The sequence below is a fragment of the uncultured Fenollaria sp. genome, from assembly GCF_934202865.1.
Classification (GTDB): Bacteria; Bacillota; Clostridia; order Tissierellales; family Peptoniphilaceae; genus Fenollaria.
In genome coordinates, this window is sequence record NZ_CAKPYL010000003.1 from 1 (window position 1) to 54,920 (window position 54,920).

51 protein-coding genes and 1 other RNA gene are annotated in these 54,920 nt (G+C 36.6%); 9 read left to right on the forward strand and 43 right to left on the reverse strand.

Annotated elements, in window-relative coordinates:
* A partial coding sequence (locus tag Q0E71_RS00560) for a GIY-YIG nuclease family protein (RefSeq protein WP_294794534.1) occupies positions 1–234 on the reverse strand: 234 nt, incomplete at its 3' end.
* A complete protein-coding gene (locus Q0E71_RS00565; RefSeq protein ID WP_294794540.1) occupies positions 234–2,006 on the reverse strand; it encodes an aminopeptidase P family protein in 1,773 nt (590 codons plus the stop codon). The genes Q0E71_RS00560 and Q0E71_RS00565, both read right to left, overlap by 1 nt.
* Before the next feature lie 162 nt (positions 2,007–2,168).
* On the opposite strand from Q0E71_RS00565, the gene Q0E71_RS00570 reads away from it, so the two are divergent.
* Complete coding sequence (locus tag Q0E71_RS00570) at positions 2,169–3,041, forward strand: DegV family protein (protein ID WP_294794547.1); 873 nt, start codon at positions 2,169–2,171, stop codon at positions 3,039–3,041.
* 58 nt (positions 3,042–3,099) lie between these two features.
* Here the strand turns inward: Q0E71_RS00570 and Q0E71_RS00575 are convergent, their stop codons facing one another.
* A complete protein-coding gene (locus Q0E71_RS00575) occupies positions 3,100–4,578 on the reverse strand; it encodes a DUF1846 domain-containing protein (RefSeq protein WP_294794551.1) in 1,479 nt (492 codons plus the stop codon).
* A 268-nt stretch (positions 4,579–4,846) separates the two neighbouring features.
* On the reverse strand, positions 4,847–7,036 hold the full coding sequence (locus Q0E71_RS00580) for an S-layer homology domain-containing protein (RefSeq protein WP_294794557.1): 2,190 nt from the start codon (positions 7,034–7,036) through the stop codon (positions 4,847–4,849).
* A 203-nt stretch (positions 7,037–7,239) separates the two neighbouring features.
* Here Q0E71_RS00580 and Q0E71_RS00585 point away from each other — a divergent pair, with 203 nt between their 5' ends.
* Positions 7,240–7,842: an S-layer homology domain-containing protein gene (locus Q0E71_RS00585; RefSeq protein ID WP_294794564.1), complete on the forward strand. Its 603-nt coding sequence runs from the start codon at positions 7,240–7,242 to the stop codon at positions 7,840–7,842.
* Between the two features lie 109 nt (positions 7,843–7,951).
* Here Q0E71_RS00585 and Q0E71_RS00590 read toward each other — a convergent pair whose 3' ends face one another.
* From Q0E71_RS00590 to nagA, 4 genes are read right to left on the reverse strand one after another with little or no spacing between them, the layout of a single operon-like run.
* Entirely contained in the window at positions 7,952–8,713 is a 762-nt protein-coding gene (locus tag Q0E71_RS00590) for a formate/nitrite transporter family protein (protein ID WP_294794572.1), read from the reverse strand.
* Positions 8,714–8,764: 51 nt separating this feature from the next.
* Complete coding sequence (locus Q0E71_RS00595) at positions 8,765–9,022, reverse strand: HPr family phosphocarrier protein (RefSeq protein ID WP_294794580.1); 258 nt, start codon at positions 9,020–9,022, stop codon at positions 8,765–8,767.
* 9 nt (positions 9,023–9,031) lie between these two features.
* Positions 9,032–10,654, reverse strand: a complete 1,623-nt coding sequence (gene ptsP / locus Q0E71_RS00600; RefSeq protein ID WP_294794586.1) for a phosphoenolpyruvate--protein phosphotransferase — start codon at positions 10,652–10,654, stop codon at positions 9,032–9,034.
* Positions 10,641–11,768, reverse strand: coding sequence for an N-acetylglucosamine-6-phosphate deacetylase (gene nagA / locus Q0E71_RS00605; RefSeq protein WP_294794599.1), 1,128 nt, complete (start codon positions 11,766–11,768; stop codon positions 10,641–10,643). The genes ptsP and nagA overlap by 14 nt, the downstream gene beginning before the upstream one ends.
* Before the next feature lie 174 nt (positions 11,769–11,942).
* Between nagA and nagE the strand changes: the two genes are divergently transcribed.
* Entirely contained in the window at positions 11,943–13,418 is a 1,476-nt protein-coding gene (nagE, locus tag Q0E71_RS00610) for an N-acetylglucosamine-specific PTS transporter subunit IIBC (RefSeq protein WP_294794605.1), read from the forward strand.
* 118 nt (positions 13,419–13,536) lie between these two features.
* Here nagE and Q0E71_RS00615 read toward each other — a convergent pair whose 3' ends face one another.
* Genes Q0E71_RS00615 through Q0E71_RS00630 form a run of 4 tightly spaced genes read right to left on the reverse strand, consistent with a single transcriptional unit; the run spans position 13,537 to position 17,819 of the window.
* Complete coding sequence (locus Q0E71_RS00615; RefSeq protein WP_294794611.1) at positions 13,537–14,565, reverse strand: aminopeptidase; 1,029 nt, start codon at positions 14,563–14,565, stop codon at positions 13,537–13,539.
* Positions 14,549–14,767 (reverse strand): heavy-metal-associated domain-containing protein, encoded by a 219-nt coding sequence (locus Q0E71_RS00620; protein WP_294794616.1) that lies wholly within the window; start codon positions 14,765–14,767, stop codon positions 14,549–14,551. Before Q0E71_RS00620 ends, Q0E71_RS00615 begins: the two co-directional genes overlap by 17 nt.
* Positions 14,767–15,654, reverse strand: a complete 888-nt coding sequence (locus tag Q0E71_RS00625) for a fructose bisphosphate aldolase (RefSeq protein WP_294794624.1) — start codon at positions 15,652–15,654, stop codon at positions 14,767–14,769. The genes Q0E71_RS00620 and Q0E71_RS00625 overlap by 1 nt, the downstream gene beginning before the upstream one ends.
* Before the next feature lie 17 nt (positions 15,655–15,671).
* The gene (locus Q0E71_RS00630; RefSeq protein WP_294794631.1) at positions 15,672–17,819 is read right to left on the reverse strand and encodes a cation-translocating P-type ATPase; all 2,148 of its coding nucleotides are present in this window, start codon (positions 17,817–17,819) and stop codon (positions 15,672–15,674) included.
* A 64-nt stretch (positions 17,820–17,883) separates the two neighbouring features.
* On the opposite strand from Q0E71_RS00630, the gene Q0E71_RS00635 reads away from it, so the two are divergent.
* Together Q0E71_RS00635 and yfcE are read left to right on the forward strand one after the other, a co-directional pair.
* Positions 17,884–18,390 (forward strand): nitroreductase family protein, encoded by a 507-nt coding sequence (locus Q0E71_RS00635; RefSeq protein WP_294794638.1) that lies wholly within the window; start codon positions 17,884–17,886, stop codon positions 18,388–18,390.
* Positions 18,390–18,938: a phosphodiesterase gene (yfcE, locus tag Q0E71_RS00640; protein WP_294794644.1), complete on the forward strand. Its 549-nt coding sequence runs from the start codon at positions 18,390–18,392 to the stop codon at positions 18,936–18,938. The genes Q0E71_RS00635 and yfcE overlap by 1 nt, the downstream gene beginning before the upstream one ends.
* A gap of 28 nt (positions 18,939–18,966) precedes the next feature.
* Here the strand turns inward: yfcE and Q0E71_RS00645 are convergent, their stop codons facing one another.
* From Q0E71_RS00645 to Q0E71_RS00685, 9 genes are all read right to left on the reverse strand, one after another.
* Complete coding sequence (locus Q0E71_RS00645) at positions 18,967–19,347, reverse strand: hypothetical protein (RefSeq protein ID WP_294794650.1); 381 nt, start codon at positions 19,345–19,347, stop codon at positions 18,967–18,969.
* On the reverse strand, positions 19,348–20,088 hold the full coding sequence (locus tag Q0E71_RS00650) for a YdjY domain-containing protein (RefSeq protein ID WP_294794656.1): 741 nt from the start codon (positions 20,086–20,088) through the stop codon (positions 19,348–19,350).
* Positions 20,089–20,284: 196 nt separating this feature from the next.
* Positions 20,285–20,890, reverse strand: coding sequence for a hypothetical protein (locus tag Q0E71_RS00655; protein ID WP_294794663.1), 606 nt, complete (start codon positions 20,888–20,890; stop codon positions 20,285–20,287).
* Between the two features lie 8 nt (positions 20,891–20,898).
* On the reverse strand, positions 20,899–21,150 hold the full coding sequence (locus tag Q0E71_RS00660) for a hypothetical protein (RefSeq protein ID WP_294794669.1): 252 nt from the start codon (positions 21,148–21,150) through the stop codon (positions 20,899–20,901).
* An 8-nt stretch (positions 21,151–21,158) separates the two neighbouring features.
* Entirely contained in the window at positions 21,159–21,608 is a 450-nt protein-coding gene (locus Q0E71_RS00665) for a YtxH domain-containing protein (RefSeq protein ID WP_294794677.1), read from the reverse strand.
* Between the two features lie 131 nt (positions 21,609–21,739).
* On the reverse strand, positions 21,740–23,764 hold the full coding sequence (locus tag Q0E71_RS00670) for an ABC transporter ATP-binding protein (protein ID WP_294794683.1): 2,025 nt from the start codon (positions 23,762–23,764) through the stop codon (positions 21,740–21,742).
* Positions 23,764–25,524, reverse strand: coding sequence for an ABC transporter ATP-binding protein (locus tag Q0E71_RS00675; protein WP_294794692.1), 1,761 nt, complete (start codon positions 25,522–25,524; stop codon positions 23,764–23,766). The genes Q0E71_RS00670 and Q0E71_RS00675 overlap by 1 nt, the downstream gene beginning before the upstream one ends.
* A 157-nt stretch (positions 25,525–25,681) precedes the next feature.
* Positions 25,682–26,482, reverse strand: a complete 801-nt coding sequence (locus Q0E71_RS00680; protein WP_294794700.1) for a histidinol-phosphatase HisJ family protein — start codon at positions 26,480–26,482, stop codon at positions 25,682–25,684.
* A gap of 9 nt (positions 26,483–26,491) precedes the next feature.
* On the reverse strand, positions 26,492–27,295 hold the full coding sequence (locus Q0E71_RS00685; protein ID WP_294794707.1) for an NAD(+)/NADH kinase: 804 nt from the start codon (positions 27,293–27,295) through the stop codon (positions 26,492–26,494).
* Positions 27,296–27,410: 115 nt separating this feature from the next.
* Here Q0E71_RS00685 and Q0E71_RS00690 point away from each other — a divergent pair, with 115 nt between their 5' ends.
* Both Q0E71_RS00690 and ssrS read left to right on the forward strand, forming a co-directional pair.
* A complete protein-coding gene (locus Q0E71_RS00690) occupies positions 27,411–28,307 on the forward strand; it encodes an RluA family pseudouridine synthase (RefSeq protein WP_294794714.1) in 897 nt (298 codons plus the stop codon).
* Between the two features lie 42 nt (positions 28,308–28,349).
* Positions 28,350–28,526: non-coding RNA, 6S RNA (gene ssrS, locus Q0E71_RS00695), on the forward strand.
* An 88-nt stretch (positions 28,527–28,614) separates the two neighbouring features.
* Here the strand turns inward: ssrS and Q0E71_RS06775 are convergent.
* The 12 genes from Q0E71_RS06775 to Q0E71_RS00750 all read right to left on the reverse strand — a co-directional run bounded on the left by Q0E71_RS06775 (position 28,615) and on the right by Q0E71_RS00750 (position 40,112).
* Positions 28,615–28,695 carry a 2-hydroxyacyl-CoA dehydratase gene (locus Q0E71_RS06775; protein WP_367116792.1) on the reverse strand — a complete coding sequence of 27 codons (81 nt, stop codon included), beginning with the start codon at positions 28,693–28,695 and terminating at the stop codon, positions 28,615–28,617.
* Between the two features lie 93 nt (positions 28,696–28,788).
* Complete coding sequence (locus Q0E71_RS00700; RefSeq protein WP_294794874.1) at positions 28,789–29,931, reverse strand: double-cubane-cluster-containing anaerobic reductase; 1,143 nt, start codon at positions 29,929–29,931, stop codon at positions 28,789–28,791.
* Positions 29,932–29,972: 41 nt separating this feature from the next.
* Positions 29,973–31,328, reverse strand: coding sequence for a Na+/H+ antiporter NhaC family protein (locus tag Q0E71_RS00705; protein WP_294794720.1), 1,356 nt, complete (start codon positions 31,326–31,328; stop codon positions 29,973–29,975).
* Between the two features lie 20 nt (positions 31,329–31,348).
* The gene (locus Q0E71_RS00710; protein ID WP_294794727.1) at positions 31,349–31,996 is read right to left on the reverse strand and encodes a corrinoid protein; all 648 of its coding nucleotides are present in this window, start codon (positions 31,994–31,996) and stop codon (positions 31,349–31,351) included.
* A 9-nt stretch (positions 31,997–32,005) separates the two neighbouring features.
* On the reverse strand, positions 32,006–33,724 hold the full coding sequence (locus Q0E71_RS00715; RefSeq protein ID WP_294794733.1) for an ASKHA domain-containing protein: 1,719 nt from the start codon (positions 33,722–33,724) through the stop codon (positions 32,006–32,008).
* The gene (locus tag Q0E71_RS00720) at positions 33,717–34,718 is read right to left on the reverse strand and encodes a uroporphyrinogen decarboxylase family protein (RefSeq protein ID WP_294794749.1); all 1,002 of its coding nucleotides are present in this window, start codon (positions 34,716–34,718) and stop codon (positions 33,717–33,719) included. The genes Q0E71_RS00715 and Q0E71_RS00720 overlap by 8 nt, the downstream gene beginning before the upstream one ends.
* Positions 34,711–35,532, reverse strand: a complete 822-nt coding sequence (locus Q0E71_RS00725; protein ID WP_294794755.1) for a hypothetical protein — start codon at positions 35,530–35,532, stop codon at positions 34,711–34,713. The genes Q0E71_RS00720 and Q0E71_RS00725 overlap by 8 nt, the downstream gene beginning before the upstream one ends.
* Before the next feature lie 168 nt (positions 35,533–35,700).
* Positions 35,701–36,768 carry a uroporphyrinogen decarboxylase family protein gene (locus Q0E71_RS00730; protein WP_294794762.1) on the reverse strand — a complete coding sequence of 356 codons (1,068 nt, stop codon included), beginning with the start codon at positions 36,766–36,768 and terminating at the stop codon, positions 35,701–35,703.
* 11 nt (positions 36,769–36,779) lie between these two features.
* Complete coding sequence (locus Q0E71_RS00735; protein WP_294794780.1) at positions 36,780–37,973, reverse strand: CapA family protein; 1,194 nt, start codon at positions 37,971–37,973, stop codon at positions 36,780–36,782.
* 1 nt (position 37,974) lies between these two features.
* Positions 37,975–38,535, reverse strand: coding sequence for a DUF5317 family protein (locus Q0E71_RS00740; protein ID WP_294794787.1), 561 nt, complete (start codon positions 38,533–38,535; stop codon positions 37,975–37,977).
* A 1-nt stretch (position 38,536) separates the two neighbouring features.
* On the reverse strand, positions 38,537–39,061 hold the full coding sequence (locus Q0E71_RS00745) for a hypothetical protein (protein WP_294794794.1): 525 nt from the start codon (positions 39,059–39,061) through the stop codon (positions 38,537–38,539).
* A gap of 157 nt (positions 39,062–39,218) precedes the next feature.
* Positions 39,219–40,112, reverse strand: a complete 894-nt coding sequence (locus tag Q0E71_RS00750; protein ID WP_294794803.1) for a YitT family protein — start codon at positions 40,110–40,112, stop codon at positions 39,219–39,221.
* 213 nt (positions 40,113–40,325) lie between these two features.
* Here Q0E71_RS00750 and rbr point away from each other — a divergent pair, with 213 nt between their 5' ends.
* Positions 40,326–40,910: a rubrerythrin gene (rbr, locus tag Q0E71_RS00755; RefSeq protein WP_148344910.1), complete on the forward strand. Its 585-nt coding sequence runs from the start codon at positions 40,326–40,328 to the stop codon at positions 40,908–40,910.
* A gap of 142 nt (positions 40,911–41,052) precedes the next feature.
* Here rbr and Q0E71_RS00760 read toward each other — a convergent pair whose 3' ends face one another.
* The 5 genes from Q0E71_RS00760 to Q0E71_RS00780 form a co-directional block, all read right to left on the reverse strand.
* Entirely contained in the window at positions 41,053–42,393 is a 1,341-nt protein-coding gene (locus tag Q0E71_RS00760) for an MATE family efflux transporter (RefSeq protein WP_294794822.1), read from the reverse strand.
* A 265-nt stretch (positions 42,394–42,658) separates the two neighbouring features.
* Positions 42,659–43,108 carry a PPC domain-containing DNA-binding protein gene (locus Q0E71_RS00765; RefSeq protein WP_294794829.1) on the reverse strand — a complete coding sequence of 150 codons (450 nt, stop codon included), beginning with the start codon at positions 43,106–43,108 and terminating at the stop codon, positions 42,659–42,661.
* A gap of 9 nt (positions 43,109–43,117) precedes the next feature.
* Positions 43,118–45,322 (reverse strand): DUF3160 domain-containing protein, encoded by a 2,205-nt coding sequence (locus tag Q0E71_RS00770; RefSeq protein WP_294794835.1) that lies wholly within the window; start codon positions 45,320–45,322, stop codon positions 43,118–43,120.
* Entirely contained in the window at positions 45,319–45,957 is a 639-nt protein-coding gene (locus Q0E71_RS00775; protein ID WP_294794843.1) for a hypothetical protein, read from the reverse strand. Before Q0E71_RS00775 ends, Q0E71_RS00770 begins: the two co-directional genes overlap by 4 nt.
* On the reverse strand, positions 45,957–46,454 hold the full coding sequence (locus Q0E71_RS00780) for a prolyl-tRNA synthetase associated domain-containing protein (protein ID WP_294794856.1): 498 nt from the start codon (positions 46,452–46,454) through the stop codon (positions 45,957–45,959). The genes Q0E71_RS00775 and Q0E71_RS00780 overlap by 1 nt, the downstream gene beginning before the upstream one ends.
* A 120-nt stretch (positions 46,455–46,574) precedes the next feature.
* Between Q0E71_RS00780 and Q0E71_RS00785 the strand changes: the two genes are divergently transcribed.
* Positions 46,575–47,906: a DUF2254 domain-containing protein gene (locus Q0E71_RS00785; protein ID WP_294794861.1), complete on the forward strand. Its 1,332-nt coding sequence runs from the start codon at positions 46,575–46,577 to the stop codon at positions 47,904–47,906.
* Between the two features lie 54 nt (positions 47,907–47,960).
* Here Q0E71_RS00785 and Q0E71_RS00790 read toward each other — a convergent pair whose 3' ends face one another.
* The 5 genes from Q0E71_RS00790 to Q0E71_RS00810 form a co-directional block, all read right to left on the reverse strand.
* Positions 47,961–50,636: a stalk domain-containing protein gene (locus tag Q0E71_RS00790; RefSeq protein WP_294794864.1), complete on the reverse strand. Its 2,676-nt coding sequence runs from the start codon at positions 50,634–50,636 to the stop codon at positions 47,961–47,963.
* 550 nt (positions 50,637–51,186) lie between these two features.
* Entirely contained in the window at positions 51,187–52,131 is a 945-nt protein-coding gene (locus tag Q0E71_RS00795; RefSeq protein WP_367116793.1) for an IS3 family transposase, read from the reverse strand.
* Complete coding sequence (locus Q0E71_RS00800; RefSeq protein ID WP_294794866.1) at positions 52,026–52,568, reverse strand: helix-turn-helix domain-containing protein; 543 nt, start codon at positions 52,566–52,568, stop codon at positions 52,026–52,028. Before Q0E71_RS00800 ends, Q0E71_RS00795 begins: the two co-directional genes overlap by 106 nt.
* A gap of 476 nt (positions 52,569–53,044) precedes the next feature.
* Complete coding sequence (dinD, locus tag Q0E71_RS00805) at positions 53,045–53,905, reverse strand: DNA damage-inducible protein D (RefSeq protein ID WP_294794869.1); 861 nt, start codon at positions 53,903–53,905, stop codon at positions 53,045–53,047.
* 45 nt (positions 53,906–53,950) lie between these two features.
* A partial coding sequence (locus Q0E71_RS00810; RefSeq protein ID WP_294794872.1) for a type I restriction-modification system subunit M occupies positions 53,951–54,920 on the reverse strand: 970 nt, incomplete at its 5' end.

Here is a 54,920-nt window from a genome sequence, read left to right on the forward strand (position 1 = left end):
TAGAATCAGAGCCTCAACCTCATTATCAACAATTATATATTCAAACTCGGCAATGTTTTTTACCATCGCCTTAACTGTTTCAGAGTGATTAGATGAGCTCCTAAAGTAGCTTCTCACTCTATTAGATAAATTTTTCGCCTTGCCTACGTAAATAATCTCGCCCTTGTCATTTTTCATTATATATATGCCAGGGTTTTTAGGCAGCTTCTTTATCTCTTCTTCAAAGTTAAACATTAAATTTCACTTGTCGCCTTTTTTAGCCAAGCTTTTTCGTCTTCATTTAATAATGGACTCACTTTTTCATAAACAGCTTTATGGTAATCGTTTAGCCATGATATTTCTTCAGCTGTAAGCATCGATTTATCTATAGCGTCCTTATCGATAGGAGCGTATGTTAGTGGCTCAAGTCTAAAGAAGTCACCGTATTTACTTGTGCCTGCATCTTCAACATAAACAAGGTTTTCAGTTCTAACACCATATTTACCGTCTTCATAAACGCCTGGTTCAACGCTGAAAATCATGTTCTTAACTAGGTCTACATCGTTATATCTTGATGAAATATTGTGTGGTCCTTCATGAACATTTAGTAAATAGCCAACGCCGTGACCAGTGCCGTGAAGGTAATCCATTTGATGCTTGTAAAGGTCTAGTCTTGCTAGTAAATCTAGTGAAGATCCCTTAGTGCCCTTCTTAAATACAACGCTCATAAGTCTGATGAAGCCCTTTAAAACAAGAGTAAAGCCAGTTCTTTCTTCATCTGTCAACTCGCCCATCGCCATAGTTCTAGTGATGTCTGTTGTGCCGAACTTATATTGTCCGCCGCTATCTACAAGTAAAAGTCCCTTTGCTTCAAGCTTTTTATTAGTCGCTTCGCTTGACATATAGTGAACGATTGCGCCATTATCAGCATAACCGCAGATAGTATCGAAGCTTTCTTCTAAGAAATCTTCTGACATAGCTCTAAAGTCATGAAGTTTGTCTTGAACTGTAAGCTCATCAAGCTCAGTCTTGTCAGACTCCTTAAGCCACTTCATGAATCTCGCAATAGCCGCGCCATCAGTGATGTGCGCCTTCTTTATATTTTTGATTTCAGTATCATTTTTAACTGCTTTAAATTTTGTAGTGATGTTTATGTCGTCTATAACATAGTTATCGTCTTCGATTAGCTTAAACATATATCTATTGATTTTATTTTCATCTAGGTAAATGGTCTTGTCTTTGATCTTTCTTAAGTCATCTTCAAAGGCTTCATATGCCTTAACTTCAACGCCTTGTGCATTAAGTGCCTTGATTATGGCATCATCAAGCTTGTCAAGATCTGTATAGATGGCCGCCTTATCAAAATCGATGTAAGCGTAAGAAATTAATACTGGTGAGTCTTGTATATCGTTTGCTCTGATATTGTATAGCCAGCAGATATCATCAAGTGAAGCGATTATGCTAAGGTCAGCGCCTTCTTCTTTAAGTGCTTCTCTAAATCTTTTTAGCTTATCTTTAGTGCTTTCACCTGCTTCTTCGTCTGATAGTATAAATGCTTTGTCCTTTTTAAGAGCTGGCCTATCAGTCCAAATCTCTGAAATAAGGTCGACATCGTCAACGAACTTCACGTCCCTGCCATCAACAAGGTCCTCTATCCTTTCAAACATCGCTTCAGAGAAAGTCTTGCCATTAAAACCAATCACTTCGCCCTTAGCCACGTTATCTCTTAAGTATTCCATAAATGTCGGAACGCCTGGCTTGCCCCATTTATATAGCTCATATGAAGTTCCCTTTAATTGATTTTCTGCTTGAACGTGATATCTTCCGTCTGCCCATAGCATTGCCTTATCCATAGTGATGATGACATTGCCTTGTGAGCCAGTAAAGCCTGATATGAAGACTCTGTCCTTATAATGATCAGAAAGGTACTCGTTCATGTGCGGGTCCGCTGTGGCAACTATATACATAGTGATGCCATTCTTTTTCATTAATTCTCTTAAACTTTTAACTCTATCGTCAATTGACATTATAAAACCTCCCTTATATATGTATTATACCACATACGATGATTTTTTAATATATGGACTTGAAAATATATTATTTGTACAAATTGCCTTAAATGTGCAAAACATTTATCTTGTCTTTAATAAATTTATATGTTATAATTAATCGTATGAGAGAGGTAAAAAATGACAAGAATTATAATTGATAGTGCGAGTGATTTCACGCAAGAAGAAATAAAAGAATTTGATCTCGAAGCATTGTATGTCAGTGTTATTGACACAAATGATGTGGAGACCCTCCTACGTGACGGACTTGATATAAAGCGCTCTGATATATATAAAGCTATGAGAAAGGGTAAGATTTTTAAGACTAGTCAGATCAATCTTAACCAATACCTAGAAGGTTTTGAAAAAGTATGTAAAGAAGGCGAAGACTTTATCTACATCTGCCTTTCATATGGACTTACAACGGCTTGGGATACATCGCGTATGGCGATTAAGATGCTTGAAGAAAAGTATCCTGAAAGACGCATGGTCTCAATCAACTCAAAGTCTATGACTATAGGTGAGCAAATCATAGTTAGAGATATTATTGAAAAGAAAAATGAAGGCTACTCACTTGATGAGCTTGAAAAGAGAGCGAACGAGATTAGTGGCAAGGTAGTTCATCTCTTCACTGTTGATGACTTAAACTACTTATTCATGGGCGGAAGAATTTCTAAGACCGTGAAGAATGTTGGTCAAGTCTTAAACATCAAGCCGCTGCTTGGTGATGACGACGATGGTGCATTGGCTCTTAAGGACAAGGTGCGCGGCGAAGCAAAGATATATAAGAAGCTAGCTAATACTTTCATAGAAGACGCAAAGAAGAATCCAGATTTATTGAAGCACGTAATTATTGGTCACACTGACAACATTGAAGGCGCTCAAAAGCTTTTTGAAATGATATCAGCTGAAGTAGATACGAAGGATGTCATCATTAGAGAGATAGGCCCAGCAATAGGTGCTCACTTGGGACCTGGTGCTGTTGCCATCGCTTACTTAAACGAAAAAAGATAGATTGATAGAAGTCATTGAAAAACTCCTGATCGTTTGATCAGGAGTTTTCTTGTATTAGCTAAAATTTTGTATCGACGTAATCGCTTGTTAAGTCTATATTTAACTTTCTAAATAGTTCTATGTCAGTTAGATTAAGCATAGCTGTCGAGTGCGCTCTTAAGTTTCTTATCCTAGATAGATTGTCTATACATAGCTTGGCGCTCGGATTAAACATCTTTGATGTCGCTAAGCAGATTAAAACCTCTTCGACATTTAGTAAAGGGCTGTCTTTCTTTTCGATTATGCCTTTGACTTCCTTGATTGGTTCAAGTATTGCCTTGTCTATCAAGTGCAAATCGTCTGGTATATTCGATATATACTTAAGTAGATTAAGTACAGCAGCTGCAGCTGAGTCCATAAGCTCGCCATCTCTACCAGTTATGATAGTGTCTTCATATTCGATAGCTGTAACATTTGAGTTAGTGATACCCATTTTAATAAGTTCAGCCTTTTTATTTCTTGCAGCAACTAAAGATTTTCTGTCCTCTACAGTAAGGTTAAGCTCCTCCATAAGCGTTTTGATTCTTTGAGCTTCGTCCTTCTTTTGATTAGTCATCTTGTAAGTAAGTAGCGCCTTTAAGTATCTTCTAATAATTTCTTGTCTCGATGCTTCTTTAACTACTTCTTCGTCAATAATACCCGACTTGATTCTGTTGACACCCATATCAGTTGGTGATTTGTAAAACTCTTCACCCATAATCCTATCAAGTATCTTCTTTAATATAGGAAAGGCTTGTACGTCTCTATTGTAATTTACCGAGATCTCGCCATAAGCTTGTAAATGGTATGGGTCGATTTGATTGACGTCGCTAAGGTCAGCAGTCGCCGCCTCATAAGCAAGATTTAGCTCGTGCTTTAATGGCATATTCCAAACAGGGAAAGTCTCGAACTTTGCGTAGCCAGCCTTGACGCCACGCTTGTACTCGTGATATAGCTGCGAAAGACATGTAGTCATCTTGCCGCTGCCAGGTCCAGGACCAGTTACCACGATGATTGGCATAGTCGTCTCAATATATGGATGCTTGCCAAAACCATCTTCAGAAAGTATCTTGTCAACGTCATTTGGGAAGCCCTCAGTCTTGTCATGAAGATAAACCCTCATGCCTCTTGCTTCCATGTATTCTTTAAACTTGTCAACATTTTCGTCCTTTTTGTAGCGATTGATAACAACGCTGTTGATTTTAATGCCCTTTGCCTTAAGTCTCTCGATAAGCCTGATGGCCTCTCTCTCATAAGTAAGTCCAGTGTTGTTGTTAAGCTTGTTTGATATGATGTCTTGAGCGTGTATAGTTATGATGACCTCCATCCTGTCCTTTAACTTCTCAAGTAAAACAGTCTTGACGTCTTCATCGTAGCCAGGCAAAACCCTTTGCGCGTGCTTGTCGCCGATAAGCTTGCCGCCAAACTCCATATAAAGCTTCTCAAACTTTTCAACCCTCTTAAGGATATAGTCGCTTTGTTCTTTTATATATAATTCATTCGAAAAACCTAGTTTCATCTTTTCACCTCGTTTTGATTATAACATATGAGTAAAATTATTACAATTATTTTTTTGCTAATGGCTTAAGATTTTGAGAATGGATTTGCCACTGTTAAGGAAATGGATTTGCCATTCTTAATAGAAATGCTTTTTGTGAAATAATTTTTTAAGTAAATGGATTAATGGAAATAGTTTTGCGTAAATGAATTTAAGAAAAATGCTTTTAACGCAAAAAAATCTTAGGACAAAACGTCCTAAGATTTTTTCAATAGTTTATTAAATTGAATTATCTGTAAATATATATTTTACTAATACGTCCACCACTGCTTAAAGTTATATCAGCTTTTAATCCTTCTACAAATCTGCTGTCTGCGTCTCTCAATTCATAGAAATCCTTATAATATCCAGATACATCAGTGTTACTATCAATATAATATTCGTTTCCATAGCTATCAGTCAAATCTATTGAATTTCTGCTACTAAATGACCAAAAGCTTTTAATAGTTATTGTTTTGTCATATCCGTATTTGCCATTATATCCGCTCGGTGTTGTAGTTGTTGGGTTTGATTGTAATTTTGAATCTTTTATATCAAACCAATATGGTTTACCAATAACTAATCCACTAACGCTTGCGTTATTAATATCAACCGTTATTCTAGATGAAGAACCATCTGGTAAAATTGTAACTGTATAATTACCCTTATCCACTAATGTTCCATGAACCCAATTACCGTAATAATATCCATTATTATAAGTAGAATCAATAACCATAAGCTTCTTGATAGTATCTTTATCCTTTTCAAGAATAACTACTCTTGATCCAGCTCCTATTTCGCTTACATATATTGTTCTTCTTGAATCAATAGTATCTGCTTTTAGATCATAATCGTAATTATAAGTTTCTCTGTTATTTCTAGTATCACTTGATCCTACAGGATATAAAACTAATTCATTGTTTCTGCTGTTTCTTCCTCTGTTATTGTTTGAGGAAACGATGTATTCATTGTCAAAGCCATCGCGTACGTCAATGTAAGAAACTTCATTGTTATATCTAGCGTCTGTTTCGATTTCAACATATACTGAACCAAGTCTTTCTAGTTCGCTGTATGACAACTTACGATCTCTAGAATATTTTCCAGAATTGTATCTGCTGTCATAAATTTCATAATCAGTATCTCTACTTGGTATTCTATAAGTGTTTTCTCTACCATTTAATGAAACTATAGTGATGTCTCTAGAAGTTAATTTCTTTATATATCCCTTGTAATCATCTGATGATGAAGTTACTTCAAGTGTTTTAACAATATTGTTGCGGATAGTTGCCTTAACTTGAGCGCCATTCTTAATATCTACTAAATCTCTAGTTCTGTTGTTCATAGTGATTGATGAACTTGAATCTACTTTAAATACTCTTGAAACTTTGTTCTTATTATTATCTGTATAAGAAATCTTTATTTCTTTATTTGAGTTGTCAACGTTTGTTACTTCACCTTCAAGGCTGAATTCTACTCCCTTAGCGTTGATTGACTTAGCTTGCATTACGCCTAAAGCTGAGTTAGCTGTAACTGTTACGTTTTGTCCAACTAATAAGCTTGAGATATTGCCAATGCTTCCATCAACTGTGATAACTGTTGATGCATCTACTGAGAATACCTTACCATTAGCAGTATTGTCGTTTACTAGCATTATAGCTGTGATGCCTGTAACAGATATTTCCTTAATTGTACCTGTAACTACTGTTGGTGTTGGATTTACTGGATTTACAGGGTTAACAGGATTTACTGGGTTTACTGGGTTTGTATTTTTTGCTTGATATTGAAGTGCTGCGTAAACCATCCTAGCAACTTGTTCTCTCTTAACTGCTTGTCTTGGATAGAAATATCCTTTTCCAGCGCCTTGTGGAGAAATAACTCCTGCATCTATAAGGCCAGCTACATGAGCTCTTAAGTGTTCAGGAATGTCTTTAACGTCCTTAAATGGAAGCGCAATAACTGGATCAGTTGACTTAACTCCCATAGCCTTTGCAAAGTATTCTGCTAGATTAACTCTGCTTACTGCTTTGTCTGTTGTGAACATCTTGTTCTTCTTAGCTGCTTGAAGTGTCTTCATATCAACTACGCCCTTTGCTAAGCACTTAACAACATTGTCTTGTGCCCACTTAGGAACGCCTAGTGCAACAACTTTGCTTTGCCAAACTTGTCTTGCAGCTACTAAGGCTTGATCATCGTATTGTGTAAGTATAGCTGCAAACCTCATTGCTTCTAAGAATGTGATATTCTTTCTTGGTTTAAATGTTCCATTAGGATAACCTGATATATATCCTTGATTACTCATCTCGTTGATGTAAGTGTATGCCCAATGTGATGTAGGCACGTCTTTAAAAGTTTTTGCACTTGCTGTAGTCATAGGTATAAATGTAATACATAGCATAATAGCAAGCACTAAACTAAATACTCTTTTTAAGTTATTTTTCATGTTTTTGCTCCTTTCATAACTAATCATAAGTAATTACTACTTCTTATGTACTCATTATAACATATAAAATATGAATAAATTATTACAATCTAGTTAAAAATCTGCCTTTATTGAGTAATTATCAATAAAAAAACGTGTTTTGTAACACGAACTGACAGTATTAAGCCTTATATATGTAGTATAATATAAGTGGAGTGGTATGCATGAAGAAAAAAATTATGCTCTGCCTCTTTTTTGCCTTAGTTATATTTGCTAGTACAAATCTATGCGCAACTAGTGTAGCAACTAAGTACAAGAAGAGTGCCGAAGAGCTTAAGTCATACAATATAATACAAGGTGACTCATCAGGCGACTTGATGCTTGATAAGAATCTTAAGAGAGAGGACCTCATAGTTATACTATCGAGGCTTATGAATGATGAAGAAAGAGCGAAAAAGTATAGCTCCGAAACAAAGTTCACTGATCTTAAGAGTGCAAGCAAAGTCTACTTGCCTTACATCAACTGGGCTGTTTCGAACGGCTATATACATGGTGTAACGAAAGACAAGTTTGGCTACGGTGACTATGTAACTGTTAGGCAGTATCAAGCGATACTCTTAAGGATACTTGATTATTCATCTGAGGCAAAAAAGTGGGACATGGTCTCTGACTACGCAGTTACTTATGGCCTTATGGATGGTCTTGATCTAAAGCCTGATGACTTTCTTAATCGTGGTGAGATGGCTTTGATGATGACTAACGCACTTAAGACTCCAAAGAAGGGCTCGACGCTCAGTCTATTAAAAGTATTAAACTTAAAGAAATAATAATAGATAATTAAAACGATTCACATGGTCAAGCATATAGCTTGGCCTTTTTTGATGCAAAAAAAGAACAAGTGCTCGTATAAGTACTTGTTCTAAAACGATATATTAATTAATCTTTATAAGCGTAGTAATACATAGTGATAAGCATCATGCCGCCTGCGATATTGCCAAGTGTAACTGGAAGTAAATTGTGAAACATTGCTGCCAGATCAAATGTGCCGCTAATCATTATAGCTATCGGCAAGTAAAACATATTGGCAACGCAGTGCTCGAAGCCTGCAATAACAAAGATTGCTACTGGAAATGCTGATGCAAATACTTTTGCTGTTATCTCTTTACTTGCTGATGCAAGCCAAACTGACAAGCACACAAGCAAGTTACATCCAATGCCCTTTACAAAGAGCTCGAAAAAGCCTTGTGAAGTCTTCGCGTTAAAGATGTTTACGAAAAGCTCCTTAGTGCCATTGGATAAGATATTTGAATAATAAACTACACAGGCAAATAGCAGTGCGCCTATAAAATTATATAAATAAACTTTTGCCCAATTAATTATTAGTGAACCTGGCTTAATTTTTTTATCAAGTCTCGCTCCAAACATAAGTATATTGCCTGTGAAGAGCTCTGCTCCGCCAACTACTACGGCCACTATGCCGATGGTGAATGTTAGGCCAACTAGTACTCTCGTTATTTGCGGATTGAAGCCTTTGCCAAGACTATTGACAATAGTTGATGCTGCTCCGCCCATCGCTATATACATGCCCGCTAGAACGCCTAAGAAGAACTGTGTTCTAGTCTTAAGCTTAGTCTTGTTGACCCCATTTGCCAAGGTCATAGACAGTATCTCTTTTGGGCTGAAATTTTCTTTTTCCATAATAAAACCCCCTAGCTTATATTATACAAGCTAAGAGGTTTCTAGTCAAGATTATAAATTTTCTTTTAAGAAGTCTTCAATCTTTTTCACTGCGTCGTCTTCGTCTTCGCCTTCGATGATGAACTTAATTGCCTCGCCTTGCTTTGCTTGTAGGCCCATAAGTCCTAAAATCGATTTAGCGTTAACGCATTTGTCTCCCTTGGCAACTTTTACATCGCTCTTGATGGCTGCAAGTAGTTTAACAAGTAGACCAGCTGGTCTTGCGTGTATGCCTATAGGGTCTGTGATTGTGTATTCAAACTCTTTCATGATAACCTCCTATGAATTTATTATTCTGTCTTTTAGTTCAAGTATCTGTCCTGGATTGACAGACAGCTTGTCAAATTTATTCTTTACGTAAAACTCAGTTAAGTCTGGGTCGCTTCCAAGCTCACCGCAGACACTGATCTTCACGCCATTTTTCTTTGCATTTTCACAAGTCAGCTCCATAAGTCTAAGTATCGCCTTGTGATGAATGTCTCTGTGCCTTGCTATCTTTTCATTTTGTCTATCAACAGCAAGTGTGTATTGAGTCAAATCGTTCGTACCTATACTAAAGAAGCTTACTTCCTTCGCTAGATCATCGCTGATAATGGCCGCCGCCGGTGTCTCAATCATGATGCCTATCTCGATATCTTCGTTAAATGGAATATCTTTTTCTCTAAGCTCAGCAAATATTTCTCTGATAAGCTCTTTTGCCTTTTTCACTTCCCAAAGATCATTTATCATAGGAAGCATAATTTTGATATTGCCGTAGTGAGACGCTCTAATTATAGCTCTGAGCTGAGCCTTAAATAATTCTTCGTCATCAAGACATATCCTTATCGCTCTATAACCAAGGGCCGGATTTTCTTCTTCAGGTAGATTTAGGTAATCAACTTTTTTATCCGCACCTATATCAAAGGTCCTTACTATGACTTCTTTGCCTTCCATCGCCTCAGCCACATATTTATACTCTTTAAATTGCTCTTCTTCAGTCGGAAGCGAGTCTCTGCCAAGATATAAAAATTCAGTTCTAAATAGGCCTATGCCCTCTGCGCCATTCTTTAAAGCAAGCGGTAAGTCCTTTGAATTACCGATATTTGCGTAAACACTTATATGCGTTCCGTCCTTGCTAATAGCTTTGGCTGTCTTTAATTTTTCTAGCTCTAATTTTCTTTTTTCTTCTTTTTCTATTCTTTCCTTAACATCTTTTAGTAATTTTTCATCTGGATTAATGATTAATTCGCCTTCATACGCATCGAGGATGGCCGTCTTGCCATCGATGGACTTATCAAAGGCGTTATCAAGGTTCACAAGCGACGCTATGTTCATAGACTTGGCAAGTATCGCTGTATGTGATTGCGTCGAGCCTTTCACTGTGACTATGGCAAGTAGTTTTTCCTTGTCAATGTTAAGCGTTTGACTTGGCAAAAGATCTTCTGCATATAAAATTACTTTTTCATCAAAATCTTCATCGAAAGCATTTTTAATACCTAAGATGTTTTTGATAAGTCTTTGAGAAATGTCTTTGATGTCCTTTGCTCTTTGACTGAAGTATTCATCGTCCATGCTATTAAAAATCATGTAGAATTTTTCTTCAGCAAGGCTTACGGCGTAGGCGGCATTATCTTTTTCTTCATTAATATTACGTCTTATCTCGTCTTGGTACTCGATATCATCAAGCATCATCTTGTGTACTTCGAAGATTTGTGCCTCTTCTTCACCCGCATCGACTTTTGCTTTTTCAAATAATTTATCAAGCTCATCAATTGATTTTTTTACTGCCGCATCTAATTTTGCTACTTCACTAGCTGTATCAGTAATTTTTTCTTTGCTAATATTAATTTTTTCATCAGCAAAAACTTTTATCTTACCTAAGACAAGACCTTTATTTGCTATAGTTCCTTTAATTGTTTTCATTAAGTTCACCTATTTTTTTGCCTCTAATATATACATCGATTATGTTTAAATCTTTATCAACTACGACAAAGTTAGCGTATTTACCTACTCTTATGCTGCCATATTTATCATAGATGCCAGCTTCTTTAGCTGAGTTAACGGCCGCGGATCTAACAAGTGATTCGAACGGAATGCCGATTGAGTAAGCATATCTGATGCAGTCAAATAAGTTACTTGCGCTGCCAGCTATAGTTCCTGACTCAAGTGTAGCCTTCTTGCCCTTGACGTAAACGTCTTGACCGCCTAGACTGTACTTACCGTCTGATAGGCCTGTCGCCATCATCGAGTCGGATACCAAGATAACTCTGTCGTCGCCAAACATTGCATATATCATCCTTATTACTGATGGATGTATATGAACGCCATCTGTTATGAGCTCAACCATGACCTCAGGGCTGTCAAAGGCTGCTCCACACACACCAGGGCTTCTGTGTTTGATGTCATTAAGTGCATTAAATAAATGTGTTACTGATTTTGCTCCTAAATCAAAGGCTTCAAGTGCCGTATCATAATCACAGTCAGTGTGACCTATGGATATAACAACCTCATCAGCTCTTTCTTTGATAAAGTCCTTCGCTCCATCAACTTCAGGCGCTATAGTCACCTTCTTAATTCTATTGTTAGAAAGCTTTTGATACTTGTCAAAATTTTCAAGGCTCGGCATAGCTAAGTACTTAGGGTTTTGTGCACCAATCTTGTCCTTGGATATATATGGTCCTTCCATGTGCACGCCAATAAACTCAGCACCCTTAGTTCCATCGTAGTCACCGATTGCTTTGAATATCCTTTCAAGCTCATCATCTGCTAAAGTCATAGTCGCTGGTATGACTTGTGTCACTCCATTTTGTGCTTCATACTCGCATATTGCTTCTATAGACTCCTTAGTCCCATCGCAAAGGTCCTTACCCACTGCTCCATGGAAATGTATATCGGTAAGTCCTGGAATGATGTAAGCATCTGAATAATCTTTAACGACATCGTCATTACTATATACAGTGAAGATTTCTCCACTCACAGCAATGTCTCTTCTAATAAATTTACCGTCGCAGTAAACATTAGCTCCTTGTATAATCATAGTAACACCCCCTGATATTTTCTACTTAATTTAGTATGCTTATATTCATTTTACAATAAATATGCAAATTTTGCAAACAAATTTTTGATTACTAGAGCTTTAATTAGATAAATGTGGTATAATATATATAATAATAGTAATTATTATTAAATTTTTATTAAGGAGGTCATTATTATGATGAAAAAACTTCAAAACCTAGGTAAGGCTTTGATGCAACCAGTAGCTATACTTCCAGTTGCAGCTCTACTAATGGGTATTGGTTATTGGATTGACCCAAGTGGTTGGGGTGCTAACAACATCGTTGCAGCATTCTTAATCAAAACTGGTGGTGCTATCCTTGATAACTTAGGAATTATATTCGCAGTAGGTGTTGCTTATGGCCTATCCAAGGACAGGAATGGTGCAGCAGGTCTATCAGGCCTAGTAGCATTCTTAATCGCAACTACACTTCTATCATCAGCAACTGTTGCTATATTTAAAGGAGTAGATGTAGCTGACCTAGCTCTAACTGACGGCTGGCAAAGTATGAACAACAAAAACGTATTCGTTGGTATCATCTCAGGTCTTGTAGCAGCTTATGCTTACAACAAGTTCTATCAAGTACAATTGCCAGATGCATTTGCATTCTTCAGTGGTAGAAGACTTACTCCTATCATGACATCACTTTTCATGATTATAGTATCAGCAATTCTTTACTATGTATGGCCAATACTATATAGCGCTCTAGTAGCCTTTGGTAAAGGCATTGAAAGTTTAGGTGCTATAGGTGCAGGTATTTATGCGTTCTTCAATAGACTACTAATACCTACAGGACTTCACCACGCACTAAACTCAGTATTCTGGTTTGATATTGCTAATATCAATGATATCCCTAACTTCTTAGGCGGAGCAAAATCTCTTGCAGAAGGAACAGCTGTTATCGGTAAAACAGGTATGTACCAAGCAGGTTTCTTCCCTGTAATGATGTTTGGTCTTCCAGGTGCAGCTCTTGCTATGTATCAAGAAGCAAAACCTGAAAAGAAAAATGTTGCTAAGTCACTACTAGTTGCTGCAGCATTTTCATCATTCTTCACAGGCGTTACAGAACCACTTGAATTCGCATTCATGTTCTTAGCTCCAGCTCTATATGTAGTTCATGCATTATTAACAGGTATATCAGTTGCCATCGCAGCAGCTTTCCAATGGACAGCAGGCTTTGGTTTCTCAGCAGGTTTTGTTGACTACTTCTTATCACTAAGAAACCCAGTAGCTAACAAGCCATTAATGTTAATCCCACTTGGATTAATATTCTTCGTTATTTATTATGTAGTATTCAAATTCTGCATCAGAAAGTTCGATCTAAAGACTCCTGGTAGAGAAGATGACGACGTTGAAGTAAAGGCAGAAACTATTTCTAAGCATGATAACTTTGACGAAGTGGCTGCCATCATCATCGAAGGTCTTGGCGGAAGAGAAAATATCGAAGACATCGACTATTGCTCAACTAGACTAAGAACTAGCCTTGTTGATGGAGCAAAAGTTAACGAAGCAAAGATTAAAGAAGCAAAAATTTTAGGTCTTATCAAACCTGATAAGGATTCAATCCAAATCATTATTGGACCACAAGTTCAATTCGTTTATGATAAGATCCACGAAAATATTGGTAAATAATTAATAATTACTATATGGACTCCGATTAATTTCGGAGTCTTTTTTTATGATATAAATTGTTCAAGTGCATAAAAAAAGACGGGCACCTCTGCTCGTCTTCTTACGTTTATAATTTTATTTATTTTTCTAAGTAAGCTCTTAATAATTTTTCAGTACTCTCAATCGCCTTTATATTTGTTCTTTCAATATGATGTGAAGCGTCTGTGCCGCAGCCGATGCAAGCGAAGTTTAGATTAAGTCCAGCGACTGCTCCTAGTGAGCCGTCTGAGCCATATCTTTGATGAACATCGATGACGTAATCAATATCGTTTTTGATAGCAAGCTCTTCAAGCCTATATCTAAAGTCGATTGGATAAGGTGTTCTTGAGTCTTTTGCAACTATTGTTACCTTGTCTTCGGCTGAATTATTTTCATAGCTAACTATACCTATGTCAAGAGCAAGTACTTCGTATGCATGCTCTGGCACATAGCTTATGCCGTGACCGAGCTCTTCAAAGTTTGTGAAGTAAAACATTGTGTCACATGCGAGCCCGATATTCTTCTTAAGAACTTCTTCCATCACATAAATCATGATTGCTGCGTGGATCTTGTTATCGATGAAGCGCGATACTAAATAATTTTCTGTAAGTCTTGTGCGCGGCTCAAAGGCAACGAAGTCACCAACTTTAACGCCACTTGCTAAAGTTTCTTCCTTAGAAGAGCTTTCTATATCAAGTCTTATTTCAGTCGAGTGCCTTTCTCTTGGAAGCGTCTTCTCTCTTTCGTCCTCCATAGTATGGACGCTTGCCTTGTTAGGCAAAACTGTTCCAGTCACTACGCCCTTCTTGGTATATACTCTTACTAGCTCTCCTTCAAGCGATGCGTACATAAAGCCGCCTATGTTTTCAAATTCACATCTGCCATTGTCCTTGACTCTTGAAACGATTCCGCCAAGTGTATCGACGTGAGCAGTTACTATCCTTAGCTTAGATGAATCTTTTCCCTTCAATATAGCATAAAGAGCGTTCTTATTAGTCTTTTCAAAGCTAAGCTCACCTTTGAAATGCTCCTCTATATAAGTATTCACCATCTGACACATGCCCGATGGTGAATCTATTTTGAGTAAATTTTCTGCTATATCGAGGATTCTTTTATTCGACTCCTTCATAGTCTTCTACTTCATAGCCAAGGTCTTCGATAGCTTTTTTAGCTTTTTCTAGATCGAATTCTTCCTTGCTTTCGATGTCAACGTGGCCAGATGCGAAATCAGCTGTTACAACGTCAATTTCATCAAACTTTTCTAATGCCTTTTCAATAGCTTCGCTACATCCTTCACATTTCATTCCGTGTACTTTTAAAATTCTTTTCATTACTTAATCGACTCCTTATAAATTGAATTTATGGATTCCTCCATATGTTTATTGAATTCTTCATCTGTCATGCTAGCCTTTGCTCCTTCAGTAAGTGCCCTTGAGAATGATGCAACGACTTTATGGTTTCTACCAAGCCTTTCGTTAGCTTCTTCTCTAGTGTAGCCGCCTGAAAGCGCAACTATCCTTAAGACATTTTCATAATCGTATAATGGTAGATATAGATTGTCTTCCTCAGGTAGTGTTAGCTTTAACATGATGAAGTCATCTTTAGCTAATTTTTCTATATTTTCTTTTAATTCTTTGAATAATACTTTTTCTATCTCAGCCTTATCTTTAGCGTTTATATCAACTTCTGGTTCTATGATAGGCACAAAGCCTTTTTCAATAATTCTCTTTGCGTAATCAAATTGCTGTTTAACTACTTTTTTGATACCTTCTTCATTTAGCTCTTTGATAACGGATCTCATCTTAGTACCAAAGATGCCTCTTTCCTTTGCTCTTTCAAGAAGCGAGTCAAGCTTAGTCATCTCTTTCATAACTTGAACGCCATCTTCAAGATCTGCAAGGCCTTGGTCAACCTTAACAAATGGTAGTATTTCTAGCTTATTCCATAGGTAATCAGCTGTCTTCATGCCATCAATCTCTCTATCGATAGTTTGTTCGAAAAGTATCGCTCCAAGTATATGCTCCTTATTAAAGCTTGGCGCCTTGATGATTCTTGTCCTCATTTCGTGAACAAGCTTAAACATCTCATCGTCTGATGAATACTTGTCCTCATCAATGCCATATAGCCTCAAAGCCTTTGGCGTTGATCCACCGCTTTGGTCTAAGGCAGCTATGAAACCCTTTCTGTTTCTAGCGATGTCTAGTTTTTTGCTATCCATAAATTCCCTCCTCAATTCTATTTATATCTTAATCTTAGTGAGTTTGTTACTACACATACCGATGAGAACGCCATCGCAGTTCCCGCAAGCATCGGTGTTAATAGGCCTAGTATGGCAAAGGGTATACCGACCACATTGTAAAAGAAGGCCCAGAATAAATTTTCTTTGATTATCTTCATAGCTGCTCGTGAAAGCTCGAGTGCCCTTGCCACTCCGCCGATGGAGTTATTCAAAAGACTTATATCGCTCGCTTCTAAGGCAACGTCAGTACCTGAAGCGATTGAGTAGCCAACGTCTGCGCTTGCTAAGCTCGGCGCATCATTGACCCCGTCGCCAACCATGGCAAGCTTTGTCGATGATTTTTTAATCTCTTCAATGGCTTTTAATTTATCTTCCGGAAGAAGTTCAGCTCTGAAATCATCTACGCCAAGCTTATTAGCTACATTCCTAGCGACAGTGCTATTGTCCCCAGTAAGCATATAAGTCTTTATGCCCATGGCCTTGATCTTGGCAATGGCCTCTTTACTGTCAGTTCTTAAGCTATCTTCAATAGCAAAGTAGCTAACGGCTTCTCCATCTATTGACATGACTATGACAGTTGCTCCCTCATCTAAAAGCTCTTTCATCAAAGCCTTGTCATAAGAAATGCCAAGCTCATCAAAATATCTTTCGTTCGATAAAATTATTTCTTTATTATCAAGTTTTGCGCGAACACCCTTTGAGTGAATCGCTTCAAATTCGTCAGCTTCAACATATTCAATACCCTTATCGCGTGCGTATGAGGATATTGCCTCGCTTATCAAGTGCTCCGATTGATTCTCAGCGCTGTAGGCATATCTTAAAATTTCTCTATCACTAAGGGCCGAAGTATTGATAAATTTTGTAAGAGCCAATTTGCCTTCGGTTAAGGTGCCTGTTTTGTCAAAGCAAACAGCGTCGACTTTGGCATTTGCCTCCAAAACTTCACCAGACTTGATAAGTATGCCTCCTTGAGCTGCTCTGCCTGTCGCAACCATGATGGCTGTAGGCGTTGCAAGACCCAAGCTGCATGGGCAAGCGATAACCAAAACGCTTATCGCATTAATTATCCCTGTATTAGCGTCCTTAAATATAGTATAAATCAAAAACGTTAAAAATGCAATAGCCATTACCGACGGAACGAAGATATTGGCAATCTTATCTGCTAATCTTTGTACTGGCGCCTTTGAGCTCGCCGCGTCGTCAACCATCCTTATGATGTTGGCAAGTGTAGTCTCATCGCCGACCTTAGTGACTTTGAATTTAAAAGTGCTTGGTCCATTGACAGTTGAGCCGATAACCGCATCGCCCACCGCTTTATTCACTGGAAGGCTCTCGCCAGTAATCATCGCTTCGTTAATAGATGCTTCGCCCTCGATGATAACACCATCTGAGGCAAGTCTCTCGCCTGGTCTAACTAAAACGACGTCATCTATATCAAGCTCGTCTATGCTAATGGTTTTTTCCTCGCCATCCCTAATTACAGTCACTTCGTCAACTTTTAGGCTTTGTAATTTGTCAACCGCTTCATTAGTTTTGGCCTTTGCCTTTGCCTCCATAAGCTTACCGAGTAAAACTAAGGTAATAATGACAGCCGATGACTCGAAATATAGATGCGGATTGTCTATGAACATATTGTAAATGCTATATAGATAGGCCGCAGTCGTTCCCATAGCGACAAGCACATCCATATTGAAGGTCTTGCTTCTTAAAGAGCTGATGGCTCCTTTGTAAAATCTATGTCCTCCAAATATTTGCACAAGTGTCGCGAAGGCGAATTGCCATCTGGCGTCCGCATAAAAAACGTGTATGCCTGCCATATGAAAAAACATTACTGAAAAAAGTGGCAGAGCAAAAATTAATGAGATGATAAAGTCACGCTTAAGCGATTTTATCTCTTTTTCTCTAAGCTCTCTCTCCTTTTCTATATCACGGCTCTCTTGATAATAGCCAGTGAAGCCCGCTCTTGAGATGACTGCCAAAATATCGTCACGAGTTATGACATTTTCATCATAAATGACTCTCGCTCTATTCGACGATAAATTTACATTGGCTCTTGATACGCCATCTTTTCTTGATAAAACTTTTTCAAGCCTTGCTGAACAAGCAGCGCAGCTCATTCCTTGTATTAAAAAATTGTCCTTCATATAATCACCATAAATATTATACCCAATTTTGTGGTATAATATTTATAAGAAAGGTTGTGATTTTATGGACGCAATAGAAATGCTATTGACAAGAAGAAGTATAAGAAAATTTAAGACTGATGAAGTGCCTCGTGAAACACTTGAAAAGATAATCGAGTGCGCAAAGGCTTCACCAACAGGAATGAATAAACAAGAAAGACTTTTTACTGTTGTGACTAAAGAAGAGGATATACAAAGACTAGCTGCTGCCATCGCAAAGTCACTTGATAGAGATGACTATCACATATATAATGCGAAGGCTTTGATTATAATTACTGTGCCAGAAGATTTAAAATTAGGCGACGCAGACACATCAACTGCTATGGAAAATATCTACTTAGCAAGCCACGCGCTTGGACTTGGATCAGTATGGATCAATCAACTAAGAAGCAATAAGGACGATGGCGTTAGAGAAGTTTTGTCCTCGTTTAATATACCAGCTAATCACATATCGTATGGTATGATGGCTATAGGCTACGCTGATGAAGTTCCTAAGGCAAAAGAAAGAACAGAAAAGGTAGTTTATCTATAATGAGAAGGACTATAGGCTTTATTAGCGACACACATGGCGGCATAGACGAAACGCTAAGGGCGCTTGATGTGCTTAAGGACTGCGACACAATCTATCATCTAGGGGATGTTTTGTATCACGGCCCTCGAAACGCTCTTCCAAATGACTATAATCCAAAAGATTTGGCCTCGTATTTAAAGGAGCGTGACAATATAATCTACGTTCGTGGCAATTGTGATAGCGACGTTGATCAGATGGTTATAAAGAAGGACTTAACGCAAAAGGCTCGTGTAGTCGATATCAATGGACTTAAGACCCTACTGATACATGGCTACGAAGAGACAGAATTTGCTAGAATCAATTACGCGAAAGAATCAGGTATCAAGATGATAGTTACTGGCCACACGCATATAAAGGTCTTAGATGAAAAGGATGGCATCATCTTAGTAAACCCTGGATCAACAACTATACCCAAAGATGGCAAAGCATCCGTTGCCAAGATGGATGATGAAAAGATTATGCTAATTGACATTTATACTGGGGAAATATTAAAAGAAATAAAATACTAAATTACAAAAAAAGAAGTCTACGATTAAATTACGCAGACTTCTTTTTCTTTATTAAAAATTTTAGAAAAAGCATTAAATTAATTGCTATTAAAACAATTATTGATATTTGTTTAAGTAAGTCTATGCCCACATCTATATGCAGTGCTTCCCTTAGCTCATAGATAGTTCTCATGAATTTGCCAAATAAAAGTATTCCTGCTATGGATATAAGCTCTATAATTAAAAATGTTTTTTCATTTACTTTGCCTAATAATGAAGCCACGATAGCAATTGCAAGGCACACGTAGTATATATACCTCGAGTGCACTCTCATGTCAAGCCAAAGGCTTAAACTAACCAGGCTCGATATAAGCGCCGCAGCTAAGACAGCTCCAGCTATGGCTAAAAGTAAATTAAAGACTCTTTTCAATTATTTTACTGTGTATGTGATCGCTACTGCAGTTCCGTCTGCAGGTGCTTTGTCAGCATCTACTGAGAATTCAACTACTTTGCTTTCTTCGATAGCGCCTAGTGGATATTCACCGTTACTTGTGATACCAACGAAGCATGAGTCAAGGCATGTGATGCAGCCTGTGTTAAATTCTTTTGCATTGTCTAAGTTGCCTGAGAATCTAACGTCTAAAGCTTTACCGTTTGAATCTTTAACTACATCGTCAATACCTACAGTTCCTTCTTGACCAGCCCATGCTAAACTAAGGTCTAGTTGACTACCTTCGCTTGTAGTTGTAGCAGCGTTATCAGCGTTCATGTTATTACCAGCTTCTGCACCAACTTCTACTAAAGCGTTGTAAAAATCTGTTGGTGATACGTATGATGAGAAGATTGATTTGTCGCTTAATTTACCATCTTTCCAGATTGCTAAGTGTCTTGTTGCTTCTGTTTCGAATTTTCCGTTGTACTTAGTGTAGATAGTTACGCTCTTAGCGTCTTTGTCTATCTTGATAGGGTTTTCTTCTGATACGCCATTTATCATTGAAGCTTCGCAGCAGTCAGCATCTTTGTCATCAGTTTTTTCTGTATCAGTTGTTTCAGTTGATTCAGCTGTCTTAGTGTCTTCTTTCTTATCTGTTGTTGTGTCTGTTTTTGGTCCGCAAGCTACTAATAATAATGAAACCATCAATAGCATTGCTAAAAATTTAATTTTTTTCATTTGCTTTTTTTCTCTCCTTTTATATAGCTTTTCTAAAAATAACACATTTACTATTATAACACTTATTTAGATAGTTTTACATTGAAATATTTTATACTTTTTTATCCATTTTTATAAAATTTTCAATATTAAATTAGTTCTTGCTAATATTTTACACATGAAAAAAGGACCCTTATGAGTCCTTTTTATAAATATATTAGCTTCTTTTAAATATGTCCACTACTTTGGATATAATATTTTCAGCTACGCTTTTAGATTTCATTCTTTTATCATAGATGGAATCTTTTACATTGCCTATAATGCCATTGACAGCTGAGTAGGCATTGTTTGCTGTATTTGAAACTTGTGATGTGATTTTGTTGACAGTGTTTACCGCACTATTAGTAATACCCATAGCTGTATTAGTTAGTTTAGAAACATCTGATGTAACACCGTTTATGTTGCTCATGATGCCTGATATATTAGGTCTTAATTCTGTAACTAAAGTGCTTACATCATCTGTAACGCTCTTTATATTTGGACCAAGGTCTCTAACTAAACCTTTGGCTTCGACTGTCATCTCTTTGATATCTGGTCTAATGTCATCCACTATTCCGTTTACATTGTTTGTAATACCATTGACATTGTTCATCACTTCAGGTAATTTAGCTACTGTTTGGCCGATGTTAAGTCTGTTTTCTTCCATCATGCTCTTCATAGTGCTAATAGTTGAAGCGATCTTAATGAATAGATAAGCTAATGAACCTAGTGCTGCGATACCAAATACTATAAGCACACATTGTAAAATATATTTTGCGTCCATTAAATCACCTATTTCCCGATATTCTTAACTGCGTTTTCTACGTCCTCTTTAATTTCATTAGCCTTTTTAACTGCTTCGTCTTTTGTCTTTTCAGCAGCGTCTTTAGCTTCGTCAATCTTTTTGTTTGCTTCGCGTTCTAATTCATCAGCTTTTTTAGCTGCTTCATCTTTTACTTCATCGACCTTTTTAGCTGCTTCATTTTTTAATTCGTTAGCTTTTTTAGCTGCTTCGTCTTTGATTTTATCAAAATCTATGCCCATCTTATCACCTATTTCTTAGCCTTTTCTACTTCTTTTTCTACATCCTTTTTAACGTCATTAGCTTTCTTTTCTACTTCTTTTTTAGCATCGATAGCCTTATCTTCAGCTTTGTCTTTTAGTTCTTTTGCTTTGTCTTCTGCTTCTTCTTTAAGTTCTTCAGCTTTTTGTGCTGCTTCATCCTTAAATTCTTTAGCTTTTTCCATAGCACTTTGTCCTAATTCTTTAGCTCTTTGAGTTGCATTTGCTATGCCGTCTTTCATGTCATTATAAGTTTCTTTGCTCTTCTTAGCTATCATTTCTCTAGTTTCTTCACCGCTTCTTGGTGCAAATAGATAGCTTGCTGCAGCACCTGCTGCTAATCCTAATAAAGTACCCATGGCAATGTTGCCAGCGTTCTTCATTCTTTCTTTTCTTTCCTCTTCTCTAGCTTTTGCTGATATGAAATCAAATAATCCCATAATATCACTCCTTTTTTTATTTTTTACTATTAATTATATACCCACTAAGTGAAGTAATAAAACATAAATATTAAAAAAAAGAAAAACTAATCGCAATCAATTAGTTTTTCTTCTATATATATCCTTATATATTATTTGTCATATTGAAGTCTATATAAGTCATAGTAAAGACCCTTCTTATCAAGAAGCTCTTGATGTGTACCCTCTTCTCTGATTGTACCGTTCTTAATAACTAGTATCTTATCAACGTGTTGTATAGTTGACAGCCTATGCGCTATGGCGATGGACGTTCTTCCCTTGATAAGTTTCTTCACTGCGTCTTGAATTAATAGCTCCGTCTCTGTATCGATGTTTGCTGTTGCCTCATCAAGTACAAGTATCTTCGGTTCATAAACAAGTGTTCTTGCAAAACTTAATAGCTGCCTTTGGCCTGATGATAAGGTCGACGCCCTCTCCATAACGGGTTCATCGTATTTGCCTGGTAGTTTTTGTATAAATGAATCAGCGTTTACATACTTCGATATTTTAATAATCTCTTCGTCCGATATATCTTTATTCAGCTTGATATTGTCTCTTATAGTTCCAGAGAATAAAAATACGTCTTGTAAAACGACTCCAATGTTCTTCCTTAGATCTTCTTTTCTAACATCGTTTATGTTTATGCCGTCGATTAATATTTCGCCCTCATCTATCTCATAAAACCTTGTTAATAGTGATATGATAGACGTCTTACCCGAACCAGTTGGTCCAACAAGGGCAACCGATTCACCTTTCTTAATCTTAAATGAGATGTTTTTAAGAACTGGCTCGCCTTCAATATAACTGAAGCTAACGTTTCTAAACTCGATTTCACCTTGAATGTCATCAAATGGCACTGGATTTTCAGGATTTTTAATTTCGCTATCATCATCAAGTATCGCAAAGACCCTCTCAGCAGAAACCATAGCCGATTGAGTGATGTTATACTTTTCTGTAAGGTCCATAATTGGCATAAAGAATTTCTTTAAGTAATCTATGAAAAGGTATAGCATACCAAAATACATAGTCTCATTCAAAACTTCTTTCGCGCCAAAGTAGATAAGGCTAGCGATGGCTACGTTTCTAATGATGTCTATCGATGGTCTATATATTGAGAATATCTTTACCCTTCTAAGCATAGTGTTTCTGTAGTCAGCATTTGCTTCATCAAACTCTCTGTTAATTTTATTTTCTTTACCAAAGATATGGATTAGCCTCATACCAGAGATATTTTCGCTAAGTTTTGAGTTTATTAGCGATAATTTCTTTCTTGATAGTGCAAGTATCTTTCTGATCTTGCCTCTAAAGAATATTGAAATCGCAAATATAAATGGCAGCGTTATAAAGCTTAGTAAACTTAGCTTTAAGTCCATAGACAGCATAAAAAGCATGATGCCCGCAAGCATGAAGATGTCTTTAAACAGTGTTATCATAACGTCTGAATACATTTCGCTGATTGCTTCTATATCATTAGTTAGCCTTGTGGTTAGTCTGCCTATTGCGTTTCTATCGAAAAAGCTTAAAGACCTTGATATGATATGGTCATAAACTTCAGTTCTCATGCTATAAATCATCTTTTGAGATGCTATAGTGATGGACATCGTTTGTAAATAGTCAAGAACAAAAGTTAATATTATTGTTATTAAAAAGTATAAGCTTAATTTGTTTATGGCTTTAAAGTCTTTATCTCTATATGCCTTATACTCAGACATTGGCACTTCATAGACAGGGCTCTTTGTCTCATCACCTGATTTATATAGAAAGGCTCTGCCATCTTCCTCTTTTAGGTGATAGGCTCCTTTGTCTTCGTATTGAGCTTTTTCTTCCTTACTAAGATCAGTCTCTCTAATGAAGTAGTCTATGCCATCTTCCACATTATCCTTAGTATATTTGATACTCAAAGTGTGTTCATTAGCCGCTGGGTACTCATACATCTTGATGTTTTCGACTTGTATGTGCTCATCTATGGCAACCTTGATTAGATAAGGGCTTACAAGTGCTAGTCCTGTTAACACGACTATCATTAGGAAGGTTAATATAAGCTGGAATGTATATGGCCTTGCATATGAGACCATCCTTCTAAAGGTGTTTTTAGAGTTTTTGCTTTGATAATTAATATCGTCTATGTTTCTTTCCATTACTCTTCACCTCTATTTATCTTTTGCTCTAGTAATTGATCTTCGTATAATTTATTGTATCTACCGCCAAGTGAAACAAGCTCATCATGTGTACCTCTCTCAACTATAGCTCCGTCCTCAATAAATAGTATTTCATCAGCATCTTTTATAGTCGAAACTCTATGTGAAATAATGATTTTTGAAACGTCCGCTTCGTCTGTGCTAAGATTTTTTAGTATCTCTTCTTCAGTTTGTGTATCTACTGCAGATAGAGAGTCGTCCATGATTAAAACGTTCTTTTCCTTTGCCAAGGCTCTCGCAATCGAGACTCTTTGTTTTTGTCCGCCAGATAGAGTTACGCCTCTTTCGCCTAAGATAGTGTCAAAACCATCTTTAAACTCGATAATGTCGTCGTAGACGCCAGCTATCTTCGCATACTTTTCTATCATCTCGTCATCAAGCTCATGCTCGTAGTGAAACTCAATATTTTCCTTAACAGTTTTTGAGAATAAAAAGTCATCTTGCGGCACATAAGAAATATTTTCTCTTAAAGAATTAAGTGTTACGTCCTTAACTTCATGACCATCAACAAGTATCTCGCCTTCATTTATATCATAAAGTCTAAGGAGCACATTAACTATACTTGACTTGCCGCTACCAGTTCTGCCTAGTATGGCAAGTGTCTTACCTGGCTCTATCTTAAAGCTTATGTCTTTAAGTGCATATGGCAGCTCAGGTGCATATTTAAATGAAACGTTTTTGAATTCAATATTGCCTTTTATTTCGTCTAGCTCGATAGCGCCTTCTCTGTCGACAATTTCTGGCTCTGTCCTGAATATATTTGTCAGCCTATCCATGGACGCAGCGCCTCTTTGCATGAAGACTATAACCATGCCAAGTGCTCTTGCTGGCCACATCATAAGTCCTAAGTAAGCGTTAAATGCAATGAAATCACCTAGTAGCATAGTGCCCGCCATAACTTCTTTTGCTCCGAAGAATAAAAGTAGCATGTAACTAATATTGCTTAATACATGAATGAATGGATTGAAAAAGCTTTGCAATTTTGCTAGTTCAATATTTTTATTATAATAATCTTGATTATCTTCTCTGAATAATTTTGCGTTCTCTTCTTCTTGTCCAAAGGCTTTTATGATTCTGATCCCTGAGAAGTTTTCTTGAGCTCTGTCAGTAATCTTACCATATTGAGCTTGAACAGCTTTGAAACGCGAATGAATAACACCACCAAACCTCATTACTATGAGTATAATTAGTGGTATAGTGAATAAAACTTTTGATGCAAACAAAACATTTGTCGTTCTTATCATCATTACAAGATTTAGTATAAGTAAGAATGTTGAGTCAATAAACATGATGATACCTTGACCAAGAGTCATCCTAACAGCGTTGATGTCGTTAGTTGCAAGACTCATTAAGTCACCTGTTTTGTGCGTATTAAAAAAATTTTGAGAAAGACTTGTGAGTTTCCAAAAGAAATCTTTTCTCAAATCGTAATCAACCCTCATCGAGTTACCAATAATGAAATTTCTCCAAAAATATCTCGCAACAGCAACCATCAGTCCAGTCACTATAGTCAATATGGCATACTTACTTGCCGAGGCCATAGTAAGAACTCCCCTTTGATAGTCGTTTGCGAAGTACTTAAGTATTTGCGGTATATAAAGCTGAACAACGTCTATGAATAGCAAAAAGATTATACCTAAGATATACTGCACTTTGTACTTTCTAAAATATTTTAAAAGAGGTTTTAAAGATTTAAACATAGCTCTCCCCCTTAAATGTTTCGTGTTACTAAATATTGTATCACTCCTTGACAAAATAATCAAGGAGTGATTGAATGTTTTTTATTAATTATTCAATCACTCCATGACTTTTGTCATAGAGTGATTGAATATTTTTTAAATATATATTTAAATAGTATTACAAATGTATTGGATATGGCCTTCTCTTCTTATAAATATATAAGTACTTAAAGCCTTTTTCCTTAAGATACTTTTCCGCGTCCTTTATGCCATAAGCAAGGTCATCTGCATAATGAGCGTCCGAGCCAACTGTAATCAGCTCACCTCCTAATGACTGATACATATCAAGTATCTCGTCTTGTGGATGGAAGCTATTCATATCATAGCGAAGTGCAGCCGTATTTATTTCAAGCGCCTTGTCCTTATCTACTATGACTTTTAGTATCTCATAAACAAGCTCCTTAGCTGCATCAGAAAATTCATAGTCGATGTCTTTGCACTTGTAATACCTGTCGATAAAGTCTATATGCGCGACTGAGTCAAAGCTGTCAAAGCGTTTCACCACTTCTAATAGTTCTGTATAGTAGCGTACTTGACCCGCCTCATAATCATTTTCGAAGCTCTTCTCTTTCGAGAAAATTCTTTCGCCATCGATGCTATGAATTGAGCATAAAATGAAGTCAAATGGATTTTTGCTTAGCTCGTCATACTCATCTATCAAACCAAGCTGAAGACCAAACTCAGCTCCCTTTAATACCTCTATCTCATTAATATATGTGTATTTTAATTTATTTATCTCTTTTATATAGTCCTCTATATTAAAAAGGATGTTCTTACTTTTGTCTTGGTCAAGTGAAAGGTCAATGTGATCAGTAAAGCATATAGCTTTCAGACCCATCTTTATAGCCTCTTTGACCATGTCCTCCGGCGGGACCTTGCAGTCAACTGAAAAATTTGAATGCAAATGAAAATCGTACATCTATGCCTCCTATAAAAATTTATCTTTTAGATTGTTCCAGTAAATATTCTTTGAAAATACTATCCTATATATCTTCTTGTAGCTTAGGTTTATCTCTACGCTAGTGACGTTCTTGAAGATACGCTCTTCGCCATCGTTAAGAAGTATAATCTCTCCTTCGTATCTCTTCTTTGGCTCGAATCTTATAATAAAGTTTGGTGGAACGATGATTGAGTTTTGTAAAGATCTAAAGGCTTTTGAGTTAATAGGTGCGAGTGGAGTCATTTGTATACACTCAAGCTTTGGATGCACTACGCTGCCCCTAACTGAGTAGTTATATGCAGTGCTGCCAGCTGGTGTTGAGACTATAAGTCCGTCGCCAAAAAATCTTTCCAAGTAATCAGAATTAATAAATACATCGAGTTCAACGGCCTTCGATTTGTTCGCTTTGACAACCATTTCATTAACTGAATATAGCTTTGACTCGCCGCCATCAAAGTGAACGCTTGTCTCGATCAAGTGTAGTGACTCTTGTTTAAACTCTCCATTTATATAGCTTTTTACAAATTTATCGACATCATCAATAGAAAGCTCTTGAAAGAAACCTAAGTGGCCTGTATTGAAGCCGACAAAAGGCACTTCAGTAAAATCATTTTCGTGAACGCTTCTTAAAAAGGATCCGTCTCCACCTATAACGATGGAAAGTTCAGCCTCATTACTAAAATCTCTCGTAGTCACAAAGCCACGTGCCTCAAGCTTTTCTTCAAGCTCAAGCAAAATCTTTTTGCTAAGCTCGTCGTCCTTTGCGAGTATATTTATAATTCTCTCATTCATTTCTTCACCTCTTATAATTATTAATTATACAACAAATAGAGTAATTTTTCAATGACTTAAGCCATCTACTTGTAAAAGCATGAAAAATATATTATAATTTATCTTAGGTGATAAAGTGATTAACGATGAATACAATGTGAGCTTTGTCGCTAAGAGGTCCTATGATAAGATGAGTGAAATGATAGACGAACTTAAAATATCGAAGAGACTTTTTAGACGAAGCTACTTAAATAAAGACATATATGTAAATGAAGAATTTAGGCGCAAAGACCTGCCGATTCTTATGGGTGAGGTCTTAAGGATACATATGCCCGAGGAAGAGACTGCCCCTGATGACTTTACTTGCGATATAGATATCATTGACGAGACCATTGACTACATGGTCATCAATAAAGAGAAAAATATCCTCGTTCATGAGACGAAGAACAATCAAGGGAGTACCCTTTATAATGCCCTGATCAATTTATTTCAGTCGCGTGGCCTTAAGAGACGCGTCCGCCTTGTCAATAGGCTTGACATGAATACGACGGGGCTTATGGTGGTCGCGAAAAATCCATTCGCACATTATAATCTTATGCAGCAGATGGAAGATGGCAGCTTCAAAAAGAAGTATCACGCGGTAGTTGATGGATCTTTTCCTTTTGATGAGATAGTAGTCCGGAAGAATATCAAAACCGATGAGAGTGATCATATAAAAAAGATGGTCTGTGACGATGGCGATGGTGATTACGCGAAAACCATATTCAAGAAAGTTATAAGCGGCGAAAAATACTCCATCGTAGAAGCGGAGCTCATTACTGGCAGGACGCATCAGATAAGGCTGCACCTAGCTTACCTAGGCTTTCCCATAGTAGGCGACACACTATATAATGACAAGACATATGAGGGCGTTGATAGGCAGCTCCTTCACTCATTTGAGATAAGTTTTAAGGACCCGAGGACTAATGAGGAAAGGCATTATGAAGTGAGTGACCACGCTGATATAATAAATTTTTCTAAAAAATTTATCTAATTCTCTTGAAATTTAATTAAATTTGCTATATAATATAGTTAAGATATCCTGTAGTGCACGCTTTTCATATTAATTTAACCAACAATAATAATATGGGACTGTGATTTTTTTGCAAGCGATAATATGCCTTAAGTGGACATTAGACCTTGTGAATAACGGACCCACCTCGTATATGCGGGGATAAATTACTTATGAAAAACGGCACATAATGGGATTACATATCAAAAGAGTCAAGCGATTTGCTTGACTCTTTCTTTGTATCTTCTTATACACAAAAGGCTCTCCTTGCGGAGAGCCTCTCTTTATACTAAAGCATTTCTAAGAACGCTTCGATTCTTGTGTTTAATTGGCCCAAGTCTGATTTTGAATAATCAGTTTCTACTTGGATATAAGAACGGCTCTCTTGATGAGAGCCTAATCTTTTATCTACAGCATTTTAAGATATAAGAACGGCTCTCTTGACGAGAGCCTAATCTTTTATCTATAGCATTTCTATGAATGCCTCGATTCTTGTGTTTAATTGGCCCAAGTCTGAATCTGAATAATCAGTTTCTACTTGGATATAAGGAGTTTTCTTTTCTTTTGTGACAAAGTCTCTAATGGCTTTTGTTTCTACTTGGAATGGCGTACACGCTTGAAGATGCATATCTACTACACCATCGACTTTGTAGTCGTCTATCATTCTTGATAAAAGATTTAATCTTGGTGTGTTAGGGCTAATGCATGCGCAGCCAATATTTAGATACTTCTTAGCAAGTGCGTCATATATGTCTGGGTTGTCTAGGTCAACGTTTTCATCTATCGCCTTTGCTCCCCCACAATTTTCATAAGCAACGACTATGCCACCGTTGTTCTCAACAGCTTCGATAACTTTTTCAGTCGCTCCACCTATTGGACAACCAGTTATAAGTATCCTCTTTTTGTCTGTGATGCGTTTATTCTCGCTTAAGACTTTTTCCTTAAGCTTAGCTAGTTCATCAGGTATTGCCTTCTTGTCGAATTCAAATTGCACTCCATTTAAGACGTGCCACAAGTCTAAACCCATGATAGGAAGTTCATCAGCTTTCATTATGCCATAAAAGTCTTTAACAGCACTTCTCTCAGCATTTTTAATTACAGTTGCTTCTCTAAGTTTTTCTTCTGTAATATCTACGCCAAACTCTTTTGATACGTAGGCAACAAGTTTTTTAATTTCAGCCGTCCACAATTGAAGGCTCTCAGCGGATCTCTTTTGCGGAAGCTCCATTACATAAACGTTTTTAATCTCGCCTAAGTACTCATACATCTTCTTCTTGCCATCGCAAGTCGTTTCTCCAACTATAAGGTCTGAGAAATAGAAGAAGGGACACTTATCTGTGATGGCAAAGCCATAGCTTGCCTTGATAAGTGGGCAAAGATTTGTTGGTAGATCTTTTTCAGCATCTTTGATAGTTTCATCAGATGTCGAACAAAGTGATACAGATGTCGCACCTGCTGCAAGAGCTATCTCTTGCGGGAAAAATGTGCAGAATATGCCTATGACTGGTATGTTCTTATCCTTAATCTCTTTAACTTTTAAAAATGATTCTCTTCTCTTATCTTTAAATTCATCAAAAATTTCAGGTAATTCTTTCTTAATGTTTATCACGATATTCTTCCTCTCTTTAGGTTAATTATATCTATATTTTACTTTGCTTCTTCAGGTTTGTCAAGTTCGAAGTTCCATCCAGTCTTAAGGTCAGCGTATCTAACAAAGATTGAAAGTACTGCAAATACTAATAGTATCATTGGATACCAGATGTATGGAACTAACTCAACTGGTGATACAGCTCCTTCAGTGAAGCCTGAAGCGATAAGTATTTGTGCACCATAAGGGATAAGTCCTTGAGTTATACAGCTGAACATATCAAGAAGTGATGCTGTTCTTCTAGGGTCAACTTTGAATTTGTTAGAAATTCTCTTAGCGATAGGACCGCAGATGATTATTGATACAGTGTTATTAGCAAGAGCAGCGTTTGAAATCATTGTTAATAATGCAGTAGATAGTTCTGCTGAGTTTTTACCCTTAGCCATCTTAGCTATCTTTAATACTAGCCATTCGATACCGCCATTTGCTCTAACCATACTAGCAAGACCACCAGTTAACATTGAAAGTAAGAAAATTTCAAATTGTCCTGAGAAGCCGGCAAAAATGTTTTGGCAAAGTTCAAGTCCATTGTATGAACCAGTTGCCATACCAACGCCACCTGCAAAAACGATACCTAGTGTTAATACAACGAATACGTTAACGCCACATAGAGCAGCTATTAAAACGAATAGATAAGGTAAGATTAATACAAAATTGTAGCTTAAGTCATCAAACTTAACTGGTCCAGTTGTTCTAGCAACTATTAATAAAATAATAAGTGTAACTATTGCAGCTGGTAGTGCTACTTTAAAGTTTGCTCTAAACTTATCTTTCATGTTAACGTTTTGTGTTCTAGTCGCAGCGATAGTTGTATCAGAAATAACTGATAAGTTATCACCAAACATAGATCCACCTACTAGTGCACCTAAAACAAGAGCCATAGGTAGGCCTGCTTTTTGAGCGATACCTACAGCGATAGGACCAACTGTAACTATGGTTCCAACTGAAGTACCTGTTGCAATTGATAAGAAGCAAGCGATTACGAATAGACCTGCTGTTATGAATTGAACTGGTATTATGCTTAGGCCTAAGTTAACAACTGAGTCAACAGCGCCAGATGCTTTAGATAGTGTTGCGAAAGCACCAGCTAAGATGTAGATTAAGCACATGATGATGATATTGTCATCGCCACATCCCTTAACGAATACATCAAATTTGGAGTCTATCGAACCCTTAAACATTATAAAGGCAACGATAATACCAATAAGTACGGCGATAGGTGATGGTATTTGATAGAATGCCATTTCTACACCCATCTTGTCTAAAATGATTCCTGATAATAAGAAAAAACCTATAAATACTATGAAGGGTATCAGTGCCCATCCATTAGGTTTGATTGATGATTGTTCGTCCATCAAAAATTCCTCCTACTTTTTTATTTTATATTTAATAACTCCTTAGCAGCTTTAACGGCTTCGATAGCGTCTATAGTATATTTGTCGGCGCCAATCTTGTCCGCGAACGATTGTGAGATAGGTCCCCCGCCTATCATGACTTTATACTTGTCTCTTAGGCCCTTTTCTTCAAGTATCTCAACAACCCTTCTCATATTTCTCATAGTTGTCGTCATAAGTGTTGACATGCAGATGATTTCTGCGCCATGTTCTTCGGCTGCGTCAACAAATTTATGAACTTCAACGTCTCTACCTAAGTCTATAACCTCAAAGCCTTGTGTTTGGAACATTGTCTTAACTAAGTTCTTGCCAATGTCATGAGTATCCCCTTCAACTACACCTATAACAATCTTGTGATTATGTTCTAGCTCGCTTTTTTCTAGGTGCGGTTTTAATACATCAAGTGCATTGTTCATTGCGTCTGAACAAAGTAATAGGTCTGTTACGAAATATTCCTCTTCTTGAAAAGCGTCCCCCGCCCTTTTCATTCCAGGAACTAATCCATTAACAATAGCATCAAGCGCATCATAACCTTCATCCAGGTAGTCTTGAGCGACCTTTGCAATTTTTTCGTCTTCATACTCATAGACATAATCGTCTAGAATTTTGTAATACTCTTCTATTGTCATATTTGCCTCCTATTTAAAATATGAGCAGTCGATAAAGACTTTTTGGTAGTTTTCGTCGTAACTTAGCTCCAAAAACTTTATCTTCTTGCTTAAACTTAAAAGATTTTCCCTCTTCTTCTTTGATAATACTACGCTGATCGCGCCATCAAGCGATGTATTTTTAAGATAAGAAATCTTTTCTTCTGGTATATTTGGTATAAAATACGTATCTACTAACATGTCCTTTGATAAGTGATAGCCGAATTGGCCAGCGATGAATAAATCATCAACTTCCTCAGCAGTCATGCCAAGCTTGTTAAATAGTAAAACTATCCCTGACATAATGGCGCTCTTCGATAGCTGAATGTTTCTTATATCCTTTTTAGTGATATATACTTCGCCTAAATCGATTACGGTCTTGCCATCAATATCCTTTAAGAATGGTCTTCGCTTGTCATCTTCAGCAAGGTCTTCTAATTTAACTAACCTTCCTCTATAGTCAATGAGGCCTATCTTTAAGGCTTCACGTATGACTGCCAAAACGCCTGAGCCGCAAATGGATTTTGCCTTTTCTTTACCAATAACTACGATGTTTTTAGTACCATTATCAAGGTCAAAGAAAACATTTTCAATCGCTCCAAGCTCGGCTCTCGAACCGAACTCTATGTTCATGCCTTCAAGTGCAGGTCCAGCCGCGCAGCTACTAGCATAGTATTTATCCTTATACTTAAGTACTAGCTCTGTATTTGTGCCTATGTCTATAAACATAATGTTTTTATCAATATTTTCTATATCGATATGATTAACGCCGCTAAGAATGTCAGCGCCAACATATGACGAGATCGATGGTATAGTAAAGGCTTTAGTGTACTTACCAAGCTTCATACCTATCTCTTTTGCATCTATCTCAAAGTTAAAGTAGCTGACTATCTTGTATGGCGCTATGCCAAGGCTGGTCGGGTCGACGCCCATAAGTATATGCATCATAACTGAATTAGCTGAGAAGATGATTTCATATAAGCTATCTATATCAAGCTTGTACTTTTTAAATATTTTTAATATGTTTTCTTCTATGGCCTTTGTGATTTGCTCTTGCATCTTATAAAGGTTTTCCTTTAGGTCGATGGCGGCGCTCATCCTTGATAAAACGTCAAGTCCGAAGCTTATTTGTGGATTGACAAAGGATGCTCTTTCAATGACTTTGCCATGAGTAATATCAAGAACTGATATAGCAACGCTTGTAGTACCTATATCAACTGCTGCGGCATATATCTTATCATCATCTTTGTCGCGTATAGCAATCACTTCATCTTTTAAATATATCGCATGCTTCTCGCCCTTTGAAAAATTTGTATTTTTCAAAACATTGAAGGAGATCTGGCCAAAGGCTTTCTCGTACTCGTCTTCCCAAGAAGTGTCGGTGTCTCTACTGTCTTCAAAGACATGAGTCTTCATAGTAAGTACTGAATCGCTCGCATCGAATGTATCTATATCCGATGTAAGAAGGTTTTCTGCCTTGCCCTCATCGAAGAATTCAACGCTTATATCAGAAATAATCTTATACTCACACGAAAGAACTGTCTCTTCACTTGCTCCGTCCATGATTTTGACTTTACACTTTTTACAAGTGCCCATGCCATTGCACGGCGCTTCAATAAAGTAGCCGTTCTCCCTTAATACATCTAAGAGGATTTCCCCATCATTCGCTGTAATTATATTGTCATCACTTAATATGTGAATCTTAGGCATCTTCTACTCCCTTTAGTATTGCTTTTACATTGTCAAGTGGTGAGCCCATACCTAGTCCACAAGCTGGAGCTATGATGTCTACGCCGTCTTTGACTCTATTTTTAGCGACCTTTGAAATTTGTTCTGGTCTTTGATTTTCTATTAGATAAGTTGACACATTGCCCATGACAGGTTTGTGTATGTGTTTTTTAGCGTTCTTTAAGTTAACTATCGCATCGAATGAATAAGCATCTGCATGAATTTTTTCAACTATGTCGATAACGCTCTTCATATCGCCACAGATGTGTATGATGTTAGGCACGTCCTTATGCGCCTTGATCTTGTCTATGATATAGTTAACGTAATGAATTAGGTACTCTTCAAAGTACTTTGGTCCAAGTATCTCAGCTGTACCGCTTGGGTCAGCGATTGCGATTAGGTCAGCGCCTGCATCTACTTCTTTTATTGCAAGCTCGGCTATCAGATCAGAAATATAATCCATAAAAGCTTCAAAAGCTTCTTTGTTCTTCTTAAGACCAACGTATACTTCCTTTGCATCGACAACGCTTGTCGCAACTGAGAATGGTCCAGTGATGTTGCCTATAACAGGTATTTCATCGTTCTTAAGTAATTTAATCGCGCCAAGTAAAGCTTCTTCCCTATCAAACTTAACCTTAACGTTCTTTAATTTATCGATATCGATCTTATCCATAGCGTACTCAACGATGTGTGCTTCCTCTTCGTTAGTGCCGTAGACACACTTTGCGCCTAGCATCTCTGATTCAACACTCATGCAGAATGGTACAGCATAATTCTCAAAAAGATTTTCTTCAACAACAAGTTTCGATAGCTTTGCCATCTCTTCTGCTTCTGAATTTGCTTTCGCAAAATCAATGCCATGCTTCTCTATAAGTTCAGTAACACATGGATTCATCATACCGCCTGGACAAATAACAGCTGGTCTATCAGCCTTTTCGCCATTAAGTATTTTTAATAGTCTTTCTTTCTTATTCATAGTTCCCCCCTAATACTGTGATAAATTTCACATTGCCTTGAATCTTAAAACATCTATTCGTAAAGAGTCTATAAGATGAATTTATCAGCGCTTCTTGATAGCTCATCTCATCTGTCTCTACTTTGATTTCATTAAATAGTCCTAGGTCCGACAAGGCAAAGCCTAATTTCGGGCATATATGTATCTTAAAATTGGTAAATTGTAAAATATCATTGATAAGTGGGAAGTAAAAGTCACTAACTACTTCCTTGACAAGCTTCGGTCCAACTGTCTCAACACTTAAAATGGGATCGGCTAAACTAATGAGCTTGACCTTATCCTCATCAAGCTTTAATAATAGGTCTAAAACGTTTCTTCTATAGTAAGCATATATCTCTTCTTTATTAAGTTTCTTTCTGAAGGCCAATAAAAATTTTGATATGTCAATCACTTGTGATACGAAGGACAAAAGGCCATTAAGCTTAAAACAAATAGGAGCCTCTTCACCCGCCATAGCTTTCTCTAGGCAAACAAAGTGCTCCAAATTAAAATCAAAATCCTTTAAATTATAAAGTTCATCAATGCTATCAAGCTCCATGAATCTTCTAAGATTAGCGTTTTTGTCAAGCATCATGCCAGCTAATTCGCCTTCCATAGTGCCTACGATAGGATAAAAAATTGTATCAAAACCAAGGCTCATTCTTTGAGCCACTTCTCTATATAGATTAGCATCAGTAAATAAGTCTTCTTCGTTAATATTCAAATTTAAATCAGTATACTCTTTTTCGTTAGTTGCATTGCAAGAGTAAACTCTTAGATCTCCTATCTTTTTCACGCTCTCACCATCATTCATTATATAATACTTCTGAGACTTAAGCAAATAGCCTTGACTAGATGGTATTCATAGAATTTATAAATAAAAAATGTGCATATAGCTTAGCTACACGCACATTAATTAGAAAAATTTATTACTATTTCCGTAAGTCTATAAAAAAATATTATACTAATTGAACTTCGATGTATCTATAGGCATCTTGCCATAGTATCTGCCCCACTTCATGAATGAATCGATGTTTTCGATAGGGCTGTTCTTTGGAATTTGGCAGCCAGTACATAGAATGAAGCCACTTGGTGAGTCCCATGCCTTAGCAACGCATTTCTTTACTTCTTCTTTGATGATATCGTCGTTACCTAAGTAAATAGCATCAACTGGTGGCACGTTACCTGTTATAACTACTTTGTCGCCCATAACTTCTTTTGCTTCAGCAAGGTCTTCGCAGTTATCTATAGAGAAATTGCCTACGCCTGCGCTAACAACATCTTCCCAGATGTCTCTTGACTTGCCACAAATGTGTATAGTCGGAGCGCCGCCGCAATATTTCTTAACGTCTTCAACGTTTCTCTTGAAGTATGGCAAAGAAAATTCTCTGTATTGAGCAGGTCTAATCATGGATGTCGATGATACTGGATCACAGAAACCAGTTCCAAAACCAATTTTGCCAAGTGCCTTGATGTACTCAGTATTATTTCTTGTGATGATGTCCATAAGTCTATGGAAAGCATCTTTCTTCTTAACTATCCATCTAAGCATATTCTCAGTGCCTAGTACTGATGCAGCTACTGTGAATGGCGCAGTCATTGATGCACCTATGTCTGCTACGTCGCCTAGCTCGTCTCTGATCTTTTCAAGTGCTTCTAGAAGTACGTGTAGGTGACCATCCTTCCATGGATCAACAAGCTCAAGCTTATCGATGTCTTCTTCTGTCTTAACAACTGGCTCTCTTAAGTTTGAGATATTGTCATCAGGGTAGTTCATCACTGAACCCATGGCCTCAGCCATGCCTCTTAATGTTGTTGACACACAGATATTGTCATGGTGAAAGCGATTGAATAGAGCGATTTCAGTCTCTGTAATTACATCAGATGATGTGTAATAATCGTTTGTCTTTTTACCTATGTACCATGCCATAGTTACCCCCATATCTGGCACTACAGGTAATCTGTCCATTGGCTCGCCCTTTGAAAAGGCAGTCATCCTTTCTTTTGGTGTCATTTCGTCTTCAAAATACATTTAACCATCTCCTATTTGTATATACTTTTAAAATCTTCTAAGCTTTGTAATAATTTATTTTTAATCTGATTGATTCTTTCAACTTTTATGCTTCCGTCAAGAGCTTCTCTAACAGGAATTACATTGTAGTGGTCCCTGCCGTTAGTCCTATATTTGTCAACCCAAAGCGGATGCGCTTCAAATTTCTCTACAACTACGCTATTTGGCGTCTTTTGTAAGATGACTTCCATCATTAATTCGTTCTCGCTATAGCGATTCGGCATAAACTCACGTCTTTGATTTGAGACAAAATTGCCCATGGAGTAGCAAACATAAGTCTTCTTACCACCAGACTCAATCACATCGCACTTTTGTATAACGTGTGGGTGCGAGCCTAAGATTATGTCTACGCCTAGCTCGTTAAGCTTCTTCGCAGTATTTTCTTGCGCCTTGTTTGGCTTTAGCTGGTACTCAACGCCCCAGTGCATGTAGACAAGCTTCACATCAACATCATTTGCATCCATATATTCGACATCTTTTTTAATCTTGTCCATATCGATGAAGTTTACCGCATAAGCTTTGTCAGTACCCTTCACGCGGCTATCAAAACCGTTGATGGAGTAAGTGTAGGCCGATATACCAAACTTAATGCCATTTACTTCTTTAATAAGCGGCATATTATTTGCGTCTTTATATGTGCCGACATTGTCCATACCATAGCTCTTGATTGTGTCTATGGTCTTGTCTATGCCCTTGAAGCCCTTATCAAAGGCGTGGTTATTCGCAGTCGCAATCACGTCAAAGCCGCTGTTTTTAATAGCTTCAACAGACGATTCAGGCGAAGAAAACGTTGGATAGCCAGTGTATTGACCGTTGTAGGAAACAGTTGTCTCGTAATTAATCATAGCAAGATCTGCTTCTTTAAAGAATGGCAAATACTTAAAATATTCGTCAAATTTGTATCCGTCGTTGTACTTTGCTCCTTTTAATTGCGGTCCATGCGTCATAAAGTCGCCAGCAGCGAATATCCTTACTCTGCTTTTTCTAAGCTTTTCAAGCTCGGCTCTATACTTTTCGAGCGCATCCTCTCTTGCTTCTAGCTCTATTTTATAAGTGAAAGTATTGATACTTTCCTTTAATATATTATTTACATCTATGTCCTTTGTCGGGCCAAATAATAAATTTGCAATACATAGAAGACCTAGTACTATATTTTTAAAAATCATATCACGACCTCCTCTTCATAACATCTTCAATAAGCATGAATAAACCAAGCGATAAGAATATATCACCTATGCTAATAACAGTTTTAAAACTAGTGAACTTGCCTATGGGTATAGTGTCTGCCAGTGCATTGAAAGTCTTACCGCTCACTAAAAGCGTATGTGTCATTGAAAGTGAGTTCTCTAAAGCAGCTAGCTCATTAAGCGAGCCGTTATATAAAAGTGCTTCCTTCACAACTGGCATAAAGCCAGCGTAATTAATCATCGCCATTAGGTTTAAAGCAAGGCCTAGGGCAATGATGTTAAAGGCGAAGTACTTATTATTTGCAATAGAAAAGAATATCATCACAAAAAATGTAAATAGATTAAGATATGGATAAACCATCATCAGCTCACGTCTATGAGCAAGATTAAATCTTGTGATGTAGACAAGTACCGCTATATTTAATAGCGCTGTTATTACTAAGAACCATGTATATCTTAAATTCATCTTAAATAAATTTTTGATTCGTCCGCCATTGATTAATGAGATAAGAATGGCAAATATAATTACAAATAAAGCCATATTATGCCTCAGCTTTCTCTTGGGCAATGAGCCTATTAATCTCAAAATTAAGTCTATCTCTTATGTATATGGCATAGAGCTTCTTCTCGTTTACTTTTGTGTAGTAAATGCTAAATAGCATAGCTATGACCACGGCACTTAAAGCGAAGGCAAAAAATGTTTTTAATGTAACGCCAAATATCTTTTCGATGTCAAAGTACTTTAAGGACTTCGCACTTAAGAAGAATGTCACAAACGATATCGCCACGGGCAATAGTATCCTCGATAGCGGCGCAACAAAGCTTCTAAAATCAACTGCTTTGTACTTTGTCTCTAAGTATACACTTATCTTGGCCGTACTTAGGTTTAATGACTTAAGCAAATCATCGTCATAAACGAAGACATCGTTTACTATCTCATCAAGTGCCTCTTCTTTGACCTTGCCATATATCTTTTTCTTCAAAGATCCGTCGCTTGACCAGAAAAGAGATTGTATTTCACTTTCAAATTCTTTTTTATATTTTTCAATGCAATCTTTTGTCTGCATATTTATCTCCTCACAATATCATTAATATTATATCATATAATTTCGGCTTTAATAATAAAGATTAGTCTATACTAAGCCCCATTACTATTGACATTATTTATATTATAGCATAAAAAAACTGAACTAGTAAATAGCTCAGTCTTTAATCAGTATTAAATTATATAAATCTTCTCCATTTTTCGCCAAGTATTTCATTCGCGCTGCTTGTTACTACAAAGGCAGTTGGATCAGTGTCGTTAACAAACTCCTTTAGTCTAATGTACTCGCGAGTCGAAACTGCTGTTTGTATCAAAACGTTATCATTCTTTGTGTAAGCGCCCTTATATGGAATAAGGTTTGCGGATCTATCAAGGTCTTCTATGATAAATTTCGATACAAGTTCGACCTCTTTAGTATTGATGTAGCAAAGCTTACTTGTGTTAAGACCGCTTATAGTGATGCTTACAACAGCGCCGTTGATTATAACGCCCATAACCGAATATAAAAATATATTCATACCAAAGGCAGAGCCTGCAAATATACTAACAACAAGGTCCGCAATAACACAGCCTATGCCTAGGTCAAGACCTAAGTACTTTTGCATAATCTTGGCGATAATATCTGTTCCGCCTGTCGATGTATATTGATTAAGTACCATGCCCACGCCTATGCCTTGAATAATCATGCCTAGCGTGATTATTAAGAACAAGTCATCTGATAATGGCTTTGGATTTGGAAATATTATTTCAAATAGCCATACCAAGCCTGATAAAGCAAGTGTCACGACTATAGTCCTCGTACCAAAGTCCTTACCTATAAATATAAAGCCCATGATAAATAGAACGATGTTTACTAGTATAAATAGCGGTCCAACGCCTAGTGGTATATAGTGACTTAGGACTATCGCTATACCTGACGCGCCTCCAGATGTTAGGTTCGACGGCACTAGAAAGAAGTGTATCGCACTTGCAACAAGCGTTATGCCTATGATGATAAGTGCTATCTCCTTCCAATTGTATTTGTGTTTAATCTTATCCTTCTTTAAATTTTGTACTTCATTAGTTATGTTCATAGCTTACCCCTTTTCTATAAATATTTTCTATAATAAATTTATCAAATATGAAATCAATTATAACACAAGAATCGCTTTTCTTCAAGCATTTTTACGTCTATTTACTATAATATTTATTTGGCTTCACCCATAAGTTTTCTTTACAAAAAAATTTATTTGATATATAATATATTTACATAAAGTACTTAAATTAATAATATTGAAAGGAGAGGTATTATGAAATTAAAAGACGCAAGAACATCAAACAATCTTATGAAGGCTTTCATCAATGAATGCCAAGCATCAATGAGGTACTCTTACTATGCTAAACAAGCTAAAGAAGATGGCTATGTGCAAATACAAAAAATCTTCGAAGAAACATCTCAAAATGAGGCTGAACATGCTAAGAGATTCTACAAATTCTTAAGGGATGAAATGCAAGGTGAAGAAATCAAAATCACTAATACATACCCTGTAGTTTTTGATAAAACTTTAGAAAACTTAAAGGCTGCTGCTGAAGATGAAAACTATGAAGCAACAAAACTTTACCCAGACTTTTCTAAGGAAGCTGAAAAAGAAGGTTTTAAGGAAATAGCTAAAGTTTTCCAAGAAATTTCAGAAGTTGAAATGGCTCATCACAACAGATACAAAAAACTTGTTGAAAATATTGAAGCAGGTAAAGTGTTCAAGAGAGATGAAGTTTATATTTGGAAATGTTTAAACTGTGGTTATCTACATGAAGGCAAGACACCACCAAAGAAATGTCCTGCATGTGATCACCCAATGGACTTCTTCGAAATCTTCGTAGAAAACTATTAAAATTTACTTAAAGAAAAAAATATGATGTAGATCAATTTGGTCTACATCATTTTTCTTTATGCCTTGATTTTTATTTTCATTGTTTTTTAATTGCACTAATATTTTTATTTGCTTTTATTTTTTATTTGCAATTTTTTCAGAATTAAATCTTCTTTTCAACCCATTTGCCTTGTCTGAATCTTATACTCATGAAGATTAGTCTTGAGAATTGGTCTGAGAAAACGCCCAGCCATATACCCACTAGTCCAAGATGGAATACGTTTACTAAGACGTAAGTAACTAGCGTACGTATGATACTAACACTTACTATGGATGAGATAAGCGTGTACTTCACATCGCCTGCCGCTCTTAAGCAGCCGCCATAAATGATTTGCGAGATTTGGCAGATGACTATAACTGTGATGAAGCGGCCAATCATTACACCGTAATTAATAACTGCTTCGTCTTGGAAGAAAGCGCCGAAAATGTATTTGCCGAAGAATAATACTATCGCGGATAAAGCAAGCGATATAACGAAACCGACTTTTTGACAAGTCTTGCCGTAAGTCACTGCGTCGTCATACTTCTTCGCGCCAAGTGCCTCGCCTGATAGCGCAACGGCTGCGACCTGCATACCATCAGCAAAGGCAAAGCCTATGCTTAGTACATTCATGCCGACATTGTGTGCTGCGAACTGATCCGTTCCTAAGGACGCCGCCATAAGCGCTGTCGATAGAAAACCGACTCTCATCGCAATGTTCTCAACAAACATATTTAGTCCAAGCTTCATTATGCTTACGAAGGCATCTAGATTTGGTTTTATCTTGTATTTTAATATATATGGCAATCTTACATATGAACCCGCCTTGAATAAGGACCTAATACTCATAATGCTCGCAACAAAGGTGCCAAGCACAGTCGCGATCGCCGCACCTCTTACACCCATGGCTGGAAAACCAAGTTTACCGTTGATAAGTATGTAGTTAAAGCAAATATTTACTATACTTGATACTAAATTTGTCGTAAAGGCAATCTTGGTGTTACCGCTACCTCTTTGCGCCGCGTTTATAACTATGCTTATGATATTAAAAATGCTAAAGCCCATGATGATGTTAAAGTACTGGATAGCATAATCATGTGTATCTGACTTACTTCCAGCTAATTTAAGTATTGGATCTGATAAACTTACCATAACTGTCGATATTATTACGCATAAAATGGCAGCAACGACAAAGGCCGTTACTAAGACTTCGTTCGCTGAACGTCTGTCCTCCTCACCTTTTCTCCTCGCAACAAGGGCCGAGACAGCTATACTTATCGAGAAGAATATAGCGAGGCCTATAAACTTAGGCTGCGTCGTTAAGCCAACAGCCGAGATTGCGTAAGTACCTAGACTCGATACCATGTAAGTGTCGATGATGCCCGCCAAGGCTATGAAGACACTCTCAAGTACCGATGGCCACGCGACTTTAAAAACTCTTTTCAAAAATTCATTATCTAACAATTAATCACTTCCATATCTCTTTCATATATATCTCTTTGTAAAAAACAATTTAAATTATTATAACACATTTTTTACACTCATTCAAGACAATGGAGATATTTATTTAGACAAGCGAAAGATTTCTCTCGCTCTACTTGCTTAATGAGCTGCACCGCTCGTCACTTGTCATTTGCTTTTACTTTGCCTATTAATTTTACCTCAATTAAAAAGCAAGCCCAAGTTAATGGACTTGCCTTATATAAATTTTTTCTATTGTATATTGATTTTATATATCGATGATCTTGATGCCTGTCTCGTCATCGACTCTTCTTTGATAAGCATTTTCGCACTCATCGATGCGTAGCTCGCACGTGCCGCTTATGATGCACTTATTAAGGTGACCACCGACAGTGATGCCCATGCCGCAAGTTAAGCCACCAGCAAGCACCATGCCATCTGAGATCATGATGTGTAGGTGTATATATGGCTCACCCGCGTCCTGAGTGATATTACCAATTAAAGAAAGTATTTCGAATTCGCCTTCATATTTATTTTTGATATACTCTCTCTTTTTTACGCTATAAACACCAAGCTCCACCTCCGATGAGGCGCCTATACCTGTTATGCTGGCTGCCTTTATATCAGTTTCTTTAATAAACTCATTTAGCTTATCTAAAACTTCTTCGCCTCTATCGATCCTAACGATATATGATTTGCCGTCTTTGATGTATTTCATCGCTGCCTCCTAATAATAGCTCTTTATTTCACTATATAATTCTTTTTCAAAGAATGGATATACTTCTTTGCCTTTTTTCTCGTCCTCTGGCACGTAGAAGTTTGATAACATTTCTTTGAAATCATCATTTGTAAGTCTGTCTTCAGAGTAGAACTCGTAGTAATTCATAACTGGTCCAGTTCCCACAAAATATTTACCATCTAGTCTGTATATAGACTTCATGAATGAGAAGCTGCCTGAACCTACTTCTAAGAACGAGCCTTCTGGTTTATCCACTGAGTTTGATCCAATCCTTTGTATGTCGGCAATGTTTGCTGTATCTCTATCTGATGCTGATATCTCATATTCGTTATTAACATCATCCTTGTTGAAAGCTATGAAGATGTTTTCCATCTCTCCACCGATAACGCTAAGTCTGTCATTATCTTCGTCAGATGTAGTTTCATCCTTAAGCTCCTTAATACTAACTTCAATAAAGAAGTCAAGCATATCATCGAAGTCCTTTAGTCTAGCCTTTTGATCATTGTTAAGTAGAGTGTACTTTTCATCTGCATCCATTGTCTTTTCTACTAAGTACTTAACTCTTCTGTATAGATTAATATTTGGTTCAACGTAGTGCTTTATGATACTTGGCTCGCTGCCACCCATCTCAGCACCATATTGCTTAGCGTAAAGAATTGTATCGTGCTTTAGTTGTGCCCACGATGCAAGTGCAGTGTTTAAGTCCTTGTATTGCCATTTTTCGCTTCTCATAAAATCTGGATAACCTTCGCCATATTCCTCATTAAAAGCTTTTAAAACCCATAGCCATGTTCTGTAAATATTTGCTTTTTCTTCTTTATCACTTCTAGCGTCAACCATAGCCTTTGATTCTTCATATCTGTCTTTAAACTTTTCCCACTTCAAATTGTCTTCGTTTGTTAGAGTAAGTCTCTCAGCAAGGCTATTGCCAAGAAGTGCCATAAGATCAACGCCTGAAACAACTGGTCTTTTGCTTTGCGGATCAGTGTCGACCAAGTTTTGTAGCCAAGTGTTGTCAACAACAGCTCTTTGTGGTAAGAAAGCAAAGACTTTGCCAGAGTCAGGTTTTATCTTCGGTCCTTCTTTTTGACTAATCATGTCTGCGACGTGATTGATGACTTTTTCATCAAGTATATCTTCAACTGTATTATCCTTAGTCACTTCACTAATGCTCTTGTATAGGTCAATAGGTGTGATATCTTCAGTATTCTCAACTAAAAAGCTAATTGGTTTATATATATCTTGCCATAGCTCAAAGCTTTTTTCATCGATAAGCATGCTTCTTGATAGAAGTATTGCTTGCTTAAGCGCATCTAAATCGATGGACTTGTCAGGCTTTTCTAGATGAACTAGCTCTTGTGAATAAAGCATGTTTACTCTAAAGTACTTCTTTAAGTTTTCGTTCTTAGTATAGTTACCACGCACCTTAAATTGTGAGTAATCAATTTCATTACCAGTTATGTTTGAAGTAGCACTTCCTTCCGCTTCGATATTCTTAATCTCATCGTCGGCTAAGTCCCTTACTTCACTAGGTACTTCTCCATCGTAGTCCGCGTCAAGTAAGTCTAATGCGCATAAGAATAATGCTGCATTTCTCATAGTCAGATCTTTTTCATCGCCCTTTGCCTCAGCATAATCCTTAAGAGCATTGTCCAAGCATTTTTTTGATAAAGCTATGAGCTTTTGCTTTAATGAGTTTTGCTCCATGTCCTCCATCATACCAAGGTAGATGATGTGGTATAGGTGCACAACTGAGTCAGTAGTAACGAATGAGTTCCTTCCAAGGTATTGATTGTTTTCATATATACCGAACGGCTGCTTCATAACATCGTAATCAACTTTGAAGTAGCCAGAATTCTTAATATCTTGAACTGTTTTTTCAATGCTTTCAGGATCATCATATGGGTCAAAACCGTATACCTCACTAGAGTCCTTCACATCGTATGGCTTTACATTTGCTTCGACCTCAATCTCTTCAAAGTCCTTTACTTCTTCAATGTCCAATAGTTTTTCTGCATCGTAGCCAAGCAAAGCATTTAAGTCCGCTTCGCCCACTTCATTTTTTTCTTCTTTACTAGTCTCTTTACTTTCTTCTTTTTTATTATCGTCCCCGCCCATCTTGGTAAATGGTAAGGAGCATGCACTTAAGGTCATTACTAATAGCAAGACCAACGCTAATAATCTCTTTTTCATTTTAGATCAATACCCTCCTTTGAAAAATTAATTTCCTTCATTATATTTATACCCTCTATATATAGTTTTTTGTCCTTCGATAATTTTGTCGGACGAAAATCTATCTTCCTAGTTGCGATACGCTCAATTAGCATATCATATTGCTTATAGATGCCGATCGAGTACACTCCTTTGTATTTCTCAATCGAAACGACTTCATCAAAGCCATCGCCATCAATATCAAACAAGATAAAATCATACATAGGATTAATGAGCCTCGAGCAGCGAAACTTTGGCTTCAAGTCTAAGTCGACTACTTTGTACAAAAACACGCGCTTCGACGGTGTTCTATGCCAAGGGGCAATCGAGTAAACGCCAAAAGCGATGTCAAATTTGTTCTCGTCATTGACTCTGCCTAAATCAACTTTATAGATATTTAGCTTGTACTTGCCATCAAAAGTCTTCGTCTTAGATCTGCCATCTTTAGTAAAAGTGACTTTATTATAAAACCTGGCAAATATTGGCTTAGCTAAAATCATCTCTACTTCGCCAAGCTCCTCATCTATAACTTTGTAGCTCACAGTAGTTTCTATGCGTGAGATGGCTAGAAGCACTAGCAATAGTAAAATCGCTAGCGCAAGTGATTTCTTCTTCATTATTTATTTAGGTCTACAAAGTGAATTTCGTAGCCCATTGCTTTTACTATCTTAAACAAATCTTCTGTCTTAAAGAAAAGCGTTTGCGTGTTAATATTTGGATGAAAAGTCATTATCTCTTCTTTTAATATAGCATTGTCAAAGTAGAATTGAACTTCTTTTTCTTCGTCATTAAGCAGGCCAAATGGCGACACACAGCCCGCTTCATTGCCAAGTTTATTGAATAAAGTCTCTTCAGACGCCATCTTCACTCTCTTTTCGTGGGCTATCTCAGCGAATTCCTTCATGTCAAGCCTGTCCTTGTCATCCATGACAAGCATGAAGAAGCGCCTCTTCTTTTGATCCGTCATAAACATAGTTTTTGTTCTGCAGCCAATTTTGCCCTCGATAAACCTATCAGCTTCTTCAGTCGTATATGCTGGCGGATGCTCGACAACCTCATAAGCAACGCCATGCTCCTCAAGCAAATTAATTGCGTCTTCGTATTTGTTCTTCATATCATCCCCTCCATTATATTTACATTTTATCACAATCAAGCGCAAAAATCAATTAGCAAAGTTTAAGTCTTTAAATATGGTCTTGATATGTGCTATAATATATAAAAGGATGGTGAGAAGATGAAAAACAAAATTAAACTATTTTTCTATAATAATAGACGGTGGATATACTGTCTTGAATATATTTTCTACTCAGTGATACTGCTTGCGATAGTGACTTACATAGACAGCAGCTACTCAAGCCTTACTCAGCACATCCCACGCGTGATGCTATCGAGCGTCGAGCTGGCAAAGACAGTTCTTTCATCACTTGTATCTGCCCTTCTAACAATAACTACTTTTACATTCTCGACCATACTCGCAGTTTTCTCTCTATATCATAACTCATTTACACCGAGGAGCGTTGAAAACTTTTTAGATAAGAAGATAACTATGAAAGTCTTAGGCATATTCATAGGCGGCTTCGTCTATTGCCTTGTTAGCCTTAACTTTATGAAGGCCGGTCAAGATCAAAGACTTGTTATAGCTGGGACTATAGGTGTCATCTACGCTATATGGGGCGCAATTTACTTCGTTATCTTCGTACAAAACGTTTTGTCGGGCGTTAACTATGCCAATCTGCTTGAAGATATCGCAGACAAAACTGATAAACTTATTGAAAAAGAGCTTGAAGATCGTGATTTTGAACTGCTTGATAAAGAAGAGTGGACTATGAAGGATAAAAGGCTTGCTGCTCACAAATCAGGCTACTTAGAAATTATTGACATAGATAAGATTAAGAAGCTAATCGGAGACGAAGACATAGTCTTCACTATAGAAGCATCAAAAGGAGACTTCGTTGCTCAAAACGAAACGCTTGGCTACTTTAGTCAAGACTGTCTTGATGATAAGACTCTAGAAAAAATTCAAAAGCAATTTATTTTTAGTGAAAGGAGAATCGCCGAAGAAGATTATAAGGAAGGCATTAGAAAGATAGTAGAGATAGCGACGCGTGCTCTATCACCTGGTACAAACGATCCAAACACAGCTATACACTGCATAAGAAAGCTGTCGATACTTTTATCACATCTTGCTAAAGTCGACTCGAACCACCACTACATCAAAACCGATGGCAAGGCAAGAATATACTACACAAGCAAGTCCTTCAAGGAGCTGCTTATCGAGTATACTCATCCATTATTTACTTATGGTGATAGTGATGCAAGCGTCTTAAGAGCCATATTCAAGGGCTTACTTGTCATCAAAGTAGCTGCGAGCGATAAGAACAAAAAGGTCGTTATGGATTTAGCAGAGGATCTGTATCAATCAGCAGTCGATAATTTCAAGAGAGAAAGTGATTTAAGTCTCTTCATGGAAATATATCAAGAGATAATGACTGGATCAAAGGAAGAAGAAGAGATAGAGAAAGAAGAAAAAGAAAAAGAGCTAGAAGAGCTTTTAGAAGAAAAATAGTATAGACAATAAATATAAAGAGGCTAGTCAATATTACGACTAGCCTCTCTTTAATTACTTCGTATTAAAATTTCTAATTAATGTCACTTGCCTATTGACATCGTCCCAAAGAATGTCTTTGCCGTCCTTAAGACCAAGTGCCCTTGCGATGTTCGCTATAGGAAGCATGATTCTGTTATTGCGCATATCAGGCTTAACATCGCTTGTGTATTTAACGCCATTGACAATAATGAAATTGCTATCAACAGGTATTTCTACTCGTAGACCTATGTCCATGATGACAGCCGTTCTTGTCTCACTTAGCCAAGCTACTTTATATCCAAGAGCTTCAGCTACATATCTAAGTGGAAGCATTGTTCTGCCGCCCTTGATATATGGCTTTGTATCCATAGCCTTGAGAGTGCGAACGCCATTATCAACTTTGTCAAGAATTTCTGAGCCTATAGTGATTAAAACTTTTGACTCTTTTTGCTTTTCTTCATTAGCCTTGTCAATAGTTTTGACCTCATCTTCAGTATTTTCTTCTTCATGATAATAGTCTCTTCTATGTCTTCTCTTTTGCTCTTCTCTTTCAGCTTTATCATCTTTTTCAGGCTCGATATATGGAGCAATCTCTCTAAATATATGGAAAATGTTTACCTTGCCATCCGGCATAATGAATTCGCCGTTAATAATAGGAAGCAATTTGCCACTTGCATCGCGAACACTAAGGCTAATAAGTTCATATCCATAGTTCGCTATGGCATGAACACTAACTTTGTCGCCCATCTTTGCTTCAAGTGGATCAATAATGACCTTGCCATATGGTGACTCGATAATGTTTATAGAGTGTTTTTCAGATGGCTTCGCTGGATTTGGTTTATCTGGGTTTGTGTCATCTGGATTTGTGTCATCTGGGTTTGGTTTATCTGGGTTTGGTTTATCTGGATTTGTGTCATCTGGGTTTGGTTTATCTGGGTTTGGTTTATCTGGATTTGTGTCATCTGGGTTTGGCTTTTCTTGCCATATAGCTGTTATAAGAGTTTCACCATCTATTGTTATTTTTTCACTAGGTTTTTTAATTTCTTCCCCTATTTGCCATCCAGCAAATTCTTTTCCATCAGGCGCTGTAAATTTACATTCAGGTAATTTAAATTCTTTTCCTTTTGCAATTTCTACTGGATCCATTGAGCCAGAGCCTTCGCCTGGATTAAAGCTTACATTTACCATGATGTTTTTCCATAAAGCTTTTACTTCTGTATCTTTATTAACTGTTATTACATCTCCAGGTTTCTTCTCATCTTCTCCTACCTTCCAGCCAGCGAACTCTTTATTATCAGGTGCAGTGAAGCCGTTTTCAGGAAGAGTATATTCTTTGCCCGCTTTAACAATTTGTTCATTCATCTCACCTGAGCCTTCAGTTTTGTTGAAAGTAACTTTATATTCAATATCTTTCCAGATAGCTTTTACAATTGTTTCTTTATCTATTTTGATTTTGGTCTTAGCTGGATATTCTATACCATCTACTTCCCAAACTTTAAATTCTTGGCCATCAGGTGCTGTGAAACCATTTTCAGGAAGTTCAAACTCTTTTCCTTTTTCTATTTCTGTATCAGGCATTTCTCCAGAACCATTGTTTGCGTCAAAGCTTACATTGTACTTTACTCCTCCTCTATTGACTATTAAAGTATATACACTTGTATTCTTTTTATCTTGTGAAGTAACTGTAATTTTAAAAATATTTTCTCCATTATTTAATGCAATCTTTTCTGTTTCACATCCATTACTTTTTTCGTCTAAACTAATAGCTTTATCATTCAACGTAGCAGAAATACTTTGCTTGCTATCACCAAATTGGAAATATAAATAAGCTATACTGAAATCCTCGCTTAAATCTACCGTATATGCTTTTTGTTCCTTCTTAAATGATAATTTTGATTTTTGATTTTTCCAAACCTCATCTTCTAATCTATATAACACTATATCTCTAAGATTACTATCATTTACTATACTTTCTTTAAAAATTGGCTTGATTGTTAGAATAGTATTTGGCATTATTAATTCAGTAGGTGTTTTATCTGGTTCTTTTATAATAGAGCTACCATCTTCTATTTCTATAATATTATCTCCATCTTCGATAACCCATCTGTCAAATACCTTATAAATATCTCTCATTGCCCAAACACTAACTATGTCACCTTCATAAGCTTCATAAAATTCTGCTGATCCATTAGTTACACTTAACTTATGAATTTTGGCTCTATCTTTTGTTACATCTCCTCTTTCAACAGAAAAAACATGCTCACGTGTTGCAGACCCATTTGATGGTTTTACATAAAATTTAAAAGTATTTTTTCCTGGCTCTAAAGCAGTTTCTTCAGTATAATTGCTATTTCTGATTTTATAACTTTTGCCACTTTCTATTTCAACAACTTGTTCTTCACTAGCTTTTTCAATATAAAATTGTATTTTTTTGTATTTCGGATCTAGCTTAATTTTATAAAGCCTTATATTCGGGTCAAAATTTGAAAGAAACTCCTCATACTTATGTTTTTCATCGTTAAATACAGATGCCTTAAATGTAATATACTCCCATGCTTCTCCATCATACACCCTAGCTCGTATATCTTTTAGTTTAGTAGTGTCATCAATCTCTACTCTTGCTTTAACTACTCCAAAATACATTGGCAAAATACCTATAAATAAAACTAAAACCATTGCCATTGAAATAATTCTTCTAAGCTTCTTCATTATATCCCCCTCCATAAAAGAATTGCCTTTGACTAACAATGCCATAAGCATTAAAAAAGTGCTACTTGCAAAGTTCGCAATAGCACTAAAATAAATCCACGTTTGAGTGGATAGCACCTTATTGAATTGAGCTTTATCTAAAAACATCTTAAGGCCTCTCATAAACTATATTCATACTTTAATAATATAACATATAGCTCTTTATGTCAATATCTTTTTGATGATTTATGCATATTTCCCATAAAATTTCTACATATACATTATTCAAGTAGAAGTATTTTCAATATTACAAACTTTTGTTTATATTAATATTATTCTCCAATGAAAACATAATTATTTTCTCATATCTACTATCTAATATCTTATACATAAACTCTTTATGAATATCTGTTATTTGAGGCGTATCGTTAATCACTTTTAATATCTTATCTTCATCATATTTACTAACAAACTTTTTTAAAGCTTGGTGGCAATCTATATTGTCTGTATTTTTTAAATACTTATAAAATTTAATTTTGATGTGTACCCAAAAAACTGGACACATTAATATTTAGTTTACATTCATGGATGCTAACCTATACAAAGTAGGTGGCATCCATTTTGTTTTCTTCTGAATCCTTTCGTTGTTGTAGTAGTATATATATTCATCAATTGCTTTTGAAAACTCTTCAAATGTTTTAAAGTCTCTCTCACATCCATAATACATCTCTGTTTTTAGTCTTCCAAAAAATGTTTCCATTATACAGTTATCGTAGCAGTTTCCTTTTCTTGACATCGATTGCGTTATTTGATGTTTTTCTAGTTCTTTGATGTAGTAGCTGTTTTGATACTGCCAGCCTTGATCTGAGTGCATGATTAAGCCTTTTACACATGGAAACTTTTCAAATGCTCTATTAAGCATTCTTGATACTTGTTCTAGTGTTGGATGCAATGATAAGTCGTATGAGATGATTTCGTTTGTGTACATATCTAATATTGGTGATAGGTAGCATTTGCCCCATGTGAAGTTAAATTGGGATACATCTGTCGTCCACTTGGCGCATGGCTTTGTTGCTGTGAAGCCTCTGTTTATGATATTATCAGCAACTTTACCAACACTACCCATATATGAATGATACTTTTCTTTTGGTCTCTTACCTAAAAGCTGCATCTTATGCATAAGTCTTTGAACTCTTTTGTGGTTAACTATATATCCTTTACTTAAAAGTGCTTGATGCACTCTTCTTACTCCGTATCTACCTTTGTTTGAGGTAAATATTTCTTGTATCTTTTCTTTAATTTCTTTGTTTCTAAGATCAACTTGGTCAACTTTACTTAATTCGTAGTAGTATGTTGATTTAGGCATGTTCATGGCTCTTAAAAGGTATTTTAGTTTGTATCCTTCACTTCTTAGTTCTCTGATGACTGCTGCTTTTTCGCCTTGAGATATGCAGCATACTTTTCTCTTCTCAAGGCTTCCAATTTTTTTGCAACTGCTTGAGCTGTTCTTAAATATTCATTTTCTTCTCTCAAACGAATAAGTTCTTCTCGCTCTGATTCATTAAGTGGCTTTGGCTCTATATTTTCATTCTTATTTCTCATTTTAGATGGACGTCCTCTCTTCTTAATTTCAAGAGAATTATACCCAAATTTTTTATATTTATTAACCGAAGTGTAAAGTTGACCATCTGAAATACCAGCCTCTATAGCTACAGACTTGTATGAATTTCCTACTAATACTTTTGATATCCATTTAAATTTTTCTTCTGCAGTCCACTTTTTATCCTGCTCTTTGTGTTTAAGTATCTCTTCTCCATGAAAGTCAACAAGCTTACTCCAATGTTTAATTTTGTCTCTAAACGTATGTGGTTTAACACCTTCCGGCGTTTCCATCCACTTTCCTTGTTTGTATAGTTCTACGCATTCTTTTTTGAATTCATAACTATATCGCATAAAAATACCCTCCTTACTGGTTTGTCCAGTAAAGAGGGTACATATCATTGTTCATTACGGTCTATTTTTTGTCCAAATGTAAACCACTTGGAACTATTATTCAATTTATTTTTTTACACCCTTATTCAATCGATTTTTTTATTCTTGAAATTTATTCCCGCTCTACTCCTAAACAACAATTTTTGAGGAAAAATGGATGAAATAGACGAAATACAGAAGAAAGCGTAATGAGGCGTACAGCTAGTACGCCGCAATGAGGTGCTTTCGAAACGAGTCTAGTTCGCCATTTTCACCAAAAATTTATTCCCATTCAATAATTACCATAGCATATTTGTTTCTTAATATTATCTAATAGTATCTACTTTGTTTCTATTTTTGAGCGTTTTTATACCTATTTTTATAGTTTTTGAGCTTTTTAGTGTCAAAACAGTATCAACATTGATACTACAATAATATTAATCTCCTATTAGCAAACATCACTCATCCAACATCAACTTGCCCTTTTTAGCCTTTTCCTTTAGACGCTTCATCTGTTCTTTTTCTATCTGTTGAATGCTTTTCTCCGGAACAGGTAAATCTTCCGGCATAGTTCCACCAATCTTTTCTATAGCACTTCTAACTTCTTTTCCTACTGAGTAATGAACCTTTGTTGCGGCTTCTGCACCTTCAATTTTGTCCTTCCTTAGCTTTTCTTCGGTCTGTGAGATTCTAAATAGATTAGCAATCAATTCAGTACTTCCCATATAATCTAAAATCTTTTGTCTCGCAGTTAAGCCTTTTCTATCATGTATGTCTTCAACATCTAATCCACCATACAATCCCATATATCCTGCATTCTGGAATATAGCAAATTCTTCGTTTGTGATAACTCCCGCATCGTGTGCTGTTTCTACCAAAAGCTGATTCCATTGTTTAATATCTCCACGAACAACAAGCCTTCTTCTGTCTTCATCAAGCTGATTAAAATGATCTGCTATTTCTTGACGATATGTTTGTATGGCAAAATAGGTTTGTCCAAGTGCAATAACCTCTTTTCTCGGATCGCCGTTTTGCACAATCAAATAGCAAGCATATCTCGTAAGTTCATAATCTTTTATAGACTTCCTTGTAGCTCCAGCCTCTACGATTTTGCTGACCTCAGCAAAATCGTATGCTACCTCATGTCCGCTGTTCTCACAGGCAATCATTGCTCTATCAATAACCTTTTGAAAGTTTCTCCACTGAGAATAATCAAGCACATCAGCAAGTTCTCTTGCACTCCAATATTCACTCCCGTCTTGTCTAACATATTTAATGTTTTCAAATTGCCTATATTCTTTTGCTTTTAAATTTGGCATATAGCATACACCTCCTTATTTTTACACTTGTTATAAACATAAATCCTATGGTAGTTGTTCAAGACCAAGCTCTTTCAAGAATACATTATGAGCATCTTTTACCTTTTTGATGTCATCCTCTATTGTCCTCAGTTCTTTTGCCACTTCTTCAATATCAATTATTTTTTCTTCAGGAGCTGTACTTACATATCGAGAAATATTTAAGTTGTATCCATTCTTCTCAATTTCTTCCATAGATACACGACGTGAATACCTCTTGTCATCTTCTCTGCGGAATTGGTACGTCTCAACAATCTTGTCTATATGTTCAGGTAAAAGAACATTTTGTCTTTTCCCTTTTTCGTAATATTCACTTGCGTTGATAAATAACACATCTTCAGGTTTCTTGCATTTTTTCAATACAAGAATGCAAACCGGTATTCCTGTTGAAAAGAATAAATTAGCCGGCAGTCCAATTACCGCGTCAATATTTCCATCTTTCAGAAGTTTAGTTCTAATTTTCTCTTCTGCGCCCCCTCTGAATAATACTCCATGAGGTAGGATAATCGCCATTGTTCCATTTTTACTCAAAAAATGAAACCCATGTAACAAGAATGCAAAATCAGCTGCCGACTTTGGTGCAAGTCCATAACTTTTAAAACGAAAATCTTCGGCTAATGTATCATCCGGTTCCCATCTATAACTAAAAGGAGGATTTGCTACTACAGCATCACACTCCAACTTTTTAGCCGGATTCATTTCATTCAGCAACGACCAATCATTTAACAAAGAATCTCCATGAAAAATTTGAAACTCCGAATCCTTAAACCCATGCAATAGCATATTCATTCGTGCAAGGTTATATGTCGTTATATTCTTCTCTTGTCCGTATATTTGGCTAATACTATTCGGTTCAAGATGTTTTTTTACATTGATAAGTAAAGACCCCGAACCACATGCGAAATCCAAAAGATTATTTATAAAATCTCTTTTTCCTAATTCCGGTTTATGGCTATCCAATATAACAATTCTGGAA

Excerpts from the sequence above, each read along its gene's own strand:
- Q0E71_RS00750 (WP_294794803.1), bottom strand. The coding sequence starts at position 40,112 with ATGAACATAACTAATGAAGTACAAAATTTAAAGAAGGATAAGATTAAA.
- Q0E71_RS00655 (WP_294794663.1), bottom strand. The coding sequence starts at position 20,890 with ATGGACGCAAAATATATTTTACAATGTGTGCTTATAGTATTTGGTATC.
- Q0E71_RS00665 (WP_294794677.1), bottom strand. The coding sequence starts at position 21,608 with ATGGGATTATTTGATTTCATATCAGCAAAAGCTAGAGAAGAGGAAAGA.
- yfcE (WP_294794644.1), top strand. The coding sequence starts at position 18,390 with ATGAGAAGGACTATAGGCTTTATTAGCGACACACATGGCGGCATAGAC.
- Q0E71_RS00630 (WP_294794631.1), bottom strand. The coding sequence starts at position 17,819 with ATGAAGGACAATTTTTTAATACAAGGAATGAGCTGCGCTGCTTGTTCA.
- Q0E71_RS00625 (WP_294794624.1), bottom strand. The coding sequence starts at position 15,654 with ATGGATAGCAAAAAACTAGACATCGCTAGAAACAGAAAGGGTTTCATA.
- Q0E71_RS00580 (WP_294794557.1), bottom strand. The coding sequence starts at position 7,036 with ATGAAAAATAACTTAAAAAGAGTATTTAGTTTAGTGCTTGCTATTATG.
- Q0E71_RS00570 (WP_294794547.1), top strand. The coding sequence starts at position 2,169 with ATGACAAGAATTATAATTGATAGTGCGAGTGATTTCACGCAAGAAGAA.
- Q0E71_RS00575 (WP_294794551.1), bottom strand. The coding sequence starts at position 4,578 with ATGAAACTAGGTTTTTCGAATGAATTATATATAAAAGAACAAAGCGAC.
- Q0E71_RS00635 (WP_294794638.1), top strand. The coding sequence starts at position 17,884 with ATGGACGCAATAGAAATGCTATTGACAAGAAGAAGTATAAGAAAATTT.
- Q0E71_RS00595 (WP_294794580.1), bottom strand. The coding sequence starts at position 9,022 with ATGAAAGAGTTTGAATACACAATCACAGACCCTATAGGCATACACGCA.
- Q0E71_RS00785 (WP_294794861.1), top strand. The coding sequence starts at position 46,575 with ATGAAAAACAAAATTAAACTATTTTTCTATAATAATAGACGGTGGATA.
- ptsP (WP_294794586.1), bottom strand. The coding sequence starts at position 10,654 with ATGAAAACAATTAAAGGAACTATAGCAAATAAAGGTCTTGTCTTAGGT.
- Q0E71_RS00590 (WP_294794572.1), bottom strand. The coding sequence starts at position 8,713 with ATGGAAAAAGAAAATTTCAGCCCAAAAGAGATACTGTCTATGACCTTG.
- Q0E71_RS00730 (WP_294794762.1), bottom strand. The coding sequence starts at position 36,768 with ATGTATTTTGAAGACGAAATGACACCAAAAGAAAGGATGACTGCCTTT.
- nagE (WP_294794605.1), top strand. The coding sequence starts at position 11,943 with ATGATGAAAAAACTTCAAAACCTAGGTAAGGCTTTGATGCAACCAGTA.
- Q0E71_RS00740 (WP_294794787.1), bottom strand. The coding sequence starts at position 38,535 with ATGGCTTTATTTGTAATTATATTTGCCATTCTTATCTCATTAATCAAT.
- Q0E71_RS00615 (WP_294794611.1), bottom strand. The coding sequence starts at position 14,565 with ATGAAGGAGTCGAATAAAAGAATCCTCGATATAGCAGAAAATTTACTC.
- Q0E71_RS00585 (WP_294794564.1), top strand. The coding sequence starts at position 7,240 with ATGAAGAAAAAAATTATGCTCTGCCTCTTTTTTGCCTTAGTTATATTT.
- Q0E71_RS00770 (WP_294794835.1), bottom strand. The coding sequence starts at position 45,322 with ATGAAAAAGAGATTATTAGCGTTGGTCTTGCTATTAGTAATGACCTTA.
- Q0E71_RS00705 (WP_294794720.1), bottom strand. The coding sequence starts at position 31,328 with ATGGACGAACAATCATCAATCAAACCTAATGGATGGGCACTGATACCC.
- Q0E71_RS00715 (WP_294794733.1), bottom strand. The coding sequence starts at position 33,724 with ATGCCTAAGATTCACATATTAAGTGATGACAATATAATTACAGCGAAT.
- Q0E71_RS00765 (WP_294794829.1), bottom strand. The coding sequence starts at position 43,108 with ATGAAATACATCAAAGACGGCAAATCATATATCGTTAGGATCGATAGA.
- Q0E71_RS00790 (WP_294794864.1), bottom strand. The coding sequence starts at position 50,636 with ATGAAGAAGCTTAGAAGAATTATTTCAATGGCAATGGTTTTAGTTTTA.
- Q0E71_RS00800 (WP_294794866.1), bottom strand. The coding sequence starts at position 52,568 with ATGCGATATAGTTATGAATTCAAAAAAGAATGCGTAGAACTATACAAA.
- Q0E71_RS00735 (WP_294794780.1), bottom strand. The coding sequence starts at position 37,973 with ATGATTTTTAAAAATATAGTACTAGGTCTTCTATGTATTGCAAATTTA.
- Q0E71_RS00780 (WP_294794856.1), bottom strand. The coding sequence starts at position 46,454 with ATGAAGAACAAATACGAAGACGCAATTAATTTGCTTGAGGAGCATGGC.
- Q0E71_RS00745 (WP_294794794.1), bottom strand. The coding sequence starts at position 39,061 with ATGCAGACAAAAGATTGCATTGAAAAATATAAAAAAGAATTTGAAAGT.
- Q0E71_RS00650 (WP_294794656.1), bottom strand. The coding sequence starts at position 20,088 with ATGAAAAAAATTAAATTTTTAGCAATGCTATTGATGGTTTCATTATTA.
- Q0E71_RS00710 (WP_294794727.1), bottom strand. The coding sequence starts at position 31,996 with ATGACAATAGAAGAGTATTACAAAATTCTAGACGATTATGTCTATGAG.
- Q0E71_RS00675 (WP_294794692.1), bottom strand. The coding sequence starts at position 25,524 with ATGTTTAAATCTTTAAAACCTCTTTTAAAATATTTTAGAAAGTACAAA.
- Q0E71_RS00775 (WP_294794843.1), bottom strand. The coding sequence starts at position 45,957 with ATGAAGAAGAAATCACTTGCGCTAGCGATTTTACTATTGCTAGTGCTT.
- Q0E71_RS00620 (WP_294794616.1), bottom strand. The coding sequence starts at position 14,767 with ATGAAAAGAATTTTAAAAGTACACGGAATGAAATGTGAAGGATGTAGC.
- Q0E71_RS00565 (WP_294794540.1), bottom strand. The coding sequence starts at position 2,006 with ATGTCAATTGACGATAGAGTTAAAAGTTTAAGAGAATTAATGAAAAAG.
- Q0E71_RS00720 (WP_294794749.1), bottom strand. The coding sequence starts at position 34,718 with ATGAATAAGAAAGAAAGACTATTAAAAATACTTAATGGCGAAAAGGCT.
- Q0E71_RS00670 (WP_294794683.1), bottom strand. The coding sequence starts at position 23,764 with ATGGAAAGAAACATAGACGATATTAATTATCAAAGCAAAAACTCTAAA.
- Q0E71_RS00660 (WP_294794669.1), bottom strand. The coding sequence starts at position 21,150 with ATGGGCATAGATTTTGATAAAATCAAAGACGAAGCAGCTAAAAAAGCT.
- dinD (WP_294794869.1), bottom strand. The coding sequence starts at position 53,905 with ATGCCAAATTTAAAAGCAAAAGAATATAGGCAATTTGAAAACATTAAA.
- nagA (WP_294794599.1), bottom strand. The coding sequence starts at position 11,768 with ATGATTATACAAGGAGCTAATGTTTACTGCGACGGTAAATTTATTAGA.
- Q0E71_RS00685 (WP_294794707.1), bottom strand. The coding sequence starts at position 27,295 with ATGAATGAGAGAATTATAAATATACTCGCAAAGGACGACGAGCTTAGC.
- Q0E71_RS00680 (WP_294794700.1), bottom strand. The coding sequence starts at position 26,482 with ATGTACGATTTTCATTTGCATTCAAATTTTTCAGTTGACTGCAAGGTC.